The sequence below is a fragment of the Sphingobium sp. D43FB genome, from assembly GCF_002312805.1.
GTDB lineage: Bacteria > Pseudomonadota > Alphaproteobacteria > Sphingomonadales > Sphingomonadaceae > Sphingobium.
In genome coordinates, this window is record NZ_NMUA01000019.1 from 1 (window position 1) to 56,673 (window position 56,673).

At 61.3% G+C, this 56,673-nt stretch carries 52 protein-coding genes, 2 pseudogenes and 2 riboswitches (1 of these 56 only partly in view); of the genes and pseudogenes, 24 read left to right on the forward strand and 30 right to left on the reverse strand.

From position 1 onward, the window contains the following. Positions 1 to 693, forward strand: a 693-nt coding sequence (locus SxD43FB_RS15720) for a tyrosine-type recombinase/integrase (protein WP_096063018.1), incomplete at its 5' end; no start/stop codon positions are given. A gap of 110 nt (positions 694 to 803) precedes the next feature. On the opposite strand, the pseudogene SxD43FB_RS25940 reads toward SxD43FB_RS15720, so the two are convergent. Further along, positions 804 to 1,055, reverse strand: a pseudogene (locus tag SxD43FB_RS25940) (IS110 family transposase); the annotation flags it as partial. 295 nt (positions 1,056 to 1,350) lie between these two features. On the opposite strand from SxD43FB_RS25940, the gene SxD43FB_RS15730 reads away from it, so the two are divergent. The 5 genes from SxD43FB_RS15730 (at position 1,351) to SxD43FB_RS15750 (ending at position 5,813) form a co-directional block, all read left to right on the forward strand. Further along, on the forward strand, positions 1,351 to 2,499 hold the full coding sequence (locus tag SxD43FB_RS15730; RefSeq protein WP_096063019.1) for a DUF3800 domain-containing protein: 1,149 nt from the start codon (positions 1,351 to 1,353) through the stop codon (positions 2,497 to 2,499). A 68-nt stretch (positions 2,500 to 2,567) separates the two neighbouring features. Then, on the forward strand, positions 2,568 to 3,704 hold the full coding sequence (locus SxD43FB_RS15735) for a radical SAM protein (protein WP_096063020.1): 1,137 nt from the start codon (positions 2,568 to 2,570) through the stop codon (positions 3,702 to 3,704). Next, positions 3,701 to 4,282, forward strand: coding sequence for a 3'-5' exonuclease (locus SxD43FB_RS15740; RefSeq protein ID WP_096063021.1), 582 nt, complete (start codon positions 3,701 to 3,703; stop codon positions 4,280 to 4,282). Before SxD43FB_RS15735 ends, SxD43FB_RS15740 begins: the two co-directional genes overlap by 4 nt. Next, positions 4,279 to 4,869, forward strand: a complete 591-nt coding sequence (locus SxD43FB_RS15745) for an AAA family ATPase (RefSeq protein WP_096063022.1) — start codon at positions 4,279 to 4,281, stop codon at positions 4,867 to 4,869. The genes SxD43FB_RS15740 and SxD43FB_RS15745 overlap by 4 nt, the downstream gene beginning before the upstream one ends. Next, positions 4,869 to 5,813, forward strand: coding sequence for an aldo/keto reductase (locus tag SxD43FB_RS15750; protein ID WP_096063023.1), 945 nt, complete (start codon positions 4,869 to 4,871; stop codon positions 5,811 to 5,813). The genes SxD43FB_RS15745 and SxD43FB_RS15750 overlap by 1 nt, the downstream gene beginning before the upstream one ends. 144 nt (positions 5,814 to 5,957) lie before the next feature. Here the strand turns inward: SxD43FB_RS15750 and SxD43FB_RS15755 are convergent, their stop codons facing one another. Then, the gene (locus SxD43FB_RS15755) at positions 5,958 to 6,500 is read right to left on the reverse strand and encodes a hypothetical protein (protein ID WP_096063024.1); all 543 of its coding nucleotides are present in this window, start codon (positions 6,498 to 6,500) and stop codon (positions 5,958 to 5,960) included. Between the two features lie 401 nt (positions 6,501 to 6,901). Between SxD43FB_RS15755 and SxD43FB_RS15760 the strand changes: the two genes are divergently transcribed. The 5 genes from SxD43FB_RS15760 to SxD43FB_RS15780 are packed head-to-tail and all read left to right on the forward strand — an operon-like array spanning position 6,902 to position 13,966. Further along, positions 6,902 to 8,059, forward strand: a complete 1,158-nt coding sequence (locus SxD43FB_RS15760) for a hypothetical protein (protein ID WP_096063025.1) — start codon at positions 6,902 to 6,904, stop codon at positions 8,057 to 8,059. A gap of 2 nt (positions 8,060 to 8,061) precedes the next feature. Continuing rightward, positions 8,062 to 9,975 carry a hypothetical protein gene (locus tag SxD43FB_RS15765; protein WP_096063026.1) on the forward strand — a complete coding sequence of 638 codons (1,914 nt, stop codon included), beginning with the start codon at positions 8,062 to 8,064 and terminating at the stop codon, positions 9,973 to 9,975. Beyond that, entirely contained in the window at positions 9,968 to 11,068 is a 1,101-nt protein-coding gene (locus tag SxD43FB_RS15770; protein ID WP_096063027.1) for a hypothetical protein, read from the forward strand. Before SxD43FB_RS15765 ends, SxD43FB_RS15770 begins: the two co-directional genes overlap by 8 nt. Then, complete coding sequence (locus SxD43FB_RS15775) at positions 11,065 to 13,002, forward strand: HAD hydrolase family protein (RefSeq protein ID WP_096063028.1); 1,938 nt, start codon at positions 11,065 to 11,067, stop codon at positions 13,000 to 13,002. The genes SxD43FB_RS15770 and SxD43FB_RS15775 overlap by 4 nt, the downstream gene beginning before the upstream one ends. Before the next feature lie 25 nt (positions 13,003 to 13,027). Beyond that, positions 13,028 to 13,966: a PfkB family carbohydrate kinase gene (locus SxD43FB_RS15780; protein ID WP_096063029.1), complete on the forward strand. Its 939-nt coding sequence runs from the start codon at positions 13,028 to 13,030 to the stop codon at positions 13,964 to 13,966. 7 nt (positions 13,967 to 13,973) lie between these two features. On the opposite strand, the gene SxD43FB_RS15785 is transcribed toward SxD43FB_RS15780, so the two are convergent. Next, a complete protein-coding gene (locus tag SxD43FB_RS15785; protein ID WP_255245754.1) occupies positions 13,974 to 14,501 on the reverse strand; it encodes an NADAR family protein in 528 nt (175 codons plus the stop codon). A 10-nt stretch (positions 14,502 to 14,511) separates the two neighbouring features. Here SxD43FB_RS15785 and SxD43FB_RS15790 point away from each other — a divergent pair, with 10 nt between their 5' ends. Beyond that, positions 14,512 to 14,901, forward strand: a complete 390-nt coding sequence (locus SxD43FB_RS15790) for a hypothetical protein (RefSeq protein ID WP_141249521.1) — start codon at positions 14,512 to 14,514, stop codon at positions 14,899 to 14,901. A gap of 447 nt (positions 14,902 to 15,348) precedes the next feature. Here the strand turns inward: SxD43FB_RS15790 and SxD43FB_RS15795 are convergent, their stop codons facing one another. Continuing rightward, the gene (locus tag SxD43FB_RS15795; protein ID WP_096063031.1) at positions 15,349 to 15,876 is read right to left on the reverse strand and encodes a hypothetical protein; all 528 of its coding nucleotides are present in this window, start codon (positions 15,874 to 15,876) and stop codon (positions 15,349 to 15,351) included. 588 nt (positions 15,877 to 16,464) lie between these two features. Here SxD43FB_RS15795 and SxD43FB_RS15800 point away from each other — a divergent pair. Continuing rightward, positions 16,465 to 16,857 carry a hypothetical protein gene (locus SxD43FB_RS15800; protein ID WP_096063032.1) on the forward strand — a complete coding sequence of 131 codons (393 nt, stop codon included), beginning with the start codon at positions 16,465 to 16,467 and terminating at the stop codon, positions 16,855 to 16,857. Positions 16,858 to 16,859: 2 nt separating this feature from the next. On the opposite strand, the gene SxD43FB_RS15805 is transcribed toward SxD43FB_RS15800, so the two are convergent. The 21 genes from SxD43FB_RS15805 to SxD43FB_RS15910 form a co-directional block, all read right to left on the reverse strand. Then, positions 16,860 to 20,600 carry a conjugal transfer protein TraG N-terminal domain-containing protein gene (locus SxD43FB_RS15805; RefSeq protein WP_096063033.1) on the reverse strand — a complete coding sequence of 1,247 codons (3,741 nt, stop codon included), beginning with the start codon at positions 20,598 to 20,600 and terminating at the stop codon, positions 16,860 to 16,862. 8 nt (positions 20,601 to 20,608) lie between these two features. Next, on the reverse strand, positions 20,609 to 22,033 hold the full coding sequence (locus SxD43FB_RS15810; RefSeq protein ID WP_096063034.1) for a conjugal transfer protein TraH: 1,425 nt from the start codon (positions 22,031 to 22,033) through the stop codon (positions 20,609 to 20,611). A 47-nt stretch (positions 22,034 to 22,080) separates the two neighbouring features. Then, positions 22,081 to 22,614: a hypothetical protein gene (locus tag SxD43FB_RS15815; RefSeq protein WP_255245756.1), complete on the reverse strand. Its 534-nt coding sequence runs from the start codon at positions 22,612 to 22,614 to the stop codon at positions 22,081 to 22,083. A 65-nt stretch (positions 22,615 to 22,679) separates the two neighbouring features. Then, complete coding sequence (locus SxD43FB_RS15820) at positions 22,680 to 23,567, reverse strand: conjugal transfer protein TraF (protein WP_096063036.1); 888 nt, start codon at positions 23,565 to 23,567, stop codon at positions 22,680 to 22,682. Continuing rightward, positions 23,564 to 24,160: a S26 family signal peptidase gene (locus tag SxD43FB_RS15825; protein ID WP_096063037.1), complete on the reverse strand. Its 597-nt coding sequence runs from the start codon at positions 24,158 to 24,160 to the stop codon at positions 23,564 to 23,566. Before SxD43FB_RS15825 ends, SxD43FB_RS15820 begins: the two co-directional genes overlap by 4 nt. Continuing rightward, positions 24,132 to 24,728 carry a type-F conjugative transfer system pilin assembly protein TrbC gene (locus SxD43FB_RS15830; protein ID WP_333973277.1) on the reverse strand — a complete coding sequence of 199 codons (597 nt, stop codon included), beginning with the start codon at positions 24,726 to 24,728 and terminating at the stop codon, positions 24,132 to 24,134. The genes SxD43FB_RS15825 and SxD43FB_RS15830 overlap by 29 nt, the downstream gene beginning before the upstream one ends. A gap of 265 nt (positions 24,729 to 24,993) precedes the next feature. Then, on the reverse strand, positions 24,994 to 26,088 hold the full coding sequence (gene traN, locus SxD43FB_RS15835; RefSeq protein WP_096063038.1) for a conjugal transfer protein TraN: 1,095 nt from the start codon (positions 26,086 to 26,088) through the stop codon (positions 24,994 to 24,996). Continuing rightward, entirely contained in the window at positions 26,085 to 28,016 is a 1,932-nt protein-coding gene (locus tag SxD43FB_RS15840) for a hypothetical protein (protein ID WP_096063039.1), read from the reverse strand. The genes traN and SxD43FB_RS15840 overlap by 4 nt, the downstream gene beginning before the upstream one ends. 319 nt (positions 28,017 to 28,335) lie before the next feature. Beyond that, entirely contained in the window at positions 28,336 to 29,349 is a 1,014-nt protein-coding gene (locus SxD43FB_RS15850) for a TraU family protein (protein ID WP_096063041.1), read from the reverse strand. Continuing rightward, a complete protein-coding gene (locus SxD43FB_RS15855) occupies positions 29,346 to 29,948 on the reverse strand; it encodes a conjugal transfer protein TraW (protein ID WP_096063042.1) in 603 nt (200 codons plus the stop codon). The genes SxD43FB_RS15850 and SxD43FB_RS15855 overlap by 4 nt, the downstream gene beginning before the upstream one ends. A gap of 58 nt (positions 29,949 to 30,006) precedes the next feature. Next, on the reverse strand, positions 30,007 to 30,243 hold the full coding sequence (locus tag SxD43FB_RS15860) for a hypothetical protein (protein ID WP_176482805.1): 237 nt from the start codon (positions 30,241 to 30,243) through the stop codon (positions 30,007 to 30,009). After that, positions 30,240 to 30,617, reverse strand: coding sequence for a hypothetical protein (locus SxD43FB_RS15865; protein ID WP_141249522.1), 378 nt, complete (start codon positions 30,615 to 30,617; stop codon positions 30,240 to 30,242). The genes SxD43FB_RS15860 and SxD43FB_RS15865 overlap by 4 nt, the downstream gene beginning before the upstream one ends. Continuing rightward, positions 30,614 to 30,943: a hypothetical protein gene (locus tag SxD43FB_RS15870; RefSeq protein ID WP_096063045.1), complete on the reverse strand. Its 330-nt coding sequence runs from the start codon at positions 30,941 to 30,943 to the stop codon at positions 30,614 to 30,616. Before SxD43FB_RS15870 ends, SxD43FB_RS15865 begins: the two co-directional genes overlap by 4 nt. Continuing rightward, positions 30,940 to 33,462, reverse strand: a complete 2,523-nt coding sequence (locus tag SxD43FB_RS15875) for a TraC family protein (protein ID WP_096063046.1) — start codon at positions 33,460 to 33,462, stop codon at positions 30,940 to 30,942. The genes SxD43FB_RS15870 and SxD43FB_RS15875 overlap by 4 nt, the downstream gene beginning before the upstream one ends. Next, positions 33,459 to 34,064, reverse strand: a complete 606-nt coding sequence (locus SxD43FB_RS15880) for a TraV family lipoprotein (protein ID WP_176482806.1) — start codon at positions 34,062 to 34,064, stop codon at positions 33,459 to 33,461. Before SxD43FB_RS15880 ends, SxD43FB_RS15875 begins: the two co-directional genes overlap by 4 nt. Positions 34,065 to 34,090: 26 nt before the next feature. Next, entirely contained in the window at positions 34,091 to 35,419 is a 1,329-nt protein-coding gene (locus tag SxD43FB_RS15885) for a TraB/VirB10 family protein (protein ID WP_096063048.1), read from the reverse strand. Continuing rightward, a complete protein-coding gene (locus SxD43FB_RS15890; protein WP_096063049.1) occupies positions 35,416 to 36,135 on the reverse strand; it encodes a type-F conjugative transfer system secretin TraK in 720 nt (239 codons plus the stop codon). The genes SxD43FB_RS15885 and SxD43FB_RS15890 overlap by 4 nt, the downstream gene beginning before the upstream one ends. Before the next feature lie 37 nt (positions 36,136 to 36,172). Beyond that, a complete protein-coding gene (locus SxD43FB_RS15895) occupies positions 36,173 to 36,808 on the reverse strand; it encodes a TraE/TraK family type IV conjugative transfer system protein (protein WP_096063060.1) in 636 nt (211 codons plus the stop codon). A 5-nt stretch (positions 36,809 to 36,813) separates the two neighbouring features. Then, positions 36,814 to 37,080: a type IV conjugative transfer system protein TraL gene (locus tag SxD43FB_RS15900; protein WP_096063050.1), complete on the reverse strand. Its 267-nt coding sequence runs from the start codon at positions 37,078 to 37,080 to the stop codon at positions 36,814 to 36,816. Between the two features lie 129 nt (positions 37,081 to 37,209). Beyond that, on the reverse strand, positions 37,210 to 37,524 hold the full coding sequence (locus SxD43FB_RS25285) for a hypothetical protein (protein WP_026149605.1): 315 nt from the start codon (positions 37,522 to 37,524) through the stop codon (positions 37,210 to 37,212). A 196-nt stretch (positions 37,525 to 37,720) separates the two neighbouring features. Next, on the reverse strand, positions 37,721 to 38,527 hold the full coding sequence (locus SxD43FB_RS15910) for a DsbC family protein (RefSeq protein WP_176482807.1): 807 nt from the start codon (positions 38,525 to 38,527) through the stop codon (positions 37,721 to 37,723). Between the two features lie 395 nt (positions 38,528 to 38,922). Between SxD43FB_RS15910 and SxD43FB_RS25290 the strand changes: the two genes are divergently transcribed. From SxD43FB_RS25290 to SxD43FB_RS15935, 6 genes are all read left to right on the forward strand, one after another. Next, complete coding sequence (locus tag SxD43FB_RS25290) at positions 38,923 to 39,075, forward strand: hypothetical protein (RefSeq protein ID WP_161774360.1); 153 nt, start codon at positions 38,923 to 38,925, stop codon at positions 39,073 to 39,075. A gap of 663 nt (positions 39,076 to 39,738) precedes the next feature. Continuing rightward, complete coding sequence (locus tag SxD43FB_RS15920) at positions 39,739 to 40,152, forward strand: helix-turn-helix domain-containing protein (protein ID WP_051520135.1); 414 nt, start codon at positions 39,739 to 39,741, stop codon at positions 40,150 to 40,152. Between the two features lie 14 nt (positions 40,153 to 40,166). Continuing rightward, positions 40,167 to 40,817 carry a GntR family transcriptional regulator gene (locus SxD43FB_RS15925; RefSeq protein WP_051520203.1) on the forward strand — a complete coding sequence of 217 codons (651 nt, stop codon included), beginning with the start codon at positions 40,167 to 40,169 and terminating at the stop codon, positions 40,815 to 40,817. A 160-nt stretch (positions 40,818 to 40,977) separates the two neighbouring features. Continuing rightward, positions 40,978 to 41,109, forward strand: coding sequence for a benenodin family lasso peptide (locus SxD43FB_RS24825; protein ID WP_161774400.1), 132 nt, complete (start codon positions 40,978 to 40,980; stop codon positions 41,107 to 41,109). Between the two features lie 67 nt (positions 41,110 to 41,176). Beyond that, entirely contained in the window at positions 41,177 to 41,842 is a 666-nt protein-coding gene (locus SxD43FB_RS15930) for a lasso peptide biosynthesis B2 protein (protein WP_043154804.1), read from the forward strand. Then, on the forward strand, positions 41,839 to 43,566 hold the full coding sequence (locus SxD43FB_RS15935) for an asparagine synthase-related protein (protein WP_096063053.1): 1,728 nt from the start codon (positions 41,839 to 41,841) through the stop codon (positions 43,564 to 43,566). The genes SxD43FB_RS15930 and SxD43FB_RS15935 overlap by 4 nt, the downstream gene beginning before the upstream one ends. Here the strand turns inward: SxD43FB_RS15935 and SxD43FB_RS15940 are convergent. After that, complete coding sequence (locus tag SxD43FB_RS15940; protein WP_176482808.1) at positions 43,502 to 45,580, reverse strand: Atxe2 family lasso peptide isopeptidase; 2,079 nt, start codon at positions 45,578 to 45,580, stop codon at positions 43,502 to 43,504. The genes SxD43FB_RS15935 and SxD43FB_RS15940 overlap by 65 nt on opposite strands. 77 nt (positions 45,581 to 45,657) lie before the next feature. After that, positions 45,658 to 47,865 (reverse strand): TonB-dependent receptor, encoded by a 2,208-nt coding sequence (locus SxD43FB_RS15945; protein ID WP_176482809.1) that lies wholly within the window; start codon positions 47,863 to 47,865, stop codon positions 45,658 to 45,660. Positions 47,866 to 47,994: 129 nt separating this feature from the next. On the opposite strand from SxD43FB_RS15945, the gene SxD43FB_RS25295 reads away from it, so the two are divergent. Further along, the gene (locus SxD43FB_RS25295; RefSeq protein WP_176482810.1) at positions 47,995 to 48,279 is read left to right on the forward strand and encodes a hypothetical protein; all 285 of its coding nucleotides are present in this window, start codon (positions 47,995 to 47,997) and stop codon (positions 48,277 to 48,279) included. 26 nt (positions 48,280 to 48,305) lie between these two features. Here the strand turns inward: SxD43FB_RS25295 and SxD43FB_RS15950 are convergent, their stop codons facing one another. Both SxD43FB_RS15950 and SxD43FB_RS15955 read right to left on the reverse strand, forming a co-directional pair. After that, complete coding sequence (locus tag SxD43FB_RS15950) at positions 48,306 to 49,355, reverse strand: FecR domain-containing protein (protein WP_096063056.1); 1,050 nt, start codon at positions 49,353 to 49,355, stop codon at positions 48,306 to 48,308. 1 nt (position 49,356) lies between these two features. After that, a complete protein-coding gene (locus SxD43FB_RS15955; RefSeq protein WP_076605507.1) occupies positions 49,357 to 49,902 on the reverse strand; it encodes a sigma-70 family RNA polymerase sigma factor in 546 nt (181 codons plus the stop codon). A 325-nt stretch (positions 49,903 to 50,227) separates the two neighbouring features. On the opposite strand from SxD43FB_RS15955, the gene SxD43FB_RS15960 reads away from it, so the two are divergent. Then, positions 50,228 to 50,440, forward strand: a complete 213-nt coding sequence (locus SxD43FB_RS15960; protein WP_037476111.1) for a hypothetical protein — start codon at positions 50,228 to 50,230, stop codon at positions 50,438 to 50,440. Between the two features lie 10 nt (positions 50,441 to 50,450). On the opposite strand, the gene SxD43FB_RS15965 is transcribed toward SxD43FB_RS15960, so the two are convergent. After that, entirely contained in the window at positions 50,451 to 51,044 is a 594-nt protein-coding gene (locus SxD43FB_RS15965) for an alpha-ketoglutarate-dependent dioxygenase AlkB (protein WP_037476113.1), read from the reverse strand. 568 nt (positions 51,045 to 51,612) lie between these two features. Beyond that, positions 51,613 to 51,847: riboswitch (cobalamin riboswitch) on the forward strand. 217 nt (positions 51,848 to 52,064) lie between these two features. Here SxD43FB_RS15965 and SxD43FB_RS15970 point away from each other — a divergent pair. From SxD43FB_RS15970 to cobW, 3 genes and pseudogenes are all read left to right on the forward strand, one after another. Beyond that, positions 52,065 to 54,055: pseudogene (locus tag SxD43FB_RS15970) on the forward strand (TonB-dependent receptor). Positions 54,056 to 54,136: 81 nt separating this feature from the next. Continuing rightward, positions 54,137 to 55,183 carry a HoxN/HupN/NixA family nickel/cobalt transporter gene (locus tag SxD43FB_RS15975; RefSeq protein ID WP_052027683.1) on the forward strand — a complete coding sequence of 349 codons (1,047 nt, stop codon included), beginning with the start codon at positions 54,137 to 54,139 and terminating at the stop codon, positions 55,181 to 55,183. Between the two features lie 87 nt (positions 55,184 to 55,270). Beyond that, positions 55,271 to 55,500: riboswitch (cobalamin riboswitch) on the forward strand. A gap of 181 nt (positions 55,501 to 55,681) precedes the next feature. Continuing rightward, positions 55,682 to 56,673, forward strand: the 5' portion of a protein-coding gene (gene cobW, locus SxD43FB_RS15980) for a cobalamin biosynthesis protein CobW (RefSeq protein ID WP_037478584.1). It continues 46 nt past the right edge of the window; only the first 992 of its 1,038 coding nucleotides appear in the window; the start codon lies at positions 55,682 to 55,684; its stop codon lies off the right edge, out of view.

Below are 56,673 nucleotides of genomic sequence, written 5' to 3' on the forward strand. Positions count from 1 at the left end.
ATCGCGCAATGCGTCGAAATCCTCCACATCCCGATCAAGCGCGCTCCGGCGTCGGAACCGAGCTATCTGGATCCGGCAGAAGTAACAGCGATCCTCGCTCAGCCAGACCGTTCGACCGTTGAGGGTATGCGCGATCATGCACTGCTCTCGTTCCTTTACAACAGCGGCGCACGAATACAGGAAGCGCTTGATCTGTGCCCCGAAGCGATCCGGTTCGAAAGCCCGAACTGCGTGCACCTGACCGGCAAGGGCCGCAAGGAACGCATCTGCCCGCTTTGGCCGGAAACGGTCCTGCTGCTGCGCAAGCTGCTCGAGCGGCAGCCACGGGCACCGGACCAGCGGCTGTTCGTCAACCGCTATGGTAAGCCGCTCAGTGCCTCGGGGGTCCGGTTCAAGCTTGCCGCCTACGTGAGGATCGCCGCCGAAACAACGCCAACGCTGCGTGCCAAGCATGTGACGCCACACGCCTTCCGGCACGCCACCGCCGTGCACCTCATCTCGGCGGGCGTCGACGTTACGGTCATCCGAAGCTGGCTCGGCCATGTGAGCCTCGACACGACCAATCACTATGCCAGGGCCAATCTCGAAACGAAGCGGAAAGCCTTGGAGAAGGTCGCCGTTCCAACAACATCCGGCGGCCAGCCATCTTGGAAGCGCGATGCAAGCGTGCTCGCCTGGCTCGACACACTCTGAAATAATGCGGAGGAACATGGATGAAATCGGCAGAAATCCGCCAATCAGGCCGCGTTCCTCCGCATTATGGGAACCTCGTGATTAGTGAAGTTATGGTTAGGTGAGCATAATTTGACGTACGGCTTAACGTACTGAGGTGGAATGAGCTTGACCGTGTGGCCGATCTCCACAAGCAAGCGCGCCCAGTGATGCGCGCTAGAACACGCTTCCATTCCGACTAGGCACGGCGGCTGCTTTTTGAAGAAGGCCGCCATATCGGCCCGAGAGAGCTTTCGGCGAAGCACGGTTAAGCCGTCCTCATCTACACCGTGAACTTGGAAAACCGTTTTGGCCAGATCAAGGCCAATCGTAACAACTGACATCGCGCTTCCTCCACTTTAATGGCACCACCTAATATGATCGTTTGCATGGGGGTGGTCCATGCCATCAAATGGGCCGTCCAACGCTGCCGCTACATGACACTTGAGAGCGTCTCAGGATTAAGCGATAATCCCATCATCACGTTGCCAGCCATGGCAGCATGATCAATCCGGCTTAGCCGGAGGTCGCTGTGACAACGCCAGCGAACCTACACCACGTTGTGGGCCACGATCTCCGGGGCGACACACCTCCGCGATCGTGCGACTATATGACGAGGGGTGAAAGGGATTCTGCGATATGGATCAAACTGCAGCACAATCGGATTGGTCCACCTCTCGTCCTGCCACCTATTACATCGATGAGAGTGGGAACACCGGCGACCTGACCACGGCCAAGATCGAAACTTACGGTAAGGAGCAGCGCATGTTCACGCTTGCCGCCGTGGGCTGCGATCTGAACCAGCCGTTCAAGGACCGGTTTGAGGCCCTCAAGGCGGCCCATCGCATCCAGTCTGCGGAAGTGAAGTCTAAACAGGCCTATGAACGTCCACAATTCGTTTCCGCCCTCCTTGATATGCTCGATGAGCGCGGTTGCCCGATCTTCATCGAGGCCGTCGACAAGCATTATTTCGTCATCGCGAACATCATGGATCGGATCGTCGTACCCTATGTCGGGGTGTGCGACGTTCAGCCACGCACATTATGGATGAAGGGGGTGATGGCGGATCATATGGCGATCCACGGGCCACCTGAGTTGGCCCAAGCCTTCATCGCCTGCTGTCAGAGCCGGGACTACGTGGAGGTCCGCGACTTCTACAAGCAGATCATCCGCTGGGCCCAGACATGCCGGCTTCCCACCGAAGGTGTGGCCGATGCCTTCGTCCGCTTCACCCGCGACAGCCTCAAGGATTTTCGGAAGCTCCCCAAAGCAAGGGCGGTGGAGCGCGCGCTGCCCATTCCGGACACCTCACCCAAGGGCAAGCTCCTCTGGGTCCTGCCGAACCTAACGTCCTTCACCCACATCTATGCTCGGATCAACCGCTTCCTAGAAAAGCAGGTGTCGGGCGTGACGCTGTTCCATGACGAGCAGCTGCAGTTCGGCGACATACTGCTTCAGAACAAGATAGTGATGGAGGCCTTTACCAACGAGGATGTGATAACTGCGCTCAAGACTGCGGATTTCGAGTTCTGTGCATCCGCGCAGTTGGAGTTCCTGAGCTCCCACGATTCCATCGGCATCCAGATCGCCGATGTCCTGGCCGGTTTTGTGGCAAGATACATCCAGGACGCCGTCTGGGGCGAAATAGCGATGGATGCTAGCAGGATGTCCATTTTCAGCCGCCTTGTGACTGCTGGTGTGCGCGAGCGGGGAACAGGGGTGAACATCGTGGCCCCGGAGAGCCTGGTCCGCCTTCTCGGCATAACCCCGCGAGCAAATTATTCATAATCATCTATTTAGAATAGAAATATTCCCTCTTTGGGCGGAATGAGCATCGTGCTGGGGAGGAAGCTGTGATGGAAGCGGTCGGCGATCTTGAACGTGAAAAGCATCTCAGAAGGGCACCCGCTGATCTGCCGACCAGCCTTGGCAATGTCGTGGAATACCGGAAATCCGGCCTCAGCCTGAACCACGTCGTCGGGTGCCCGCTCGATTGCGGCTACTGCGTGCGCCACTTGTTCGACAACTTCGAGATGAAGCGCCCTCACCTTGTGATGGACGATGAACAGGCCGTGGCTGCGTTGATCGCGCATTGGGCGTTCGTTCCCCACGTTACCCCTGTTCAGATATTCAATCGCGCGACCGATCCGTTTCTGCCTCTGGTGAAGCAGCATATGCTGCATTCCCTTGAATTGCTCGATGGGCACGGCCTCAGAAATCACGTTCTCGTCATCACCCGCTGGAAGGTCATGCCTGAGGATGTCGAGCGCCTCGAACGCCTGCGGCATCTAAAGGTCACGGTTCTGGTGACCTGGTCTGGCATCGCGGACCCCCGCCTCGAACCGGTTGACAGCATGATCGCAGCAAAGTCGCTCGAGGTGCTGGCCGAACATGCTAACCGGACGAAGAGGTTACTCTACTGGCGCCCCATCATAGCGGGCGTCAACGACACCGACGAATGCATCGACAGGGCGAGCGCGCTGTCGCGACTGGCCGACGCCACCGTCTTTACAGGCCTGTTCCACCGTGAGCAGATCCGCGCGCACTTCCGCTCGGCCGGCATCGAGGATCTCTATGCCGACGTGCCCAGGCGCAAAATCCTCCCGCGCGAGGTCGAACAGCACGTCCTGCGCCGCTACTCCGGCGCGCCGATCTTCCGCAAGACCTCCTGCGGCATCGCCTACGCCTATGGGGAGACCGACTACAACGGCCATTACGGCATCCGCGAGATATGCGACATCTGCCCTGCAGGTCAGATCAGACTATGCGCTGCGGGTCACCATGAGCCATCGCGTGCGCTGCTGTCATCGCTCGCAAAGGCAGTGGGCCTCGACCCGGGGCGAATTGAAATCGCTACGGGAAAGGTGATTGTTGAAGACAGCACCGAGCAGCAGCGCTACTTTATCCAGCATTCGCTGGGCTTCCAAGTGCATGATTGCGCTCAGCCGCATCTGCCGGAACGCCACGGCCGCGCCGAGGAGGGCTGGAATTGAGCGAGATAATGTGGGCCGTCGATGTCGAAGGTAGCGGCAAGTCACCCCCTGAGATCGTCGAGCTGGCGATCGCCGAGATGGAGAGGCTGACTCTGACTGGGCGCATCAAGCATTGGCGCTTCAGGCCAAAGAACGGCATCTCCCCCATCGCGTCCCGCATCCACGGGATCTGGGACGAGGACGTGGCCGATGCGCCCGAACTCGAGGACGTCGTCGATGACGTACTGCTGTGGCTCGAGGACAAGCCCATCGTCGGCCATAACGTCAAGGTCGAGGTCGACATCCTCAGCCAGGCGCTTGAAGGGTGGGGGCCCGCCGCTGCCTATGACACGTTGAAGATCGCGCGGCGCCTTCTCCCCGCCGAGGAGAAGCATGGTCTGGAGCATCTCGGATCCAAGTTGGGCCTGAGCCCCGAGGCAGGGAAGATCGCCGGCGGGAAGGCCCACTCCGCCCCCTTCGACGCGGTATTGTCAGCTCTGCTTCTGGACCACATGCTGCGCGACCAGACAGAGCATGACCGACGGTCGATCCTTGCCGATGCGGACATTCTGGGAAGCGCCCAGGGCTCGCTCCTGTGAGGCGGCCACCATTCCGCATCGCGGTCGCAGGAACCCACTCCACCGGCAAGACGACCTTCCTCACACGGCTGAAGGCGCTGTTCGAGCAGCGCGGGCTTGCCGTGACCTACGTCCACGATAGCGCGGTCAACGCCAAGGACAAAGGCTTCCCGATCCTTGCCGACCACACCTTCGAAAGCACGGCGTGGCTGATGGCGAGGGCCATCGAACTGGAGGCTGAGGCCACCCTCGCGGCAGAGGTCATCCTCGTGGACCGTCCCATCGCCGACGCTCTCGGATACCTACTGGCCGCACTGCGGCACACCAGTAGGTCGATTGCCCCTGCCCGCGAAGAGGCTCTGGAACGGATCTGCGAAGCCTGGGCGCCTGAATACGACCTCGCATTCCTGACGGTCCTCGATCCATCGATCGAACTCGGCGCGGGGCGTGACGGGGATGCGCTTTTCCGCGCGCGGGCCGCCGAGGAGGTGACTCGTGTGGTCGACAGGTTCATGCCCGACCGCCACCTTCTTTGCCATGGCGGCGCGGATGCAGCCCTGGCGCTCGCCATCGTCGCGTTCGAAGATTACGACCGCGAAGCCTCTTGATGGACCTCGAGCAGATCGTGCCCGCCAAGATCGCCGAACACCGGGCGATCGGGCTGGCGGGTGAGCGCCGCATCGGCCTCGGTTGCATGGCGCTGACCGGGATCTATGGCTCCGTTGGCCGTGAGCAAGCCATCGCGACGATCATCGCAGCCCTGGATCATGGCGTGTCACTTTTCGACACCGCCCCGCTGTATGGCAATGGCGCAAACGAGACGTTGCTCGGCGACGTGCTGGGCGGCCGCCCCAATGCGACCATCGTCACCAAATTCGGCCTCTATGCTGATGCTGGGGGCAGTCTCTATCGCGACAGTCGGCCCGCGCAGATCAGGCAGTCAGTCGAAGCCTCGCTCACGCGCCTGAGGCGCGATCGCATCGACCTGTTGATCCAGCACCGCACCGATCCCGATACGCCTGACGACGACGTTCAGGCCTGCGTCGACGATTTGATCTCCGCAGGCAAGGTGGGCGAGTTCGGGATTTCAGGTGTTTCCGCCGACCTGATCGCAAGGCGGCCGATGGGGTGCGCCCTCGGCGCTGTGCAGAACGAGCTTTCCCTGGCGACCGGTCCCAAGGGAGCGGAGGTTGCCGCCTCGGCTGCGCGGGGAGCCTGCTTCATGGCCTTCTCCCCATTGGGACGAGGCATCCTGACAGGCTCTAAGCCGTCACGGCCGGACGATCTCAGGACATCCATGCCGGCCTTCGCGCAACTCTCCATGAACAGGCGCTGCCACAACGGTAGTTCTGGCGACGACATCGAAGCTGGGACCCAGGCTTCCGCCCGCCGGGCGCTGGCCTGGGCTCTTGCACAGGGCGCCAATGTCATAGCTATTCCCGGCTGTCGATCCCCGGACCACGTCTCAGCGATTTTTGATGACGCCGATGGCTTTACCGCCGTTCATGCCCCTATGATCGAGGACAGGCTCGCCCAGCACGTTTCAGACTGAAGCGGCTTGGTAGCTTTGGGCTGACGTGGCTTCGACCACGTCCAGGCTATGCCGACCAGATGATGATGCTACATCGTCGGCGAGTTCTGCGTTCGCGAGCATCAGCAGTCCACCTGCCATGAAGGTAGGCCTTTCGGCACCGGTCTACGCCGAGGCAGAAGTGTTTGCCGCGGCCCGTGCGAGCGCCAGCCGCTTCAGCCGCGTCAAGTTGTCCGTCAGCACGTGATCCGTGCCGAGGTCCGGGCACAGATCGAAGCCCAAGCCAGCGAGCATCAGAAGATGGCATACCGCTTCGGTCAGGAGAGCCGCTTCCAGGACTGAGCCAGCATGGCGCCCGAGCAGCGGGTCATCCCCGTGCGCGTAGCTGCCGCGAATTGTCGGAATGAGGCGACATGTCTCCTCGGCGTTCGATGGCAGTATGGCCAAGCCATACCGCACCCGGAGCCATGCCAAGGCAGCTTGCAGACGCACCCCGAGAGACGGCGTGTTGAAGTTCCCGATCAAACCTCTGACCCGCTGACCGAGATCCGAATGCCCTTGCCCAGCAAGAATGGCTGCTGCCGACCCGGCTGCTTCATCCAGATCCGTTCTGGGGATGGCGCTACCGGAAGTCATGTAGATGTCAGGGATCGCCTCGAACCAGCTGGTGGCGTTGAGGAAGCGTATCCGGTCAGGCCGGCCGTTCATGGCCAGGGCTTCAAGCGCGAAGGTAGTTGCCAGCCATCGCGACGCATTCCCCAAAACAGGACGCTCATTCAAACTTCTAATTCTGGTGTAACGAGGCCCCTTAAGTTCACCGCTGCTCGGCGCAGACGCTGAGGCGCCCTTCTCGTAAAATAGCTTTCAATTCGCACAAGCATAGAGTGGTATAGAACACGCCGTTCCTGATCTCGTCACATCCAAAAAGCTCGACCGTATCAATGTGTGAGTACGTAGAATAAGGGTGGTCAGCCGGTCCAATGTCGATCCGAATGCGTTGGCGCTTCCCAGCGGACCAGCCTATGCTGCGGGATGACCTCAACTGCCCCGCCGGACATAGCTGCCTGTTCGATTTGCCCGCCCGCCTTCCCTGGGAATCCTGACCCACGATGATCAACACGCTCGCCCTGAACCTCGTCGCAGACGTCATGGATTGGGATAATGAGGTAGCCACTAGGGAATATGGGTGGCTACGGCTCATCTCCGCTATGAAATACGACGGTTATTCCGATTTTCGCGCCGGTGTCCGCTTCCTGGAGAGTCTCGTCTCTTGGCTCCGGCACTTCGACAAGGCCGATCGACCTGCCGCGTACGCCTTCGTCAAGGAACGACTGGTCTACATCTCCACGCTCGAGATGCAGCGGGTGATCGAAACCTTCATCCCCGAGATCGTCACCCCCTATCTCCGGCGGTCGGTCGCCGCCGAGCTCGGCATCAAGCCGTATCAGGTGTGGCAGTCGGCCGACGGAACGAAAGCCTTTATACGCCGTCTGCGCCGGTGCCTCTTCGTCGGTCTGAGCGACGGCAGCCGCATCGACGTCCTTCGCCGCGCGAACGCGGGCCGCCTGTCACAGGAGCAGGTTATTCCGATGATGAACGTCGACGACGAGAAGTGGAAAAGCCTGGCCGGTGATTTGAAGGAAGAGCAGGGCCCCGACGCCCGCTTCGACGACGTCTACCTCATCGACGACTTCACGGCATCGGGCACGACCTTTATCCGGTTCCCGGACGGCAAGCCGAAGGGCAAGCTCCACAAGTTCGAGAGGATCGTGCAGGACGCCAAGGCGCGGCTCACCGCAGACGATTTTCCTCTCGCGGACGGATACACGCTCCACATTCATCACTACGTATCGACCAAGCAGGCGCACGACGCTCTCGATGAGCGCGTAGCCGAGGCAAATGAGAAGCTCCCGAACAAGAGCTTCGGCACGACGATCATAACGGAAGGCATGCTACTGCCGGGCAATCTTAGGCTCGCCAAGATCGACACGGAAACTCGGGCCGTGACCCTCACGTATCCGACAGACGGTCCGATCGTCGATCTATGCGGTCGCTACTACGACGACTATCTGTCCAAGAGACTCGAGAAGCACGGAAAGGAGGCGGGGTTGATCGACATGAAGTACGGCTATGCGGATTGCGCCTTGCCGCTGGTCCTCGAGCACAACACACCGAACAACGCGATCCCGCTCCTCTGGGCCGAGACCGAAGGCCAGTTCGGGGTTGCCATGCAGCCGCTCTTCTTCCGTCGCGACAGGCACGGCTGACCATGGCCAACCCCTTCCTCCGTCGCGCCACTGAATACGTCCGCGAGGACGAGTCCTTCCTGTCGATCGTCAGTCCGGCCCCGCTCACTACCTTCCTGGCTACCAGCCGAAACAAGGACGACATGTTCGAGGTGCCCGTCCGCATCATCGGCGCACCCGGCAGCGGTAAGACGATGCTCGCAACGCTCGCCGAGTTCCGCATGGTGGAGATGATCCTTAAGGACGAGACAAACCCAACTAACCGCACGCTCGCGGACGCGCTAGCACAGGCGGGATTCCTCAAGGATGGAAAGCCGAACGTCGCCGCCGTCCGCGTGCCGATGGAATCGGAATACCGGGACTTCTGGGAACTGCCCTACGAGCCGATTGTCAAGACGAAGCTCGCCTTCTGGCTAGTGCAGGCCCGCGCGATGCTCGGGCTCATTCGCAATCTTACGGCGAACCGGACGCGCGGGATCGACGCGATCGAATTCATTCCCCGCGCCGACCATGAGGCCCATCTCGAGCAGATCGGTGGCCTCTCCGCGGCCGGCATCCGGGATCGTGCGCTCGCCGTCCAGCGGGCGATCTATAAGGTCGGTGCCGGGCTCAGGGCTCCGAAGCTCGAGAGCCTGCCGATCGACGCCACAGCGCCCTACGCGCCCTTCGACGCCATCAGCCGGATCCGCATCGACTGGAACGGCGAAACGATCGAGATGAGCCCGCTCGTCATGCTCGATGACGTCCACGCCCTCCATCACGAGCAGTTGGAAGCCATGTTCGGCATGCTGTCCCACCGGGAGATGAAATTCGGACGCTGGATGATGATGCGGCTGGACGCCCTCAGCCCGGGAACGGTGATGCGTTCCCACGGCGATCAGCCGACCCACAACCGTGCGCAGGGCCGCGACTTCGTCGACATCCGCATGCAGGGCGACGAGAAAAAGGACGCGTCGAAAAAGCAGTTCCGAACCATGGCGCGGGATATGGCGAAGCGGTACCTGCCGATGGTCGAAGGGCTCCGGAACCGCAATGCCACCGACATCGACCGGCTCGTCCCCAGTGAACCTCCGAAGCTGAGCACTGGCCAGTTGAAGGATCTCGAAAGCAGGGTCGGCAGGGACCAAGAGAAGCTCAAGATCGGCCCGAAACGCCGCAAGGAGATCGACGACATCGTCGACGACTTCATCAGGCGCACGAAGTCCTACGATGACGGGCCCGAGGTCGCAATGGCGATGAAGCGCATCCTGATGCATCGCTACGCCGTCCGCATCGCCCGCTCGACGCCCTCGCTATTCGAAGAGATCGATCCCGACCCCAAGACGCCGCTAAAGGCCGACGCAGACGTCGCGCACGGCGCCCGCGTCCATCTACACCACGAATATAATCGCCCCCTGCACTACGGTGTCGACGAGATCTGCGACGCGAGCAACGAGAACGCAGAGGTGTTTCTACAGTTCGCGGGGGAACTCGTTGCCAATATCGAAACTAGGGCGATCCGGAATAATCCCTTAGCGCTGCCTGCCAAGGATCAGCAGTCGATTCTGCTGGAAAAAGCTAAGTCGATCATGGACTCTTGGGCCTTCCCGCACGCTAAGCGGGTCCGTCAGATGGTCGATGCCATCGGAGCCGACTGCAGGGCCGAATCCCTGCTGCCCAACGCCCCCCTCGGTGCGGGTGCAAATGCGATCGCTATCCTTGAGGAGGACATGGAGGCGATGTCGTTCGACGACGAGCTCGGCTCGGTCCTAAAATACGCGATAGCGCACGGCGCCATCACAATTGAACGGAACTATGGGCAGGGCAGCAAGCTCTGGGCACTGATCGAACTCACCGGCACGGTTGGGCTCGTCTACGGGCTCACCTTCAATCGGGGCGGCTTCCTTCCGCAGAAAATCGACTACCTACGCAAGGTATCGGGGCTGATCGATGCGTAAGCACTGGGAAAACTGCATCACGAATTTCGACGCTGCAGTCGATGACTTCGTCGCCGACTATTTCGCGGACTCGTCGCGTAATGTCCTGCTCGTCGCTGCGGCCGGGTTCGACCCCCGATCGCGCCGCATCTCGCAGATGCTTGCGGACACGCTCGGAACCCGACTGTCTGCGATCTACGTCCGCGAAGAGCGTCCAGGCGCGTCCGAGGCGCTCATTGAGCAGGCGAACGAGAACGAGGCGACCCTAAAGGGTATCGTCCCCAACTCCGACGTCATCAGCATCGAAGTCTTTGCTGAAGATGGGGCGCCGGTTGGCGGCTCCCGCATCGTAGCGCGTCTGAACGAGCACCCCGTCGCCGACGTGGTGACCGACGTGATCCTCGATCTGAGCGCGCTCTCCATCGGGGTTGGCTTCCCGGCCGCGAGGATGCTGCTCGAAGATTGCGAAAGTGCTGCTAATCGCGCCTTCCATCTGATGATCGTCTCCAATCCCGAGATGGATGACAGGATATCGAGCATCCCATCGAGCCGGGCGGGATCGGTGAAGGGCTTCTCGCCGCCGATCGAGGACGACACCCACGGGCTCGCCCAGGTCTGGATCCCCCAGCTGGCCCGCGGACGCGCGCTGGCGCTGACCCAGATCGGCGCAGCGATCCCGTCACGGTACAAGATCTGTCCCCTCCTCCCATTCCCGGCCCGGAACCCACGTCGCGCCGACGATCTCCTCGCCGAATACCGCACGGAGCTCGTCGACGAGTGGGAGGTCGATCCACGCGATGTCGTCTATGCTTCAGAGCGGAACCCGCTCGATTGCTATCGGACACTTTCGACCCTGAAGACCCGCTTCGACCGGACGATGAAGGGGACCTACGAACCACGAATGGTCCTGTCGCCGGTGGGGAGCAAAGTGCTCGCTGCCGGCGCCCTTATGGCCGCGATCGAGCATGACATGGCGGTGCAGTATCTCGAAACCGAAACCTACCTATTCGACGATACCGTGATCGGACCCCACGAAGCGCCGGACATGACCGTGCACCTAATCCTGTCCGGCCCGCTCTACGCGAGCTACGACGAACCGGCGCCGACGGAATGACGACGCCCGTCCTCACCGCGAAGCTCGACGCCCTTCCCACTACGCTCGACCTGTTCCTGGCATACGATGCCGGGCCGCTCGCCGTCTCACTCGCGGACGGTGCCCGCCGCCACTCCCTCTCAATTGGATCCGGCGGCTCGGCGATCGCAGCCGAATATCTTGCGCGCTGCCGCGACACCCTCGGTCTTGGCCCGACGACCGTGCAAACGCCAATGCAGCTGGTGACCGATTACCACGACCTCTCCGAGACCGATGTCTGGCTGTTCAGCGCCAGCGGCGACAATCCGGACGCCGCCGCAGCGTCGCAAGCCGTCTTCGACCGTAAGGCGCGGAAGGTTTATCTCGTAACCCGCAACACCGACGGATCGGCGGTACGCATCGTCGAGGGCGGAGGCGGCACCGTCCACATCGTGCCGGTCGCCGACCCGAAAGACGGCTACCTCGCGACCCATTCGCTCATGTCCTCGGTCGTCGCGCTGCTCCTCGCCTGCGACGGGGCATCCCGAGACCCTCGAGGTGCCGCCCACCTGCTTGGTTCGCTCGCCTCCCGTCTCACGGAGATGCGAGATCCCGCTCATCGGGCGTCGATCGCTGCGCGTCTTTCGTCGCTGCGGCGGAGCGACACCGTCGTCATTGCTGGCGATTCCCACCTGAGGCCTCTGTCCGTGCTGCTCGACACGTCGATTTGGGAGGCCTCGCTGTGCCATGTCCAGACAACGGACTTCCGCAACCTGGCGCATGGTCGCCATGGCTGGCTCCACCACCGGCAGGATGAGACGCTGGTCTTCGCGCTGACGGGTACGGACACCCGAGCGACTTGGAAGGCGATCAACGATCTCCTTCCGCCTTCGCTTCGCCGGCATGCAGTCGATCAGCGGTCGTGCGGCCGCCTCGACAACGCGCTCGCGATGATCGACGGGCTCGGCATCATAGAAGCGATGGGGACCATTCTGGGGATAGACCCCGGGAAGCCGGGCATCGGCGAATTCGGCCGCGCGATATACGACGACCACTCGCTAGCCGATCTCGCCCAGGCCCTGCCTCCGAATGTGCGGCACAAGCGGGCGGCCATCGCGAAATCCGACTCCCACGATCCCGCGGACGATCCTCTCCACCTGATCGGTCGGGAGCGCCTGCGGGCGCTGGCCGAGGCGGACATCGGCGGTGCTGTCTTCGATTACGACGGAACGATCGTGACGACCGCCGGCCGCTACTCCGCGCCCGACAAGGAGATCGCCGACGAATTGATCAGACTGCACAAGGCCGGCCTCAGGATCGGGTTCGCGACGGGCCGCGGCGGTTCGGCGGGGGAAGAACTGAGGAAGATCCTGCCCGCCGACATGCTGCCGTCGATCCCGATCGGCTACTACAACGGCGGTCATCTCCGCACGGCGGATGTCGACGTCGACGAGGATCGCGCACCGGCGGACTCGGCAATCACCGAGACCGCAGCCTGGCTCAATGAGCGAAGCGATCTCTTTCTTTGCCACAGCTTCAAGCACCGAGAGGTGCAGATCACCGTCGACATGGACAAGCTGCGCTATCCCTACCGCTTCCCCGTCGACTTCGAAGGCTGCGCGCCGTTCGCGGCCGGCCTGGTCCGCATCATGGGATCGGGCCACAGCTACGACATTGTTCCGGCGGCATCGAGCAAGCTTTCCGTCGTCCAAGCGATTAAGGCCGAGCTGCCCGTCGGCTTGGAAATACTCTGCTTCGGGGACAGCGGATCTAGACCGGGGAATGATCACGCGCTTCTCTCCCATCCCTACGGCATCAGCGTCGGGGACGTGTGCGGCGCGGCGAACGGTTGCTGGTCTCTGTTCGGTGCAGGCTCAGTAGGTCCAGAGGCACTTCTCACCATCCTGCGAGCTCTGTTACCATCGGACGTCGGAAGGATTCGCGTCGATTTCGGATCGCTCGGTCTCGACAGATGACAATGAATGAGTACATAATGTGAACATGCACGACTTGCCCCTCTACCTCGACTATCGCGTCGACGTCGCCGGTACTGGGTTCGCGGTGCTCGACCGCATCTACGCCGATGGCGATCTCTTCGACGAGGCATTGGGCGGCTCGTGCGGGAACGTGCTCGTGTCCCTGGCGATGCTCCATCGCCATGTTGCACCCGTCTTGGCGCTCGGAAACGATGATGCGGGCTACAGACTAATCGACGAGTTCGTCCAGGCTGGCGCCACCACGCGGTTCATCACCCGACGCGCCGACCTTCGGTCGCCCGTGCTCACGCAGGAGCTCAACACCGCATTGGGCCAGCACGAATTCAGCTTCGTGTGCCCGGAGACGCACGAGGAGCTACCGCGATACGAGCCGATCGGCCACGCCGAAGTCGCCTCCGCGCTAAACATGCTGTCACGATGCTCGATCTTTTACGCTGACCGGCTATCGGACAGCATCCTTGAGGCAATGAGGACGGCGGGTGCGGCGGGTGCGGTCATCTTCTTCGAGCCGTCCGACTTCGAGGAAGGCGAACTCTTCGAGGAGGCCCTGCAGCTCGTGACGGTTCTGAAATACTCAGAGGACAGGCTCGGCGACCGTCTGGCGGACCGCCTTCACGACTGCGTCCGAATTGTTACCTATGGTGCTGCGGGCCTCGAGGTGCGTGATAGCGGAGGGACCATCTGGTGCGACGCGATCGACGCGCCCACGGTCCTGGACACATGCGGTTCGGGAGACATGGTCAGCGTCGGCGTGATCGACTGGATCCTCACCAACGACTTCGGTACTTCCAGTCTCAAGGCTGCGGACTTGCTCGAAGGGATCGTCGCGGGTCAGCGCCTCGCGGCCGAGAACTGCGCCTACGCCGGCGCCCGGGGCCTTTTCAAGAAGCGGGGCGCCGGCTTCGTCCGCGAAATCCTGAACAGCCGCTCCGCGATCTACTGACTGGGATTCACTCCGCCGCCACGAGATAGGTGTCGGCGCCCGCGCCCTGATCGCGGAGCGCCGCGCGAAGTTCCATCAACAGCTCCCCGAGCATGTTCCGGCCGACTCCATTGACCTCGCCCCATAGACGATTGACCTCGTTGTCGACGGTCGCCGTCTCCACGAGTCTCGCCTCGCCTGTTCCGAGAAGCAGATCGAGAAGATCGGGGTGCTGCGTGAACTTCGCCCGCAGCACGGCCCGCATGCGATCAAACTTTGAGGTCGACCAGCCCGGGGCTACATCCCAGTAGTAGAGACCGTGTGCCGCCATCGCCAGAAGCGCCGGCGACGGTGCCTCCATGAGCCATTTCCGCACCGCCGGCTTACGCGCTTTGCCCGCCTGATAGGCGTGCTCGCTGGTAGCGAACGTCTCACCCTCGAATTCAATCTCGCGCCGATAGAGGTTGCTGAATGCACCGAAGGGCTTCTCGCTGGCCCGGTAAAATCGGATATCGTCCATCGATAGTTCCTTGCAAATTTGCTTGTAATAATACATGCTAATTCGCATGAAGCCGACATGCAAGCAATTAAATGAGCTCCACAAGCGGATTTCCAGAAAATACGCGAAGAGCAAGCTGAGCAAAGCTGATCTGGGCAGATTAGCGAACGTCCATCCAAGTCAGGTTGGCCGGATATGCGCGGGTGACTTTAAGACAATTAGCAATAATGTCGTGCAGATCTGCAAGGTCCTCAAGGTGAATGTGCCTAAAGTCGACGAAGAGATCGAGATGGATACTGAGTGGGCGAAAGCGAATGCCAGTCTGCGTCGGATTTGGGACCACACCCCCGAGGGAGCCGCGGTCATCAGGCGCGTCTTGGATGCCATTGCAGATTTGCGCTTGCCCGAAGCCGGTGAAGCCGACGGTCCCGAAGCCCAGATTGCCTTTTCCGCCTGAAACGATAGCGGAGATAGCGTCACCGTCAGCGCACTTTCTCGACCTGCACGAGCACAGTGCGGCATCACAGCATGAACGGACGAGTGAAATTCCTGCGCTTATTTCTTGAGCGGGCAGTCCGATCCAGCCGAATTTCTCCGATCCGCACTACATGGACAAGTGCCAGATGTTGGGTTCGGTTTTAGGGAAGCAGGATGACGATAATTGGGTGCAAAGTGGACATTGCAGCTCGCACGTAGAGAGTCGGCTATTCACTTGGCACCGTCCCGAAGCGGACCAACCAGAATGGCCCACTTATGCATTCACCCCACTCCCATTTGAAACCCTTAACCTGCGCGCAAAGATGCGGCATACCCAGATCGTCGTGCCATTTCGCGGCACGCTGCAACAGGCCCAACCCACTGACCAGGCCCCGAATACACGGAAGAATGCGGTATAAAGTCCAGCTCAAATATCGGGGCTAAGGCAACGACCTCGTTCCCACAGCCAGGCTTCAATCTCGGCAAGAGTGACCTTGCCCGAATTGCCTACATTCATTATTTTCCCGCGCGTCAACGTTGCAACCCGCTCCGGAAGTAGCCGGTCGCGCTCGGCAGGGTCCGCTTCCGGCTCGATGACTAAATATCGTAACACGTTATTGGCCCGACCTGACAATGCGGCACGGTTGGTTTGAATAGCTTCCTCCCGGGTACGCAACTCCTCACGTGACATGATATCGCGCACCCGGCCGATGCTGATCCCAAATGCTGCGGCAATTTCGCGCTGTTTCATGCCTTTGGCTTTCATGGCAATCATACGCTTTCCGCGCTCCTCTGCATCACTTGGCTTCTGTCTGGGTTGCCGCATCGCAGGGCGTTTCACCTCGATTACGCGAACACCGTCCCAGAAGCGGACGGTGTCCAACGACTCATATCTGATCGCATCCATTGCCCATGTTTTCGCAGCGTCAACATCTGGCAGATCAACCAGCCTCATCGATGACTCGCCCTCGGCGGAAACTAGATAAAATGCAAAGGCAGGCACAAGTTCGTCCTCCGGAAAGACCGTGATTTTCAGATAAAATCATTCCGTCGGCAAGATCGCAATTGCACCGCCGTACGGCGCAAAGATACGCCGACACAAGCAAGGAATAGCAGCACATTTGCCGCAACATTCGGCCGACAATGGTTCATCTGATATTGAAACGGCTGACAAGCAAACCTCATTCGCACGATTTGGGCGGGACGTCCGTGCGCTTTTCTCGCTGCTGTCGCTCTTGATCAAGTTCACGCGCGATCTGACGGCCCAGGAGGCGCGCAAGTCGTAGGATGGCGGCATCCGCTTCGGTGGAAAGACGGGGAGGCGCATCTCGATTGGGCCGCTTCTTCTTCATCGCGGCCGTGTCCAGGATTTGAAGTGTGCCCAGTTGTTAGAACCGTAAAACAAAGCTCGATGGAGGGCAGGAGGAAAGGAGGGGGCAGGAGTCTTGCGGTGGCCATGGACGATCGGTCCACGGTGACCAGGGCGGATCGGTTTCCAATCGGATGAACCTGTGCTATTTTTCCAGATGGAAAGGCTCTGCAAATGCAGGATGTTGATCACGTTGAGCAGACAGATGAGGCAGGCTCGCCATCGCCGCGCGCTGCCGATTGGTTTTGGCGACCATGGTACGCGAAGCTCTACTGGGTAACGGCGCTGCTTTACTGGATTGGCCTCGAGATCATGATAGCCATCCCCTATGACCGGATTAATACGTCCGTGGCCAACACCATGGTGTTGCTCATCCTCATCTTCAATCCCATCACGGTCGTAGCGGTTCTCGGCTATGGTTTCTTGAAAGCGAAGGTTGCTTGCGGAGAATGGGTGATCGTGCCGGGACCGGCTTCGCAAAGGCCAGTCATGGATCCCTATACCGATCCATCCGATCCGAGATCGGGCGATATGCACTTTCGACACATCGGCGTGATCCAGGACTGATATCATGGGTCCCGGCGCTCCTTGTAGCTAGGGTCCCCGTCTGCCATTCCGTTGTCGCGATCGAACAGCAAACGTCCCGAACTGAGGACAGAAGACTGCTCCATCGAGGTAACTGGGCCAGTGACATCGACCGTGCCCCGTCCTGAATCGGCCTGCCGCAAATAACGGTTACGAAGCCCATCATTGCCGAGCACCCGTTCACCCAACTCCCTCGCGAATGCCTCTTCCGGACGCCCGGAGCGAGAAGCGGCTTTTTCTGCAGACGCAATTGCCTCCCGGACATCATAATTTACAATGTCGATTGATGAGCGAGCTGAGACTGCCGCAATCCCTCGGTCCGAAATGTCGGCACTCAGCTTTCCGCTCAGAGAGCCTGTCGCGCTGCCCTTGACACTACCTTTTTCCGCACCGTTTCCGCTTGTGCCAACGCCGCGCGCTGCCGCCGCCGTTATATCGCCGGAAATGCTCTGGCTATCTGCTGTCGAATGCTCTGCTGACCGCGATAGAGAGCGTTGCCACCCGGTCTGGACCATGATCGCGGTGACATCGCGCTCCAGCGTATCAGCGACCTGCGGTTTCAGCCGCCAGTCACCCCGCCGATCCATCTCGAACCCGCCGCGCAACCAGTTGGCCATGGCGGTCTGGCCCTGCGCGCCGCTGCCCAGAAAATGCTCGATCGTGTCGGGCCCCGCCTGTTTGCCGGCTTCGAACCGCGTGCTGGTATCGTTGCGCGCAGACTGGCTGAACCCGGTGCTGCTGGAGACGAGGAGATCATTATGGGCAAAACTGAACCGGGCATGCCCACCATTGGCGATCGCGCCAAGCTGGCTTTCGTTGATCAAGCCGCCTCGCCACATCTGCGCGGCTAGTTCCGGCGTCAGGTTAAGGCCGATGTCGCCATTCTGGTCCATGGCGATCTGGCGCTTCGACATTTCCACGCCATGGGTGCGCAACAGCGCCTGGGTGCGGGTGAGCCGCTCCTTGTCGACGATACCGGTCAGTCGCTCGTTGCGTGCGCGATCGGCGATGCCTTCCGCACCGCCTTGCGCCATATCGACCTGGTTTCCGGCAGTGCCCGCCAGCGTGCGAATGAAAGAATCCAGACGCGCGGCTTCGCGGACCGACACGCCAGCGGCAGCAGCGCCTTGGGCAAAACCGGCATTGTCCGCCTGGCGCCGTTGCTCGCCTATCTGGGCCGAGCTGCGCACGCCATCAGGACCGATCTCGCGCTGGGCATCAAGCTTGCCCGACCGCTCGGCAAAATCATAACCAGCGGCCTCGCGCGTGCGGCCATAGACACTCGTGCCCTCGCGCGCGGCTTGCGCTGTTGCTCCGTCGGCAGTGCCGACCTGAACAGCGGCATTGTAGCTTTCCAGTGCGCGCAGCACCTGGGCTTCGTTGCGTCCGGTCGAGCGCGACAACTGGCTGATCGCAGTCGATCGCGCTTCACCCGAAAGCGCATTTATGAAACCGATGCGCCGGCTGGTTTCGGTGACCGAGAGACCCAGCATCCCTGCGGCCTCGCTCTGCCCGTGATTATGCCCGGTGCGATGGGCCTGTTCCGTCGCGACATTGCCGCGCTCGACCGCCGCAACCCTATCGCCGGCATAGTCCCGTCGCCCTTCCATCGCGCCCACCTGCGCCTGCGCAGCGGTCAGGTCATTACGCAGCATCTGTTCCTGATCGAAGGCGTTGGCCGTGATCTTGGCGAAGGTCGGATCAGCACCGGCCTGGGCGATCACGGTCGAGGCCTTGAGCGCTGCATCCTTTGTATTATAGCCGCTGCGCTCAAAATGCCGCTGCGCCCCCGACTGCATCATCTCATAGGCTTGGCTGTCGCCGAACGCCTTCCACTGCACCATGTTCTGCGCGAAAGCGGCAAAAGCGCGTTCGCCGCCCTGACCGTCGCCGAAGTAGCTCGTGCCAAGCTTGCGGAGCGCGTCTCCCTGCGCAAAATTGTGGATGGCAGAGGTCGCTGCATTGGCCCGGATGGCGCTGGCCGTGGCAGGATCGTTCAAATCCCGCCCGACCAGGGCAGGGGAAAGCGCGCCCAGTTCCCGCGCGGCATCGGCCCGACCTAGCCCGAACGCCGCCGTTCCTGACGGGCCGCCGCCATGTTCCCCGATGACCGACCCGGCTGACGCAAAGGCTCGGTCGAGACCAAAACTGCTGCGTTCGCCAAAATCGCCGAACCCCGCTGATGAGGAGCGTCGCGCTATCGTGCCACCGGCCGAAGCCTGCGCTTCGAGCGCGGAGGCATAGCCCTCGCTGGTCCCCACGGTTGCCGCCGCCATGCTGCCCTGGCCCTGGACACCGAGCATGCCCGACGTGAACGCAGTGAACATATTGCCCGAGAAGCGGAACACGGTGAACACGAACGCGCCCGCCAGGCCCGCCGCTGCGGTTCGGAAAGACCCGAAGATGGCGAGCGCCTTCATCGCTGCCGACGGCGCGAGGATCCAGCTATCGGCTGCGACATTGGTCGCACGCAACTCGGCCAGCACATCCATCGCCCGGCCAAGGGTGAGCTGGTAAATGCCGGCATCGATTACGCCCCACAGCGCGACGAACACGAACAGGCCGAGCGCGAAGCTCGCGACCCGCAGGTTGATCGGCGTCAGGATGAACAGCAGCGCGATCGGCATCATCATGAGCATGATCGCGAAAACCGAAGCCCGGATGGTCGGCATCCATTCATTGGCAGTGGAAAGCGTGGCAAGTCCATTGGACTCGATCGCCCGGTTCGCCATCACCCGCGCCGTGGCTGCAGGCGAATCCTCGAACAAGACATCGCCGACCGTCTGACCGAGCAGGATGTTGGTGAGGAACGTCTGCCGGCTCATGGATTGACCCAGCATCATGTCGCCCAGCGCATCGATCTGCTGGCGGCAGCGATCGCGCTGGCTCGCCTGGTTCACATCGAACCCGGTGCGCGCGCAGACCTGATCGCTATAAGCGTCGAACGCTGTGGCATCCGACAGACGGTCGGCGATATGGGCCCAGGCTGCATCGCAGCTCATCGTCGTGCCGCCCTTGTCGCTCGCCGTATAGACGGTCGAGAAGGTAGCAGGGCCAGCCATCGCCGCAAAGGAAGCAGGAAGGTCAGTCGAGGTCCGGAACAGCTGATCGTCATCGACGCCATAGGGCGGCGAGACACGCGCGACCGGATAGCATTGCCGCACATAATCTTTCACCGTTGCATCAAGGAAGGTGTCGACGATCGGGCTGCGCGGCGACACCGCGTTCAGGAACAGGTCGAACGCATGGCCGCCAGCGCCAAATTCCAGCTTGGCATTGGGATCGGTGGTGTTGTCATCGATCGTTTCGGCCAGCGCCCGTTCCATCAGGTTGGTGACGCCTGCGACCAGCACGATGAGATTGGGGACGCCGCCAACTGGCTGATAGGCGTTGCGCACCCGGTCATAGATGTGGACCGTGCCGGTCGTAGCGATCATCCCGGCGAACAGGCCGATGCCGACCAGCATCTGGAAGCCGAAGGCAACCAGTCCCATGCCGGAACCCCGAATGCTGGCGATGACCGCGCCGAACGCGATGCCGACCACAGCGACAATCAAAACCAATGTCTCATAGCGCGGATCGCCGAAGATCATCGCCACCAAGTGAAACGCGTCGACGGTTTCGGAAAAGCCGTCCCAAGTGTGATAGCTGGCATCGATCGCCAGCGCGGGCGTGGCGCTCAGCAAGCCGAACAGGACGCATGCCAGGCGGATGAGATGACGCATGGCTCGCCTCACCGGTTGCGATTGGCGTTGGCGCCAGCGGCGTCACGCGCATCACGGTCGCGCTGGCGCACCACCCCGGCATAATTTGCCGACAGGTTCGCCTGGTTCATGGCCGCGATATAGGACTGGCGCATCTGCGCGCGCTGGCGCAGCACCTCGTCGCGCAGTTCGCTTAGCTGCTCGATGCCCTTGGTCAGGATGCGGGTCTGGCAGATGTTGGTGTTGTCCGCGTCAGCCGCGCCCGCCGTTGTCACGCCGCGCTCGGCATTCTGGAGCGCAAAGTCGATAGAGCGGGTCAGATCATTGAGCATCTGATAGGCGAGGGTGAGGGCGACCAGCTCGTCGGTGTCGGCGATCACGCTGTCGGTCAGGCCCTGCCGCACGCCCCATTCGAGCAGCCGATAGACCGGTAAGGTCCGTACATTGGCGACGAACTGCTTTTCTTCTGTCGTCAACGCGGCGCGGGTACGAATCTTGGCGGCCACCGATTCCATCCTTTCGCGCGCCAGCAGCAGCGCGCCGCGCCCGGCGCCGTTCACCGAACAATCCGAAGCTGTCGCGGGAATGTTGAGCGCGCGGGTGGGCACCCGTCCGGTCAGGAAATCATCGGCGCTCTCGCTATCCTGGCGTGGGCAGGCGGGGATTGCCGAGAAGAGCGGCACCTTGTCCTTATCATCCCAGCGCATATAGACGTCGCCCACCCGTGCGCGCATCACGCCCGCCCAGTCGGACGCACCGACGCGCGCGGCAGCATGGCCAAGCAGCGAACCGGTCTTGAAGATGTCGGTGACCTCTGACGGGCAATTGGCGAGCGCGTCCTTCAGATCCTCGGTGGGATTGCCCTTATTGGCCTGGATCTTCTCGCGGCTCTGTTGCCAGCTATTGGCATAGCCTGCACGGATAGATTTATAGCCGGTCATCTCCTCAACGATTCCCGACATATTGTCATCGCCTTTGGCGATCTGAACCATGCGATTGGCGAGGCGGCAGTCGTTCACCTGGATCGAATTGAGGTAATTGGTCGCTGCCTCCATCTTCGAGATGATGTTACCCATTTTCTCGTCGAGGGTTTCGAGCAGATATTGGAAAGCGACGGCCGGCGCCGCCTGCAGGATCGTCTCCAGTTTCTGGACCAGATAGTCGGGGTCGAGAAACGACATGCCCCCTAAAAACATGTCGATACCGCCGCAGCCGGCCTTCACTTTGGGAAGCGTCAGGCTCATGAGATAATCGTCATGGACATCGACGCGACCCGACATGCCGCCTGCGGTCACATAGCCGCGGGTCTGGTCCTCGAAGCTGCCCGGCGAGCTATAGGTGACATTATCGAACCAGCTTTCGGCCCAGCCTTGGGCATAGGCAGGGGCCGCCTGGCCGCATGAAGCGACGAGGATCGAGAGCGCGAGGGTCAGACGATGTGAATGATGTCCCATGGCAGGCTTCCTCATGAAAATGGACATGTGACGCCGCCCCGCCATGATCAGCGTCGCTTTGGGTTAGAGGAGGTCGGCGCCCTCACGTCGACGATCCCGGTAAATTTCGACATGGCGCGCACGCCAACCGCTGCCCGGGTTCCAGTCAGCATGCGGGCGGCAAGCCAGACGTTGCGCGCGATATTAGCGCCATGATCAGTGCCGATTGCGATCGGCACCATGCGGTTCCGGTCGGCAAGCGGGCGCACCCATGCGACGGGGTTTCCGACCCAGGGAAGGCCGAGACGTCCCGATCGCAGCATCGCCTCCTGCGCGCCGATCGTGCGCACCTGCCAGCCATAGCGGGCGCGGAACGACTGAAGTTTCGACCACAGATCGCCACAGGGCAGGCAGCCAGGCGATGTACTCATCTCGATAGTGTAGAGCGACGCGTGGCCACGCAGCATGATCTCGAAATCGACAGGAAAGTCGCGCGTCAGCGGCACGCGGGCCAGCCAGAGACGCATGTCTGCGGCTGTCGACACCCGATGAATGGCGGCTCGCCTGGCAAGCTCGCGATCTGTCGGCTGCGCAGCGGCCATTGCGGGCGTCTGCACCCATGTTGTCAGCAAAAGAGCCCAGGCAAACCGGGCTTGCCCGAGGCGCGTCACGGCCTTGCCTCCCGGGCATCGACGAGGTCGCCGCCGATCACGCGCGGATCGGTCGCGGAGACGGGTCCATTGGCGAGCGCATCGAAGAAGCCGTCTTCCTCGCCGGCTCCCGTCAGCCATTGTTCGGGCCGGATGTCGCCGCGCAGCAGCCGGACCGCCTGATAGGCCATCTGGGCGAGATTGGGATAAGTCTCGACGCCTGCTGCGATTACCATGCGCTGGGCGCTGTTCCGGCGAATGACCATGGTGGTCGGCGTTACCTCGACCCCGAAGCGCTGGCTGAGTTCGGGTTTGCGGTCGAGATCCATGAGGTTGACCTGCCAGCCCATATCCTCCTGGAACCGCTGGACGATTGGCCATTGCACCTTGCAGTAGCCGCAGGAGTCCCGTGCGAACATGACCAGCGCAAATTCCCCGGCATGTACGCGCAGATAGTGGCGGCGGACCTGATCCTTATGTGCGCCCAGCGCATCGCGGGCCTCGCCGACCATCGGATTGGCGGCCCGGGCATTGAGCTGCGGATAGGTGAGCATGGCAAGCTGGGTGACGCCTGCAAAAGCGCGCGCCTTGCGCCGGGCAAAATCCTGCAGCCGCCAGAAGTCGGCGACCGCATCGATGGTGAGAACAGTGGCGGCATAGTCGCGCTGCTGTTCGATCAGCTTGGCGATCCGGGGCGGCGCCCATTTGGCCAGTTCAGCCATCGGCGGTATGACGGGTTTTGGAATGGCATCGTCGTCCGCTTTTTCCGCAGCGTCGGCCTTTGGGGTTTCATACCACCAATAGCCGCGTGTTCCGCGATCTCCCGGGCCTGGAGGCGCGGGCTGCGCACCCGCAATATCGACGGGCAGCAGCAGCAGGGCACCCAGAGCGAGGAGGCGCTTCACAGCAGCTTCTCCATGCGGGTGAGCCGCGCAATGGAGACCGGACCATAATAGCGGCTGTCATATCCGTCGGGATGGCGCGAGCCGACGAAGATCATGCCATCGGGAATATGCGGACTGTGCGGCCGCCAGTGGTCAAGCGCCTTGCCGCTGCGCGCTAAGGGTTTGGCGATGCCCATCAGCCTGCCGTTGCAATAGTACCACCCGTTCCAACCGCCGCCCAGGGTGGCGGGCTTTTCAACCATCACGATCTTGTCGCCTGGCAAGCACAGCGCATATTTGGTGACATTCACTGGCTTGGGGCCGGCAAGCGGATCGGACAGAAGGAACGAGACGAGGTCGCCGTGACGGATCGGGCCGGGGGAGCGGTGCACGACCCAGGCATCGATGGAGGGCGTCATGACCAATGTGATCTGCGGCATCGCCCACCAGGCAAAGAGGCCGATCGGCAGCACGATCCCATAGGCCTTGAAAAGCTGACCCCGACGGGGCGGCTGCCCAAGACCAGCAGCGCCCAGCGCCACGGCTGCGCGCAGCGGCAGATCCTTGAGTTCGCGCCAGACCCGGTTACCGGCGCGCCATGTCAGCAAGAGCATCCTGCACCTCCGCCTTGCCGCCAAGGCGGTCATATTCATCGAGAAGCCCGGACAGGGCAGCATCGCCCAGCACGAGATGCGCTGCGCGCGGGCTCGCCTCGTCGCGCTCGCAATAGGGCCGGGTCGGATCGCCCGGGATCATCGCCAGCGCCGGCACCTGGGTGACGCGATGCTGCCGGAAAATCAGTGGATCGACGATCAGCTGCACGTCGCGCATGGCGCAGGCCGGACCTTCGCATCCCGGATCGCGGCGCAGTATCGCGGCTGACAATTGCGCCATCGGTCCAACCTGCCGCATCCCGCCCGGCATGCCGCGAAAAGCCATGACACCCCTGGCCCGTTCGAGCTGCCCTGCATAAGTGCGCAGTGTTTCAACCGGCATGGAGGAGGACACGAACAGTAGCGGGACCCACTGGTTCGCGCTGCTGCCGGAAACAACGCCAGCCAATGCCGCTTCTTCGGGCTGTTCAAGACCCAGGGCCTGCGCGATCCGCCGACTGGCGGTTTCCCGTTCGATGGCAAGGGCTTTGCGCGCCGCCGCGACGTCTGCCTTGACGCGGTCCGCCATGGCGGGATCCTGCTTGCGCCGGCTTATTCCCTCGAACGCGCGGTGCTGTGCCGCGGCGTTAGTTTTGGTCGGCAGAACTGGCGAAGATGGCGCAGACGCCCTGGCTTTGCCGACCGCGCGTTTTACGCGTTCCAGCGCCGCATCGCCCTGGTCTTCAATCCGCGTCCGCGCGTTCTGCTCCTTCGATTGATTGGCCGGAGATCGCGGTTCGCGCGCCTGGGCCAATGCCGGCACGAGCGCGAGAGCCGCCAGAAGCAGGGGGCGGCTAGTTGCGGATCGTCTGCATATGGGCATCGATCTTGTCCTTCATCTCGATCTGGATTTCGGATTGGGCGCGCGCCTCGATTTCCGTATAATATTCGGAGAGGTCCATTTTGCTGAAATCGAGCGACTGGAATTCTTGCGGGCTAAAGCCCCGGCAATAGGGTTGCCTCGCGGTGCCCCAGCCAATCGCCGCGAAAGCCTTCAACTGCGGGCGACCCTGTTCCTGGATGATACGGCCAAGCTTCGTGTTGAAGCAGCAATGGCCCCGGGCCTTCTGGACGCACACGCCAAGGATGCTCGACGAACAATAGCTGCCGATCTCATGGCACATGCCCGAACCGCGCAGCATGCCCACTTCCATATCCTGCTGGTCGCAGCCCTGGAGCAGGAGATCGATCATGAAATTGACCGCAAGACTGATCGCGATCGATGTGGGATCGATGCCGACAATGATCGCGTTGGCACCGGCACTCGCTGCCTGGCTTGCGGTCGCGCCTGCCTTGAAGGCCGTATAGGCGGCTTTCATGCCGGTGAAGACGCCCTTGGCGACCGCGATCTTGGTCGTAATCGACGAGATCGAACCACCCATGCCGTCCTTCACGATTTTTCCCTTGTCCTTGCAGCAATTCTGGAAGGTGGTGCTGAGCCCAGCAGGACGGCAGCGCGCGGCGCGGCCGGAAAAAATCTCGATCGTGCCAAGGCAATTGCCATCGGCATCGACGGCGCCGTCGGCCTCGACGCCGGGATCATCCACCACGGGCTCCTCGACGATCGGATTGGCGCTGGTGTCGATACAGCCATTGGCCGAGCAGCTTGGCGCGCCGCCGCTGGCCGGCACGGCGCAGGCATATTGATCGCCGAGCGGGCAGCGCATTGCTCCACCTTGATCCGCCAGGCACGGCGTTTCGCCAATGGGGCACGTCCATCCGCCCGCGCCGGTCAGGTGGCAGCTTGCCGTCTCGCCGTCGTCCGCTGCGTCGCCATTGCCGTTAAGATCGACAGCGCAAAGCTGCTGAGCGCTTGCGGTGCCGGGGAACAAGGAAACAGCGCCGACGAGGAGGATCAGCCCCAAGGGAAAGGCACGCAGCAGCTTCATCGCACGGCACTCGTGCAGACCATGTCGGCGCCGCCCAAACGCACGGTCTGCATCATCACCACCGCTTCGGGAAAATCATCGACGCAGCCGCAGTCCTGCACCAATTCCTCGCCCGCGCCCGCAGGGCAGACATTGCTGTCCTGGCAGGCGTGATAAAAATAATCCCAGCTCATGGGATCACTTTGTCTGGAACCGGTCACACCATCGGGGGCTGCGGCTATATTGACCTGCGCCTTGCGGGTCTTGCAGATGGGTTCGCACGCATTGACGCTGCCGGACACGGGCAAGGAGAAATTGCGGGTTGTCAGGCTATGGCTGCCATCGGCATTCGTCACCCGGTCAGCGAGCAAAGTCTCGGTCGAATGATCGATGATATAGGTGCCGCGCGAGAGATCGGGCTTCGGGACCGCGCCACTATCGACCGTGCAGGCGTAGCTGCGCTGGCGCTCGAAGAAGGCGCGGTTGATCGACGTCGCGCAGGCGCCCGTGCCGATCAACCGGGTCTGGGGCAGGGGGGTGAGCCCTGTTTTGACGCCGTTGCGATAGGTGATGACGCCATCGACATCTTCATCATCGAGACGACAGGCATCATTGGCCGCATAGCCTGAACAGCTATCGACAAGCTGCTCGCTGGTCTTGCAGCCGGCGTCCACCTTCGCTTCGATCGCGGCATAGGCTTCGCCGCCATCGGCAACCGCGACGCGTAACCAGATATCATGATCGCCTTGCGTCAGCCTCGAGGTGAGATCGAGGCCGGGATCGACATAGAAGGCGCTCTTCTTCTCGCATTTGCCCGGCGGCGGTCCCGATCCGGTCCAGACTTCCGGGCCTGAGCCGATCAGTTCGCCGTCGATCCTGATCTGTGCCCAATCGTCCCCGCCAAAGCGGGTCAGAATCAGCTGTTGAAGCCTTGCGGCGTCCTTGACCCGCAATGTCATATGAAAATCGATAAGAGTGCAGGATCCGCCAGACAGGCTATTGTCGATGGGCGAACCCATGACGAAGGTGCGGCTGTTTGGGCCTGCGGCATAGGTTGAGTAGCCGCCCACCACGCGGTCGATGATCATCTCGGCGGTCATTTCTTCCTGCGTGATCTGCCGGGTGATGGCGCAACTCCGGCGCACCTGCGACGTGCCGGTTCCGGTCGACGAGGCGGAAAGCGCCTGGAAAATGCTGCTCGTTTGCGCGGCGCCATAGGCGTCGCCCGCCATGGCGCCGGGATTGGCCTTGTAGGCCGTGGCGCCAACCTGCGGTTGCGCCGTGCAGGATGTGGTTTGCGCACCGGTATAGCGGATGAGCGGGCCATCGATGGACGCCTGCGCGATGCCGATACGCGGATCGGCCGTGGTGAGCGCGCCGACAACGCCGCCGCCCAGATCCTTGAGGATCGAGGCCATATTGCCCCAGACCAGATTGCTGCCGCAGCTATTATTGACGCAGTAACAACCGGCCAGATCGGTCAGCTCGACCTGCGACAGCTTCAGTGCCCCGGATGCAGAAGCGTCCCAGCGGAAGAAGCGGCACGCGTCCCAACTGCCAGGCGTGCAGGAGATGATCCCATTGGCGCAAATCCCGGACGTGGGGACCGGAACGGTCAGGGCCTCATCGAAGCTCCCGTCGAGATCGCTGTCGCGCGATATGCTGAGCGTGCCGATATCGCCGGTGGCGTTGGGCTGGGCGAGCAGTTCGAGCAGCGTCGCGCTTTTCTGGCAGGCAAGATTGGGGGTGAAGGTCTTTTTGGTGTCGACCGTGGTGATGGGCTGTCCCGCCAGACCCGGCGTCACATAATTGCCAAGCAGCGCGTCGCTGTCGGCGCTCTTCGCTCGCGCGGCGGCCGCCGCAGCTCGGGCGCGGTCCTGCGCGGTCTGCGCATGGAGCGGGGCAGGCAGGCTGAGCGCTGCGACAAGGGCGAGGGTCGCTCGCTTCATGGCCAGATCTCGCGCAAAGCGATCTGCCGCGACCCGCGCCGCAACCGGAAAAGAAATATAGCTGGAACAGGGTCGGCAAGCTCTGCCCGGAATACAGCCTGGCCTTCAAAAACGGTCAGCGTGGCCACGACCATATGCGGCGAAGAGGGGACCGTCGCATGATCGTCTGTATCTGTGGCCACGCCGACCGTCCGACCGGTGCCGCAGGGGGGATGCGACACCGGCCTGACCGCATGGGGAACGCCTGGCTCGGTGGAATGACGGGCAGACCATCGGCTGATGCGAGGCGAGGGCATGCGGATCGGGAAAGGCGACCTGTTCATGGCGTCGAAACCCCGGCGCAGCAGATCGTCTTTTCAAACAGCATGAACTGGGCATTGTCCTTGCCCGGCGCATGTTTGGCGCTGGTCCAAAGCGCGCCTGGCCGCCCGATATTGACGCACTGGCCACCCTTGACCGGTTCCATCAGCTGGAACTTGTAGCGGCTCTTGGTCCAGACCGGCTGCGGGATGAACGAGCAACCATCCGCTGAACTGACGGTAAGGGCGCCAAGCCGCCCCATCATGAAGACGCCGCGCGCGGCGAGCCCCGCCCAGGCCTCGACGCTGTCGCCAAAATGGATGTCGCCGGCGATCGGATAGGTCGCGCCCCAGGACCCCATGCACCAGAAGAGCGGATCGACGACCTTGCCTGCTGCGGCAGCAGCGCTGTCGGCCATGCAGGCAAGGCCGACGGCCGGATTGCCGAACAGGATTGCCTCGGGCTGGATGATCGCGCCCAAGGTCGCCGACTGCCAGGTCGGCAGGACCTCCGTGATCAGCGCCACGTCGAAGCTGTCATCCTCGATGCAGGGCAGGTCGGTAAACATGTCGAGCATCTTCCAGACCGGCGCGATATAATAGTGCATCTGCGCGAACATCTTGCGCGTGTTGGTGCCATCGGAAAGGCTGGTCTGGCTGCCCTGCAGTCTGCCGCCGGTCGGCATGATGTCAGCGCCCAGCGCCATCATGCAGCCGGGCTCGGTCACAACATCAACCATCCGATTGGGCGACCAGAAGCTGACCTTCACGCCGAACCAGAATGTCACGCCCTTGCGACAGGCGCATAATGGCTTGGAGGCCGATTGTGCGTCGAGCGCCTTGCCGAGCGGATCGCTCGGACCCACCTTTACCCCGCCGATGGTGATCGGGAAGATGCAGTTCCATCGCACCTTGGTGATCGGATTGAATATCGTGCCCGCCTCGCATTTGGAGGCATGAGCGGGGGACGCGAATGCCAGTGCCGCGAGGGCCGAGCCGAGCGTCAAAACGCTTCGGACAGAGAGCATCTTCATCGCGCAGCCCTCCGCGGACTTGGGGGCATGACGACCTCGGTCAGCACCAGCTTTTGGCCCGCCTGCGCGACGATCACCGGGGCGACCGTCAGGCCAAGCCGTTGCTTTACGCGCTCTTCGAGCAGGAACAGCGCCCGGCCGTGTCGCTCGCCCAACGTGATCGCATCGGCATGTGTATCACTAGCCTGGGAAAGACCACCGGCGGCAAGAAGGATGAAATCGGCGGGCCTTGCGGTGCGCAGCGCCCAGGCCAGATCGCTGGGGTGAACGATGATAAGCCGTTGGGGTAGCGACACATAGGCAAGCGGATTGAAGCTATAGCCTTTGGCGTAAAGCAGCTTTCCGCCCGGCAGCCGGATATCCTGATCGAGGGTATAGAAAGGCACGACCGTTCGGCGGCGATCGGCGCGAGCGATGCCGAGCGCGGCAGGTTTCATGGCCGACCAGCGCTCGCGCGGGCCAAAGGCGGCTTTCATGTCGGGAACATGCGCGGCGCGGCTTTCGATCTCGCTCAGGGCATCGGGCTCGGCGATCGGCCAGGTGCGCCCGATAATGCTGGTCGCGGCCGTGACGGGGGCGTGCGTCAGCAGTCCTGGCATCAGCGCCAATGGCGCTAATACCCATAGCGCATGACGAGGGCAGCCTGGTCCCATGGTTCTAGTGACCATGGCGCTGTTTCCAGTATGGCGGACGGTTCTCGCGCCCCTCGCCGACAGCGGCGCTGATCAGCGCCGCTGTCGCAATGACGGCAATGACGGCGCCGAGAATGCGGACGACCGCGGGCACAGAGGGTAACTGCCAGGCGATGCAGGTTTGCACGAGCGCAAGGCCCTGGCTGCCGATGAGCAGACGGATGGGTCCTGGCGCGGGCGTGGCGGAGAAGATGCCGTTCATAACCGCCTCCACCGCTGGGTGATGGTATGAAAGCGCTCGGCGATTGCGTCCCAGGGAATGAGGATCAGGCCCGTCGAGCCCGCGCCCATGCCGGCGCAGATGCCAATGAAGATGCCTTCGGCAAGCGGCGTCTGGAAGAGCCACGCTGCGGCAAATGCGCAAAACGCGGCATTGGCGATGCCGCCTGTCACCAACAGGGCGTAGCTCATCCGCGCATAACGGCGTTCCGCCTGGATGACCGTGACGATCGCCTGCGCCACCGCGTCGATACCAAGCGCCGGGTTAATCACGCTCCTCGCATAGGCAAGGAGCCCATGGACATCGTCTCCGACGTCGAGGCCAAGATCGAAGCCATTGCTATGATCGGCCTTCATCGCGCCCTCCATTGCCGCAAGCGTGAGAAGACCATCCCGCATGCGCCCGACAGGCCGATCAACAGCATGCCGCTCGCACAGCAGGCGGCAGCCACCAGGATGCCCGCCCGTATGGCCTGGAGCGGCGGCTGATCGAGCGCTACGCCTGCCACGATGACGAGACTGCCCATCATGCAGGTTTCGATGGCCACCAGTCGCAGTCGCCACTGGAAGGCGGCGGCCTCGGCGCGACGGACGACACGCGCTTCGATCATCGCCTCGATCGCCGGGTCGTTTTCCCAGTCGAGCGCAAGCTGATCGGGATGGGTTACAGGCTTATGCGTCATGCCGCCCTCCCGCCCTGGCGAGTATTTCCGCCCAGTATTTGGGCTGGATCGACACCAGCCAGTTCGCACACCGCCTCCAGCGGATTGCGACCGGCCCGCACCAGCGCCTCGAAGGCGGCAACCTCGTTGGGCGCAGAAGTATTGATCCAGTAGCTGAAGGGGTCGACCACCAGCCGCGCGATGCCGAGGCCCAATGGGCTGTCGATGAACACTTCGGAATAGTTGGGCTTGGCGTTCCGGACCGATTTCAGAAGATCGAGGACGAAGCCTGAATAGTCGAGGATCTTGTTATCCACCGCCTTGTCATAGGTGGAGCCTTGGAGCAGGAATTTGGTCGCGGCATTTTCGAGGATCACCTGTCCGGTGCCGCCAAAGAGCATGAGGTCGTTCATGCTCTGGAGCACGATGCCAAAGCTCCCCTGATATTTGCGCGCGCGGCGATAGCCCTGGCCGAACGCCTCGGCAAGACGGGAGAGATCCTGCCCGTCGCTGCGGGTCATGAACTGCGCGGCCTCGTCGCACAGGACGAAGCGGGGTTTGTCGCGCGCCGAGAGATAAAGCTCCTGGGTGACCGCGTTCACCACCACCATCACGATCACGTTGAAGAGGTCAGGCAGCGCCTTCAAGCGTTCGAGCTCCAGCACCACGAACTCGTCGCGGGAGATGTCGAGCGTAGAGGGACCATTGAAGAAATGGCCATAGGCGCCCTGCGACCCGAAATCGCGCAGGTTGAACGCCAGTTCGCGCGCGACCGGTATCAGATGGTCGACCCGGTCGAGGTCGGAGGCGGCATTGTCGGGATAGCGGCCGAGCCAAGCGCGCACCGCGTCGATGCCGTCGTCGCCGCGCCCGCTATCGACCGTCCATTGGACAGCGGATTTAAGCAGGTTCCATTCCGATGTGGTGACGGGCTTGCGGGTCGAGGCGTTCGCCATCTCAGCGACGATCGCGACCGCCATGGCGATCGCCGACTGCTTGTCCTCGCCATCGAGCGCCAGCCCCATGTCGAAAGGGTTGAGCACCAGGCGCTCCTCGCCGATGTCGATATAACGGCCAGAGCAGAGCGTGCAGAGCTTGCGATAGCTACCGCCGATATCGATGATGCGGATCAGCGCGCCCTGCGCATAATATTGCTGGCACAAATTATTGAGCAGGAAACTCTTGCCCGCGCCGCTCTCGGCTGAGACGATGAAATTATAATTGTTGATCCGCGGGTCGAAGAGATCGAGCGTGATGAGCTGGCCCTTGCGTCCGACATAGAGAAGAGCCGGGCGGCCGCCGCCGCGAAAATCGGTCTGGACCGGCGCCATGAGGCTGGCGGCCTTAACGGCCATGCGAAAATCGCGTTCCAGCAGTTTCAATGTCTGCTTCTCGGGATAAAGCCCAAAGGGCAGGCTGGCAGCGAGCAGCACGGGAAGCAGATAGCTTTCCTCCTGCACCATGAAGGGCAGGGGTTCTGATTCCCACAATCGCTTGGCGCGCGCCGCCATCTCACGCGCCTGGGCGCTGTCGCGACCGAATACCCACATGGTAGGGATCACCGAGACAAAGCGGCTGTTTGACGCTTCATCCAAGATCCAGCCAATCTCCTCGATCTGCTTGCCGACCTCGACCGCGAAACTGCCCGCGGCCTTCTGCGCCGAGAGGATCTGCGCGCGCTTGTGGATCTCGAACTGCGAATGGTCGAACAGGACCGAGAGGCAATAGAGGAACGGCCCGCCAATCTGGTCACTATCCTCGGCGCTCCCACGCATCCCGCCCATGAGCCGGTTAGCCCGCTCGGCGGTGATCCGGCGTGCGGGCGCCTTGGGCGTGAGGCAGCGCGCCACCTGGTTGCCCAGATACACTTCGGGACCCTCGAAGCAGAGGTCAGGTCCAGCCTCGATAATCTGCCGCGCGATCGATGGGGCGGGCATGCCGCCCATGCTTTCGCTGAGGAACACCCCCGGCGCGGGCGCGAAGACGCCGTTGAAGATCCGACGATAGAAGCTGACCAGTTCGTCGGGCGGTAGCCGCCGGATACCCATCTTCGCCAATTGCTCCTCGACCTGGCGGCGCAGGTCCGCGCCGAGCTTCACCCGCGTCTTGATCGCGAGGAACAACCGGAAGTCGCGTACCGGGATGGCATGGAGTGCATCCAGGCCTCTCGTGCCACTGCGCAGATAGTCGGCCGTACGCCGGGCCGAGGCCTGGACCAGCGGGTCTGGCCTGACCTTCATATCGAGATAGGCATCAAGCGCAGGATCAATCAGCGGATCGGCGAAGGTGATAAGCTGGAGGACCGTGCCTTCGGGGAAATGAATGTTGAGCAGCCCGAGCAACGCCTGTTGCACATGGGCGAACATATAGGCGGACGGCACAAGCTCCCAGGCCTGGCCCCAGCCATCGTCGATGCAGAGGAAAGCTTCCTCCTCTTCGACCCATGCGACCATCGGCAGGAAATCCGAATAGGCGTCGCGGGTCACGGCGGCGCGCAGGCGCCGATAGCTCAGACCCTTGTGGCCGGGCCGCGCGCTCATGGCCGTTTGTCCGGATGGATGGTAAGCGGCATGGCCTCTTGCGTCGGCACGTCTGTGTTGCCCGGTTCGGGCTCGCGCATCGTGCGCAGCACCGGTGGCGCAGGCGTTCGCCCGCCCGGTTCCACCAGATAGTCGCCCACGACCCAGGCGGGCCGGTCGAGAATCGAATAGACATAGCGCGCCATATAGAGCCGGTCGGGGCGCTGCCTGTCGGCATAGGGAAGGATCAGTGTCCGGATCGTGCGTGAAGGGCGCAGCATCGGCGATCCGGGAGCCTCGATCAGCGCGCCGACATGGCCCTGGCCAGGTTGCGATATAGCCTGGGGTGTCGCCGCAGCCCTGGCGGGCCCCATGTCTCTGCCGCGGCCTTGCTTCTTGTCCGGAGCGAGCAGCTTGCGATCATGGGTGACGGCCGGATCGGATCTGGAGGCACGGCCCGCGACCGCATCGGCATAGGCTTGGCCCGGATGAATGCACTGGCCATGATCGCTATTTTTGCACGAGAATTTCTCGCTATAGGGCGACATCACCGATCCCATGGTCGCGCAGCCGGGCAGCGCGAGAAGGGGCAGGACGAGGAGGCAGGGTCGGAGCATCTTCATGTCTTTGTCTCCCATGGGCGCGGACATCAGAATTTGGCTCCCGCGCCGGGTTTGATTTCGAGGGTGGCGCCCTCCTGGATCACCACGACCACATCCTTGGCGGCGCCCACTTCGACGATGGGACCAGCCTGGCGGGCGAGATCGAGATAGAAGTCGGTGAGCTTGTCGGAGGATTTGGAGAGCCCGCCGGCAATGCCGGTCCTGGCGGCGTCGCCGGCATCAAGCGTGCGCACTGTTCCCAGCGCCGAGGTCGAGGTGTTGCCGAACGTGCTTTCGACCGACTGCGAGATGCCGCTGATGGTCCCGGCGATGAAGGCGCGCGCCAGCGTCGCCCCGGCCCGCGTCACCACCTTGCCCGATAGGCCCTTCTTGCCGTCGGTATCGACGAAGAAGCCCTTGACCGGTTGATCGACGATCGAATGCTCGTCGAAATCCACACAGGACAGCGATACGAGCTGGACCTCGACCCGCTCCTTGGCAAGACTCCCGGTGGCGTTGCCGACCACAAAGCAGCCGGCAAGGTTGGCCTTCACCTCATTGGGGAGGACGGCAGGCGCCTGCACCCGGGCGATGATCGGTTCAGGATTACTCGTCGCGTCCCGGCTCGCCAGCGCGTCGATCCCGGTCAGGAGCCGCGCCTTCATGAAACCAGGCGGTAAATAGATCGTCCGACTCTTTTTTTTGGAGGAGGATGACGTGTCGGCCGCGCCCTGGGCCATGACCGGACCGGCCGCCGAGCCGATCGCGCCGACCGTTTTTTCGACTGGCGGTGCTGGTGGAGCAGGTGGCGCAACCGGCCCGGTCGGCGGCGCAGGCAGCCTGTCGGCATCCGCGCTGATGTCGCCGGTCTCGGGCGGGTAGGGCAGGGCTGGAACGTTGTCGGGCAGGGCGGGGGGAAGGTCGCCATCCATGGTCTGTCCGCCCGGAGCCGTCGTGCCGCCAGGCAGCACTTTGCCTTCCTCGATCGCGCTGACACGGTCGCCCAGCAACTGCTGACCATCGAGAACCTTCTTCAAATCCCCGCGCAGTTTGACCTCAAGACTGTCGCCGCGCAGCCCCGCGCCCATGTTGAGCGATGCGGCGGGATCGGTGGGCTTGACGTCTTCCTTGCTGCCCGATGCCGCGTAAAGGCCGATCCCGAGCGCACCGACAGCGACACCGACGGCGAGCTGGCGCGCGCGCAGTTTCTGCCGCGCCGACATTTTGGCCCATTGCGCCTTAAGGTCGAGCAAGGCCGGAGACGGGCGGCGCGGGGCGTCCTCCTTCGGTCCGCCGCTCTGGGCGGCGAGATGGGCCTGATAGGGCGACAGGCCTTCCGGCGTCTCCGCTGCGTCTTTGTTCTTGTCGCCGCTCATTGCCCAGCTCCCCGACGCACCACGACAAGCCGGGCCGTTTCGCCTGCATCGAGACGGCCCCGGTCCAGCGTGACTGAAAAAATGCCGGCCCCAAGGGCGGGATCGACGAGCTGGCGCTCATCCAGCGTCACGGCTGCCGTGGTTCGCACATGATATTGGGATGCTGAAAGCCCGGCACCCTCGACGGCGATACGGCGTTGTTCGGTTATCGCCAGGCCCGGCAGCGCCGCAATGCCGACCGCGTCACCCGACGGCGCGACCTCGCTGAACGAGGCAGGGATGCGATCGTCGAGCAGGGCCATGGTGATGGAGACAGCGCGATCTTCATCGGCGAGCGCAGCCATCAAGGCGCTATTGGCCTGGGCACGTTGCCGCGCGCCGGGCACAAGTATCACCGTCTGCGCGGGAATTTCCGCCGGTTCAGCATAGAGCGGGTAGGTCGCGCCGTTGCAGTGCACGAAAAACTCGGAAGGCTGCGTCACATAGCTGCGCGTGATTTGCCCCGCATCGTCGATCTCGCGGACGAGGAACTTGATCCATGCGTCCGAACCGCCTTTTTCGACGGCAAGACCCTTCTCGGCCGAGAATTTGATATCCTCGATCTCGCCGCCCTCGCACACGACATGGTTGATGTCGCGGTTGGAGAGACGGATCCGACTGGTCTGGTCGGGCAGCGCATGGAGCGTCTGGCCTGAGGCCGGGATCGCCAGCAGCATGAACCCGGTTAGAGCGGCGCACGCTCCTATGCGCTGATTAGCGTGTTTCGACATCGAACTGCTCCTCGGAAAGACGCGTCAGCCAGAAACGGCCATTTTCGATGCCGTAGCCGATGCGTAAAATGCCCCGGAATTTACGGATTACGCCGCCGATGACACGGACCTTCTCGACCGGGACGACGATCTCATGGGCGGTCCAGCGGACCGGCTGATCGTTGCGGATGTATGTGGCGATCGACAGCGTCGGGTTGTTCGCCAGTTCATCGAGCATAGCATTGAGGCTGTCGCGCATCGCGCCATAGGCGGACGGGTGGACGAGCCCTAACAGCTCCTGGAACTGCCGGTCGGCCGAGTAGGCCGACCAGGTGCCCGACAGCGCCACAATGTTGCGCGTCATGGCGACGATATAGGCTTCAGACGGTGTATTGCCCGAAACGTGAAGATCGCCGGTGGCGCCAAAGGGGACGATCACGGTCCGGGCATTCTGGTTGGTCGTGTAGATGACCACGCCCAGCACGGCGGTGACGCCGAACATGCCCGCAATGGCGACCTTGAGCAGGCGGTTCTCCTCGAACAGGTTCGCCGAGCCCTGCAGGTAGCGATGGATGCCGTAGCTGGCCGGTTTGCCCAGCAGCGGATCCTCGTCCGTCTTTTTGTGCCCGAACATGCCCATGGCGCTCACTCGAAGAAGCGGGTCTGGGTGGGACCCGGATAATAAGGAAAGGAAACAAGACCCCAGCGCCAGGCGAGATGGGGGAGATAGCCCCTGGGCTTGTTCCGCTTCCACGGGATGAAAAGGAGAAGGGCAGCGATCAGCGCCCAGCCGACAAGTCCGCCCACGATCGCGGCCACGAAAATGCTCGAGGTCGCGAGCAGAAACTCGTCCGATCCAAACCACAGGATCTGGACGGGCCGATGCAGATATTGCGGAAGGCGTTCGTCCATCTGCCCTTCTCCTCTTGGCTTCATGACACCTTCAAAGGTATCATTTTCCAGGAACCGACCATCGGTCCCCAGCCTGTTGCCGGTGGGGGAAGCGCCTGGTCAGCCAGGTGCCTGCCCCACCTTCGCGTCTCAGATGACCATCCCGAAGGTCTGGAGAATGGAGTCGGCCTTGATGAGGCAGACGGCCGCGACGATGGTCGGGATGCCGATCATGATATTCGAGAAAAGGCGCGAGACGCCGAACAGGAAGGCAGCGACCCCGCCCACAAATCCCATCGGACCTTTCACGCCCTGGTTCACGACGATATCGTATATGTCGTAACCAAGATCGCCCTGGGCGGGTGCCGAGAAGGCATGAACCGGGCCACCGACCAGGGCCATCGCGCCTAAAGGGAGGCCGACATTGGCCACCGCCAGGACCTTGTTGCCAAATTTGTGCATCATAGCATTGCTCCAAAAAGGAGCCGTCCAACCAAAGCCTGCCGGCATCGAAGGAAGATCGGTGTCGGCCGGGGCGTCGGTGGACGGCTCCATGAGCCCGCCGCCGCCGGCATCCTGGTTCATCCGCACAGGCCAGTTGGGGCCGGGCCGGATGCCATCCGGGAAAAAGTTTTGCTTTGCCGCGTTGGCGCGCACCCGTTCAGCGCCGCGCATCGGACGCTGCCTTTGCAAGCGCAGGCTTTGCGTGCCGATCGAGGAACGCCTCGAGTTCGGCCTGCTGAAAGCCCGATATGAGCTTGCCGTCGGCGATCAGCGTCGGCGTTCCTGAAACGCCTACTTTGGCGACCAGTTCAGCGTCCTCCGCAACCTTGGCACGGCCCTCCGCGCATTGGCGCAGGACAGGCGGTGTCTGGCCGGAATAGGCCGCCCGGAAGGCCGCCTCGCGATCTGTCGAGCATAGGATATGCTCGGCCTTGGCGGCAGCGGTCGGATGGATGCCGCTCACGAAGAAGATGAGACGCCTTACCGGCTTGCCCTCGGCGGCTTTGGCGCTCCAGAAGCGATCGAGCGTCTGGCAGTAGGGACAATCCGGGTCGGTGAATTCGATGACCGTTGGCGCATCTGCAGGGCCGATCGCCAGTGCCTTGGCAGGGTCGATGGCTTTAAGGCGGCGCGTGGCACCCTGTTCCTGCGCCAGCGCGGTCAGGTTGACGCCGTTGCGGTCATAGACGGTGGCGAACAAAAGATGCTCACTTTGCGGCGCATAGTAGATGATGCGGCCTCTGGCGCTTGCCTGATACAACTGGCCCGTGACGGGAGCCACGGCAAAATCCTCGAACTGAAGATTCGTAAAGGTCTGATGGAGCTTCGCCTCGGCTTCTGATGCGGCTGCCCTTAGTATCGCAGCCTCATCGGCTGGGTCTGCGATTGCTAGGCTGGGCGATACGGCCAATGCGGCTCCTGCGAGCAAAGCGAACAGCGACAGCGGGTGAGATGTGACCGTCATGGGCGTTGCTCCGGTTTCCTGGAATTGAGCGAGAAAAGCGCGGCGTCAATGCCGATGGATCGTCCGATCGGCACCGTTGTCGGCCGGGCCAATTGCCGCCGCGGCGTGGCTGCTATGATCGCATAGTCGCCGCCGACGTTGCGGATGACGCGTGTCGCCCTGTCTACGGCGCGGGTTGATCGGACGAAGGCCTCTTGTTTTGGAGCCGCAATGGAGGGCATAGTGACGGCCATAAGAATGACGAAGGTCGGTGGCCTGTATGGGAATCCGCTGGCCATGGTTCATACCTCCTTGGACTAGAGCGGCCATTGGCCGCCTGGATGAAGGGACTGTGTGACCGGGGAGCTTCGTTCGTTCGGGTAGACTTGCCATCACCGGTCCGTTGAAATGGATCGTTGTCCAAGCTTCCCCAGCCCTGCAATGGCCAGGGCAATGTCGTGCCGGTGCAGGGTAGTGACGTGCCGCTGGAAGGCAGTGAGATGCCGCGATCAGGCAACATCATGCCGAATGGGCACGTCAGTGCCGATGGGCCGTTCACAATGCTTTGATCCCACGCTGCTCCCACGGCTGGGCACGGCGTATTTTCAACGGGCATGCGGGCTCGATTCGTTGGGCCACCGCGGGGAAAGGAGGCATCTATGGCCGCGCAGGCGACACGAAGTTACAGGCTGACAATGTCCGAGTGCGGGCTAAGCCTTTTCTTGCAGTGTCATTCACGGTTCTGCACCGCCGCCCATGATCTTTTGTCGTACGGCAATACCTTGCATGCGGCCGTCACGCTGCTAGCCGCTCGGGACCTTGACGAAATGGTTGCCGACCTTGCCGATCCCGATATTGCGCGCCTTTCGGGGACTATGCAGCATTATGTAGGGGCACCGCAGGAGCTGGGAAGCTTGGCCCGAGAAATCAGAGAGAAGGTCTCGCGGGCCGGTGCTATATATGCGCCGCCTCTCAGCACCGTGTATGTCGCAGCCGTAAGTCATATGAGCGTCGCCAGCGAAAGGGATATGCGTCGCCTATGTGCGCTGTTGCGCCGGCCTCAATCAGCATGAAAAAGGATGACTGTTCATTCGTGATACCTGGAATGACAGGAGAAAATTCGTCTCAGATTGAGAACGATAGCCTTTGACCGCATGAGCAAAATGCATAGCCTATCGTAATCGGGTAAGTGCCATTGGGAGTTTCGAGACAATGTCCGGGGGTGCCTGTACATGCAGACTCGAAAACTTCAGACCAAGGATGACGGGCTGGTTCTCTCCACGATCAAGGAGATTTCCGGCAAGCGCATCGAAGAGCGCCGCCGACGTGACCGGATCACTCAGCCCCAGCTGGCACGCGCCGCCGGGGTTAGTGTTAGATGGTTGCGGGAGATTGAGGCGGGCAATCCAAAATCCAAGCTGGACGAGCATTTGGCATGTGCACACCGGCTGGGGCTATCGACGGCTCATATCATGATCCCGCTTCTTCTCATGGAGCGAAAAATGTCGATCCCCCAGGAACTGCTTCTCGACGAGGACCTGTCCGAGCTGGAGGATCGCTGCATCGCTCTCATTTATGAACATTCGTCCAGCACGATCAGCAGGCGCAGAGCCTCCTTTTTTACAGATGCGGGCGATCAGGAATAAGGGCTTGTCGCGCAATGTCTGCCGAACCGATCACCGCCGATCGCATTTACCGGCGGCTCAAGCAGGATATTCTGGACGGTATATTGAGACCAGGCGCGCCGCTTGTCGTGCAGGCGCTCGCCGATCATTATGGTGTCAGTATATCACCCGTACGCGATAGCGCCCACCAACTCGTTGGTGAGCAAATCCTGGTATCGAACCAGGGCGGCGGTTTTGTTGTGCCGCCTGTTACTGCCGATATGCTGCGGGATCTCTACACCTGGCACGGATATCTGGTGCGACATGCGCTCAAGGCCAAGGCGCCATTCCAAGGTGATCTCGAACCTATCAAGGCGCTCGACCGGCATGGGCCCTTTCATCCCCGCGAATTACGTGATGCGGCCAATAGCCTGTTTTCCTTTATCGGAAGCCGACCCAAAAATGCGGTCCATGCACGCGCAATCATCATGGCAGGTGACAGATTGGCTATCGCGAGACTCCACGAGCCGCTTGTCTTCGACAACGTCCAAGAAGAACTGCTGTCGATCTGGAACCTGACAGAGATCGGTCGCGATGCGGCCGTCCGGGAGGCAATCTGGGCCTATCACCGACGCAGAATAAGGCGGGCTTCGATTGTCGCTCATCAGATCCTATCGAATATATCCAGTTTTAACACGCCGAAATGAAATTAGATTTCCCAAATATGCAGTACAGCTTGTTCGCGCAGGCCAGCCACCAACAGATTAGCGCGCATATTGAGAGCTTATAAGATCGCCAATATGTTGAGCTGCCACCTAAACTTCTCGTCGCTGCCACTTGGTAGCTTTTTTGAAGATGGAGGTTGTTATGGAACATCTGGAAAATATCGAAGGTGACATGATCGATCTGGGCGGCGCGAGCGCCGAAACGCAGGGCATTGGCCTGGTCGATCAGGACAATCCCGCTGGTCAGCAGCAGACCGGCATTCTCGACGAATAATCGGTCGACCCGGCGCGCGTTTCAGCGCGCCGGGTCATATTCAAGAATTTTACGGGAGCTTTGCCCCATGCTGGTCATGCTGCGGCCGGGCCTTGCCTATTGTGTGACCGAAGGGCAGGCCGTCTTCCTCGATCTCACGGCCGATCGCTATTTTGCTCTGAGTCCTGCAAAGACTGCCGCCTTTTCAGATTGCCTCATCGAGGATCATAGCCCCGAGGCGAAACCGGCTTTGCGCTATTTCATAGACGCCGGGATATTGGTCATCGGCGTTGCGGACGCAACAGGCCGGGCGTTGCCAAATATTCAGTTGCCAGCGCGTGACGCGCCTCTTCTGCCGGACGTCTCGGTCCGCCGACAAACCTTGGTGCGGGCGATGGCTATTTTGCTCGCCACGCGTTTCAAGCAGATATATCGCCCGAAGGCATTGTTCGCGTTCGGGCTTGAAGCGCGCTGGTGGAAATTGGGGGCGAACGTTTCTGGCCGAGGCCGTCTTGGTGATCTGCTTGAGGCCATGTCGTACGCGGAGCGGCTGCTGCCGCTCCGGCTGAACTGCGTTAGCCGCACACGAGCACTCAAATATTTTCTGGCGTGTTATGGCGTGGATACCGACATGATTGTCGGGGTGAGGCTTCATCCATTCTCGGCGCATTGCTGGCTTCAGGTCGACGACATCGTGCTGAACGACACGCTGGAGGGCATCGCCCCTTATACGGTGATCAGAGGCATCAAATGAGCAGCTTCTATTCTTTCGCGATCGACATTCGGCCTGCGGCTTCGAGTTTTCCTGGTCCCGTGGAGAGTGGGGTGGGGAATGCAGAGACGCCGGTCTCCCTGAGGAGCGTGTCCAGCGACCTTGATCGCTATGAAGCCGTCGACGATCGCGGCCGCCATTTGCTGTTATTGGGCAATCTATTCGACAGGACCGCAAATCAAATTGTGTCGCCGAGCGATTTCTCGCAGATTCTACGGGAGCAGGATCCGATCCAGGCGCTGCTCGTGGACTATTGGGGGCGGTATGTCGCTGTCCTTCACCATGCCCCGACTGGACATGTTGAACTGGTCCGAGATCCGTCTGGCCAAGTCCCATGCTATTATCGCCAGGATATCGGTCAGCTTCACGTCGCGCATGACGCAGATCGGCTGTTCGTTGAGACTGGGGTGCCCGATCCCGACTGGTCCATCCTGGCAAGGCATCTGCGCAATCCCATGGTACGAACGAACGATACCTGTCTTCACAGCGTGTCTGAGCTTTTGCCGGGTTTGTGCGTCACATGGTCGGCTGATAGGCTGACATGCAAGCCAAGGTGGATTCCGCAGATTGAAGCAAATCTGATCGAAAAGCCTGTCGAGGCTATTGCGGATCGACTGAAGCGCGAGATCGAAAATGCAACTACCGCCTGGGCGCGGCGCTTTCCTCGCCCTTTACTGGGTCTGTCTGGAGGTCTGGATTCCTCGGTCATTGCTGCGTCGCTCAGGGCACACAAGTCGGATGTGAACTGTTTGAATGCCGTCTTTGGCACAGGGAGGGGAGATGAGAGAAGCTATGCGGCGGCGGTCGCTGGCATGTACGGTTTCCCCCTCCATCAAGTATTGCTCAAGGTTCATGACATTGATTACAGCAGATCGCTGGCCTCGGCCAAGCCGAGACCGTTATCGAGCGCTTTCACGCAGGCAATCGACAGAGCCTCCGCCGACGTCGCCGACGCCTGCTTAGCGGACGCCCATTTCAGCGGGGGAGGCGGTGACAATCTCTTCGCCTTCATCCACTCTTCCTATCCCGCGACCGACTGTCTACTGGATACCGGCTTCGGGGCGAAATATCGGTCAACCATATCCAACCTGACGCGGATGACCGGCTGCGACATGTGGCAGATATTGGTGCGATCAATCAGACACGGGGTCTTTGCGCATCGCCCGTTTGCCCACAGGGTGGACGTGCGATTTCTAGGCGAGCAGAATGCCGACGCCTTGCCCGTTCATCCGTGGATCGAGCGCGGCGGCAAGCGGCGTCCGGGAAAGCGTCAACATATCGCGGCGACGCTGGAGGCCATTCATTTCACCGAGTTTCTCAACATCGGCGGGCGCCCCACTATTTATCCGCTGCTCTCCCAACCACTGATGGAATATTGCCTTTCCATCCCGGTTTGGCGCTGGTCGGACAAAGGCGTTGATCGGTCGCTCGTGCGTGAGGCTTTCCGCCGAATGTTGCCAGATGAAATCATAGCGCGCCGGACAAAAGGATCATTCGGCCAGCTTTTCGAAGCGGGCTTCATGCGTAACATCGGTGTCACCAGGTCCATGCTCGCGGATGGCCAACTCGCGGCCCAAGGCCTTCTGGATCGTGCGGCATGCCTCGATGCCCTGAGCAGACCGGAGAAATTGCGTCCGGAGGTCATGAGCCGTCTCGCGCTTTTTGTGGATGCGGAGGCGTGGCTGGCGGGGCGAAGCGCCCGTTAACGGCCGACGCGTTCAGGGCGCGTCGCAACCAATCGAGCACACGTCGATACACCGCAAGACGGTGCGCGGGCTGGAATTTCACATGCCCTTCGTCTGGGAATATGTACATCTCAACGGGCCATCTTTTGGCGCGCAGCACTTCAAACGTGTTGAGCGCCATTCGATATTCCTCTTCCGAAGCCTGAATGAGGATAGGGATCGGCCGCTTATCTGCATGCATAGCCAATGAGGATTGCGACCAGAAGGCATCCGCCCGACTGCCGGGCAGGGGATAGCCCAAGCTTCCATACCACCGCCGATATCCTTCGCCGTTGCCGACCATCATGCTCGCATCTTCGCAGCATGTGCTCAGGGCTGCGGCCGCGAACTTGTTGGAATGGATCAGCGCGAAGGTCGCTGTCGTCGCACCATCGCTCTGGCCGGTGATTGCAACCCGGCCCGGATCCACCAAGCCGCTTTGTTCGAGACGATCGATAATGGTCTCAAGCGAGGACAATATGCTCCGGCGATCTATCCAGTCTTTCTGGTTTGCCTGAAGATATTCATCATAGGTGACGGCTGGCCCCTGCAGCGCATAGGCCCTGGGCTTGTTGAAGCTGAGAACCGCAAATCCCTGCGATGCGAGAAGCTGTATCGGATATTCGTCCGCCGTTCCGCCGCGTAGAAAACCTCGTGATTCATACTGGACGATAACCAGTGGCAACCGCGTTCCCGGCCTAGAGCCCACCGGAAGGACGAGGTCGCCAAAGGCCTCAATCCCGAAGCTGTTCTTCCACGCCAGGCGCTGGACTCTACCAAGCCGAAATTGCGCGAATTCCGGATTGGGATCGAAAATCGTGTCGAGGGCGCCTGTTGCTACGTTGATCGAGACAATATGTCGGGGCCGAAGGGAGGTTTCGCGAGCGCAGATAAGCTGTGTGTCTGCTACTCCACAGCCAAACAGCGCGTCGTCAGTGAGCAGGATCCTGCGCGGGCGACTGCTTCCAGGAATCCAGCGGTAAAATCCGGTCTTCTCGTCCGATGCGCCTTCGCGCGTGGCAAATATCAGTTGCTTGCCGCCAGGCAGCCACCAGGAGTCGGTAACGTTCCGGCAGGCAATGGCCAGGCAGTCGAATGTCCTCGCGCCGACACGAACGTGCAGACGCGCTGGCTGTCGAAATTTTGCGGGATCGTCGGCGATGGACCAGGCGACATGATCGGCATCGAATCGAGCATGGGCTCTCGCCCCTGCGGGCCGTGCCCCGCCAGGGGACACTATTCGCGTGATCTCTTCCTGTCTCGCCGACCGGACGGTAGCGCCGCCTATATCAAGCGCTTGGACGACCGATGGAATTTGGTTTGTGGGCAGGGGCTGATTGCTGCCCAGCGGCCAGAAGCGGTCGTCATAGCGAAAGCCCTTCAGGCCTTCTCGCGTAATTTCATCTCTTGCCTCCACAAGGCCGGGACGACTCCGAAATAGGAGCGCGTCGCCAGTTTCTGACCATTCCAGTGCTTCGACATCGACCTCGGACTGAATGAGCATATGACGGTCTGTTCCGTCGGGCTTGATGATCCAGATTTCTGCCTTCCCGCTACGCTGTTTGACATAGGCGAGATACCGGCCGTCAGGATGCCAGCGGACCAAGGGAGGCTTGGGAATGCCGAGCGGTATGCCGACCAGACCATATTTGTCGAAGCTTGCGCGCTCGATGTCGCCCGCGTCGTCGATCACACGCGCTGGGGTACGGCCATCTGTTGGAACCAAGACGAGCGCCGAGCAGAAGCGGTTAGACGCCGGGTTCGCCTGGCGAAGCTGAAGCGCAATCATGTCGCCGTCCGGGGACAGTTGTATCGGTGCGCCATCCAACGAAACGCCGCCAAAATCGCGTAAGCCGATCAGGGCTTCCGCAGTGATGTCCCTGAAAGCCCGGTTACTGGTCCAATGGATCGGGAGAGAACATGGGGTGCTCCCTCCCTCCGTTACGGGGTTGCTTCGGGGTTGGGCGAAGGCATGCGTCGCCATGAACAAGGGCATGGCGGCGCATATCAGGGCCCTGGCAGCACCGGACGGATTGGAAGTAGTCGGCCTGGCAAATGCTCTGGTCATCACTGTCACCAATGCTTTGTGACGCTCAGGCTTACGAAGCGACCGATGGGAGAATAGTTGGTTGAATCATAGTTGACGTAGAAGCTGTTGCCTCCGCTTGGTGCAGCATAGGGAGGCCGGGCATTGAACAGGTTGCGAGCGCTGAGTGCAAAATCCCATGCACCAAGCGGGGTGTCGGCTGGCAGGTTGAGAAGCGCGTTCAGATCGAACGTGGTTTGCGATTTGACGTCATTCTCACTTGTGGAGCGCGTATCGCGCAGCCGCCCCGAATGGTTGACATAGCCTGCCAGCGTGAAGCTGCCCTTGGTCCAGCTTATGTTAAACCGGCCCCGGAATTTGGGTGGATTGTAGATGATGCCGGCGAGGCGGGTAACCGGAGCGTTCTCGTTGATCTGTTCGGTCGATTTAAGCCAGGACCCGTTGCCGCCCACATTCAGTTCGCCCCATGCGCCTATTGGAAGGCTATACCGCCCGCTCAGATCGAAGCCGTGAATCTTCTGCTCAGTGCCGTTGATGAAATTGTTGAAGGCAATGGCGACGACGGACGATGGATCATAGGGCGCCCCGCTGTAATTATTCAGCTGCCCGTTGGTCGATGCGATGAGAGCAGCCTGCGTAGCCGCGTCCGGGGCGTAGATCACATAGTCCCCGAAGATGGGATTGCTTAATGCGGAATATTGATTGACCCCAGAGATGGGCTGGATAATCCGGTTTTTGTATCGGATGTTGAAATAGGAAGCGTCCAATTGAAGGCCCGGGATCGCGCTAGGATGCGCACCAAGGGTGATCGTCCAGGTTTCCGCCCTTTCAGGCTTCAGATCGGGATTGCCGCCTTGGCTCATCATGGCGACCGAGCCGCTTGGGAATTGGGATCCGCCATAGGCGGACGCCGCGCGCAGGGTGACGTAGCGCATCTGATATTGCTGCAACAGCGTGGGCGCCTTGAACGATTTGCCCCAAGAAGCCTTGAGATCAAAATCGCGGGTCGGTGCATATATGAGGCCGAGCTTGGGCGTGGCGACTTCGTCGATACCGGGATAGCGCTCGTAGCGCAGGGCTCCATTAATCGAAATCCGATAGGCCCAGCTCAAGTCTTGTTCGGGCGATATGAGGGGGACGTTAAGCTCGCCGAAGGCATAGCTGCTATCGATGCTGCCGCCCCCGTTGGACCGGCTGCCAGATGCGTTTGTATCCTCGAAACTATTATATCGGTAACCGCCGCCGATCGCCAGGCGGACGTCCCCCGCCGGCAGACTAAGAAGCTTGCCTTCCGCGCCCAACTCTACCGATCGCGCAACATTGCAATAGCAACCATGGGCCCTGCTCGCGACAGCACCGTTCGAGTAATAGCGTTGATCGTAATCGGTGCGGTCCCGGCCATAAAGGCCGCTCAGGTTCACCGTCCAGTCGGGATTGATCCTCCAGGCCAGTGATGGAGCCAACGCGAAGCTCTTGTTGACTGGCGTGTTGAGATAGCCCGAACGCGCGTCGAGCGCGAGCATTGAGGATATCTCGCGGCGATTGAAAAGTGCATCGACCGCAAATTCGAGATTCGGGCCGATCGCCTGGTGTCCGCTGAGAATGACGCTATGATTTTCGCGCTCGGGCAGCAAGGTGGCTGTGTCCGGCATATAGTCGGTGTAGCTGCGATCGCGCGCGGTTATGTCGCTGCCCTTCAGAAAGTCATAGGCCACGATGAATCCGCCAGAGTTCCAGCGGATACCGGCAGTGGCATTATATTGCTGCTCGACATCGCCGCCGTCCGTTGCCGCGCCCCATCTCGCCGAGGTTGAATAACCTTCATAGTCTCGCTTCAGGATAATGTTGACGACGCCGCCCACGGCGTCCGATCCATAAATAGCCGAAGCGCCATCGGGTATGACCTCCATGCGGCTCACGACCGAAACAGGTATCGCGCTGATATCGACTGCCTGGACTGCGGATCCGTAAGAGAGACGGTGGCCGTTGAGCAGGGTCAGCGTGGCGTCGCCGCCGAGGCCGCGGAGGTTTGCCGTAGAACCGCCGGAGAGGTTCTGGTTTGCGATCCCGACGTTGCCCGGTGCGACCGAGGGGTTCTGTCCGCCGCTGAAGCTTTGTGGCAGGGATCGAATGACTTCACCCAGATCATTCTGCCCCGACCGGCGCATTTCCTTTTGCGATACTTCGATCACGGGCGCCGCGATGTTCGCACCCTTGATGCGGGAGCCTGTCACGAGGAGGGTCGCGGATGGCGCATCGCCATCCTCCGGCGATCGCTGCGAGGTAGGACTTCCCACAATCACAAAGCTGCCGCCATTCTCAATGGCACGCAGACCCGTGCCCTTCAGGAGCAGTCGTAGCGCTTGCTCAGGGACGAAGCGGCCATCCAGCTTGGGCGACATCCGACCTTCCACTTGTGCCGGCTGAAACATGACTTCGCGTCCGAGCTGGGTTCCCAGGGCTCGCAACGCATCGGCGAGATTTTGCGCCTCGATATGAAAGGTCTGATCGGCCTGCGTGTCGGCCAGCAGCCTCGGCGAGGCGGTGGCGAAGCCGACCGCACTCGCGATGGCGATGATGTTGGCGAGATTGTTAAAGATTTTCCGCATGAGGACCCCTTGTCTTCGCATCGTTTTTTGATGCTCTGACTGGCTCCACGTTGCCGGATGTGAATTTATAGGGCTTCGGCCCCGCTCTGTGAAATTTTTGTGTCGGATGGCGTCAGGGTGATGGAGTTGTCAGGCGTTTCTGCAATCTTCAAGCCAAAGAGAAGGCTGAGGTTGGTGGCCAGCCTTCGAGGTTCGTCGATCGCAAATGTGCCTGACGCCCGCAGATCAGCGATGGCCGCGATTGGCTGCCTGATCTGGAGACGCGAGTAGCGATTTGCCTCATTGATGAGATCGCCCACCCTTACATCATCGAACTGCCGCATTTTCGAGGTCCAGCTTTCGCCTGCAGCTGGAGCGAAGGATGCTGGTAGGTCGCGCACGCCAAATTTCCCAGCTTCGACCACCTGCCCGGGGCGTAGCAATCTCGGTTTGCTGGTAACATCGTGTCCAACAACATGGTCGGCTCGCGCGACGTCCACCGATCCGCGCAGGAGGCGGACGAAATATGTTTGGTCCGAGCGGAAGCCGACATCAAAAACTGTTCCGTGAGCGGTCACGATGGCATCGCCGACAGAAACGATAAACGGCCTCTTATCATGGGCCACTTCGAACCGAGCCTTGCCCTGCTCGAGGCGGAGCGACCTTGAACTTGGCGTAAATCGCATCGACACGATGCTGTCCGTGTCGAGTGTAATCTCTGATCCGTCTGCAAGCTGAAGCTTACGGATCTGTCCGACCCTGCTTGCGAATTCGGCGGTATGATGCCCAGCGTCGGCGACGATTGCGGGTCCGTTCTTTTGGCCCTTATTGCCAGCTGGCATCCAGACGATGGCAGAGAAGGAAAGCAGGATCACAGCGACCGCCGCAGCAAGAGCCACCGCATGTCGGGAGTGCGTCGGCGCAGCGTCTGCTTCGGCTTTGGTCGGCGACACCAGCGACTTTCCTATGCTGTAGACTTCCGCGATCCGCGCGTAGGCAATTCGGTGGTCTGGATCTGCGGCAAGCCATGCCTTGAATTCCTGGTCGCGGTTTTGGGCATCTGGACCCTGCATCGCGGCGAACCAGGATGCGGCTTCTTCGCGCATGGCGGAGCGCTTCTCTTGTTCATCGAGCATGTCAGTCGTCCAGAGCTTGTGCGATACGCGCCAGTGCGCGGCCCAGATGATATTGAACGGTAGGGACCGCGATTCTAAGCTTTTCACCGATTTCTCGATAGGTCAGATTCTCTACCCGATGCATGAGGAAGACTTGCCGGGTCTGGTCGGGGAGACCATCGACGGCCGCCTTGTAGAGACGCATGACATCCTGCCTTTCGATTCCGAAGCTTTGCTCCGGGGCAGCGCCGATTTCGGGTAGTTCATCCAGCGTCGGCCCTATGGTCGCGGCCGCACGTCTCGCACTGCGCATTCGATCCACGAGAAGATTGCGGGCTATGCGTTGCAGATAGGACGCTGGATGAACGAGTATCTTCGTACGCATATGGGCTGCAAGCCTGGCAAATGCTTCCTGCATGAGATCGTTGGCGTCCTCGTCATCCCGCATGCGTTGCTTGAAATAGCGGATGAGGCCCGGAGCTTCTGTGCTGTAAGTATCACTTAGAATCGCCGTGTATGCGCTGTCTTTTGCGACAGATAGGGAGCCGCCTGGATGCTTGTCGGGCATAGGAAGCGGTTGAGCGCGATCCGTCTGGGATCGATTGATGGGGAGAGGACGTAACACGCGAGCTTGGCCAACAGGCCGACAGAATCGGTCCCGAGAATCCCGGGGGCGATTGAGCTAGGTGTGTCTCAAGCGATGGCGGGCCGTCGCTCCGACCGCCCCAAAAATCAGAGGGGCGTCAGTTATGCCTGACAGGATAATCCTACAGCGGGGCCGTCAGCAAAATCCCCCCTGCCGACCTATGATGCCGCGGCCCAGTCTGCAGATCAAGAGGTCAAGACGAATAGTTATTCCTGATGGGTACGCTGGGCCGTGGTACTGCTGAGCGTTGATCCTGCATTGCTTCGATTCTCTCGAGCATGATCCAGGCTGGGCCGAAGCGCTGGCGGTCGAACGGCAGCATGGCGCGAACACGAGCGACTTTATTGCAGAAAGAGTAAGAACGCTGGCGCTGGCGGGTGATCAGGCCGGTGTTGCGCGGTGGCTCGACGTTGCGACGCGCTTGGACCAGCTTCTCGATGCGGGCACCATGGCGCATTGAAGGAGGGCAGCTATCTGATCATGTTCCGGCCCGTCAGTTTCTCAGCGAGCGTACGGAAGGTGATCGACCAGCGGGTCTCTCCCATTTCGGCTATGCTATGTTCCCATTGGTACCGCGCTTCGCCATGAAGGTGATAGACCGAACGCGGCGCGAGCGGAATGGTGACGCGATCGAACCCGCTGGCGTTGCGCCGCCGAAAACGCAAGGGGGCCGACACGCCCAGCGAAATGCCGACGACATGGTCGAAGACCGGGCGATCACGGTGCCAGCCTATGCCGGCACCAAGATCGTAGCGGATGAGGAGCGCCTGGGCTAGGCTGGCGGGCTCAAGGCCGACAAAGACAGCGGCTTTTGCACGCACAGGTAGCAGCCAATCCGGCATGGGATCTGTAGGTCCGAAGCGTGCGTCGTCGAAGTCGTAGCGCCAGCCATAGGAACTGGTCAGGCGCTTGCCGAGCCAACCCTGGAAACGAAACGGCTCGAGCGCGGATGCGTCGATCCCGTCGATCAGCCTCAACTCTTCATCGCGGGAGATAAGGTCTTCCCGATAGGACAAGCCCGGGATTTTCGGAGTCTCAAACAGGTCGGGGAACAGGCTGGCCATCAACGTCTAGATTGGGAGCCTGCGCGCACAAGGCAATCGCATAGCTGATTTTTTGATGGATAGCGCGGTCCGTAAAGCGTTCGATCAATTCGAGTCTGTTTTGGGCACTGACCGGATTCCGACACTGATTTTATGTTGTTTGGCAAATGGGGTAGGTGCGGTGCGGCTTGGAAAACTGTAATCATCAGTGAGCCGCCATGAAGTTCGAGCCATTTTAGTAGGCTGGGCCGTGCAGATCCCACCAATTTGATTAAGAGAGGGGCAAGTGTGCTTCGTAAAATCCGACCCTTTGTCGCCGTTCAGCTGCCAATTTCTTGTTCCTAGGTGCGGTCCTTCCGCTAATCGACAGGTCGCGACCACTTCCGGGCGTACAGGAGTCCGATGGCCAACGACAGGTTCAGGGAAAACCCGCCATTCAAAGCGAGTGCGTGCGGTTGGCGCGCTCTGGCCGTGCCAATGGCAATGGTGGCGCGGGATGCAGTAATCGTTGATTAAATCCCAGCTCCAAGCGTTATTGGCTTTTCCGTTCACTTCAGTTAGGCGAGGGATTGAGAGGCGGACAAGTTCGGCTTTCATTGATCGCGCCGGTGCCCCCAAAAGGGGCTTAATCGGGAATGTGGTGCGGAAGCTTGCTTCCAAATCCGCGGCTGTCTCTGCAACTGTAAGCGGATAGCGCGATGTACATGGCTCCTCTTTGAAGGGGCAGCCACTGGGCCGGACGCTAAATCATGCGAGGTCTGGGAAGGCGTGCATCAAGCTGTGACCCGTGAGCCAGGAGACCTGCCGGCGTCTGGTCGCTCTTGCCTTGGTCCAGAGGATGGCTGCGGCACGGTGAACTCCGTCTGAGCGACGAATGAGCGGCTGGGGCCGCATCGGAGACGTGCGTCGGCCGCCCATGGCGTCCGGCCGCCGCGCGGCTCGCCCGTTCGCGCGGGTATGCCCCGGCCACGTCGCAAGACGCCGGAGGACTATTTCGTGATCAAGACCATTACTACCAGCAGCGCACTTGCGCTGATCTGTATGGGAACGCCAGCCTTTGCCGAACCCTTTGAGAAGGGATCGCAAACAAGCGCGGACGCGGTCGAGGCGGGCAACGACATCGTGGTTTTCGGTCGTGGTGAGGCCATGATCGGCACTGCCAGATCAGCCAGCGAGGGAAGCGTCGGAGGGGCCGATGTCCTCGTGCGGCCACTTCTCCGCGTGGCGGAACTGCTGGAAGCGGTGCCCGGGCTGGTTGCAGCCCAGCATTCGGGGAGCGGCAAAGCCAACCAGTATTTCCTGCGCGGTTTCAACCTCGACCATGGGTCTGACTTCACCACCTATATCGATGAACTGCAGATGAACTTTCGCACACACGGACACGGTCACGGCTATCTCGACCTCAACGGCCTCATTCCGGAGATCGTGGGCCGGGAGGATTTTCGTAAAGGGCCCTATCGCGCCGACGGCGGTGATTTCGCTCTGGCGGGAGCAGCCTATATGATGACCATCAAGGGTTACCACCGGCCGTGGGCATCGGCCGAGGCTGGTTCATATGGTTGGCGCCGCGTCGCCGTAGGCGGAACAGTGCACGACGTGGGCGTGGGAGATCTCACGCTTGTCGCTCAGGCCAAGACCTACGACGGACCGTGGCAGGAAACTGAACGTCTTCGCCATTACTCGGGTTTCGCGAAATATAGCATGCCGAGCGGTGCGGGCACATTGGAGGCATCTCTCCATGCCTACCGGGCGACATGGCACCCTACCGAGCAAATCCCGGAGCGCATTATCGGCACGGCGTTGTGTGCGGATGTGTTCTGCTCTCCAGATCCTTCCGCGCGGGGTGAGACGACGCGCCAGGTGGCTAACATCGCGGTCAAGCAACCGACATGGCGCGCCAATGTCTATGCCCAGTTTTACGACTGGTCGATGTTGTCGAACCCCACTTACACCGATCCGGATGGCACAAGCGCGCAGATCAAGCAGTTCGACCGGCATTGGGTACTAGGGCTGTCCGCTCAAAAAAATTGGGAAATCGCTGACAGTCTGGCTGTGAGCCTTGGCACCGAAAACAGATACGATGCCATCGGGAATGTTGGTGTCGATCGAACGGCTGTCCGCACATTTCTTGAATCTCTCGGGCACTATCAGGTCGGGGAATTGTCTTCCGCGCTCTACGGCGAAGTCGCTTGGAAACTCTTGGCTGGACTGCGTGTGACAGGTGGTCTTCGCGGGGACTATTATCACTATTCCGTGCGTGCACGAGATGTGGTTGCGGCGTCGCTGGGAGAAGGCAGTGGCTCGGCGTCGATTCTCTCACCTAAGGTCTCGATCGCCTATCAGGTTACGCCGCAACTTGAACTCTACGCCAACTGGGTCCGTGGATTCCATTCCAACGACGTTCGGGGTGCGGTAAACAGGGGCACGCCTGTTCCGGTTCTCGTTCGCGGCATCGGCAAGGAACTGGGGGGACGCCTTCAATTCTCCGGGGTCACGTTAACCGCGACTTACTGGTGGCTGCATGTCGGCAGCGAGCTTCGTTTCATTGGCGATTCCAATGCTGTTGAACGTCGGGTGCCAGTGGGTGTCATGGCTATGAAATCGTCGCCTTCTGGCGGCCGTTCCCGTGGCTTGCGCTTGATGGAAACTATACTGCCAGCCATGCCCGCTTCGACAATGGCGATCACATCCCTAATGCATTTGAGAACGCGGCTTCAGCCGGTGCCGCCATCATTCTTGATCCCTGGGAAGCCAGCATTCGGGTGCGCCACCTCGGACCTTCTCCGCTTGTCGAGGACAACAGTGTCCGGGATCGGGGCAGCACCGTCATGAATGCCCGCGCCGCGTGGACGGGCAAGAAGGTCGAGATATTTGGAGAAGTGCTGAACATCTTCGACAGCCGGGACAAGGACATCGCCTATTATTACGAGTCCTACATCCCCGCCTTTGATGCAGGTGCTCCGGTGGAAGGCCGGTTGAGTCGTGTGGTCGAGCCTCGAACCGTGAGGATTGGCGCAAAGGTCAATTTCTAGCGAAATCCCTTGATGGGCGGCGCTGCAGCACGTCTGCTGCGCCATCCTCCGTTTGTACATTCCTTAATCGCCGAGCCAATCATGCCCCTCACGAAGACACTGCCATCCCTGTCTCTGCGCCTACGAATTGGTGCCTTGTTTGCCGGATTGATCGCCGCCAACATTGGCGTCTGGGTCTGGGCATTCAGCCTGTTTCATGCGCAGCCGTTAATGCTCGGCACCGCTGTGCTTGCCTGGGGGCTTGGCCTGCGCCATGCGGTCGATGCCGATCATATTGCGGCCATCGACAATGTGACGCGCAAACTGATGCAGGATGGTCAGCGCCCGGTTTCGGCCGGCTTCTGGTTTGCGATCGGGCATTCCGGGATCATTGCCATAGCATCGATCATCATTGCGGTGACGGCCAGCGCGCTGTCGCAGTTCGGCGCCTTCAAGGAAATCGGCGGCGTGATTGCAACCGTGATTTCCGCGCTTTTCCTGTTCACGATCGCCGGCATGAACCTGGTCATCCTGCGCTCTGTCTGGCGGACCTTTGCGCATGTTCGTGCAGGCGGCAGCTATGTCGAGGACGATCTTGATCTGTTATTGGGTGGGCGCGGTCTGCTTTCCAGACTGTTCAGGCCGATGTTCCGCCTTGTGAACAAAAGCTGGCATATGGCCCCGCTGGGGTTTCTGTTCGGGCTTGGGTTCGATACCGCAACCGAAGTTGCCATTCTGGGCATGTCGGCCAGCCAGGCCGCCGATGGCCTGTCGATCGGGACAATCCTGGTCCTGCCCGCCCTGTTCGCGGTCGGTATGGCCCTCATCGATACGGCGGACGGCGTGGTGATGCTGGGCGCTTATGAATGGGCCTTCGTGAAGCCGATCCGCAAGCTCTACTACAACATCACAATCACCCTGATCTCGGCCATCGTGGCGATTGTCATTGGTGGAATCGAAACGCTGGCCCTGATTGGCGACAAACTGGCCCTTACGGGTGCCCCATGGCGGATCGCCATTGAATTGGGCGAAAATTTCAATGGTCTGGGCTTCGCCATCATCGGACTTTTCGTGTTCTGTTGGCTGGCGAGTTACGCGATCTATCGCTGGAAGCGGTTCGATGAGATCGAGGTTTCTGTCGTTACCTGATCGTCCATCGTTGCATGAAGCAACATCATCAATTGGCTTGGCTCCGATCTTCGTCTAGGGCGCATGGCGAAGGACGGGTTGATTCCGCCCTTCGATGATCGCGCCGGTGCCCTCGCAAGGGGCTTAATCGGGAATGCGGTGCGGGGGCTTGCTCCCAAATCCGTGGCTGTCCCTGCAACTGTAAGCGGATAGCGCGATGCACATGCTCCTGAACTCAGGGGCGGCCACTGGACAGCGCGCAAGCGCCAAGTCTGGGAAGGCGTGCATCAAGCTGTGACCCGCGAGCCAGGAGACCTGCCGGCGCACCGGTCGCTCTTGCCTGATCCAGGGGATGGTCACGGCACGGTAACTCTCCGTCTGAGCGACGAAGCTGTGTGGCTGGGGCTGCACGGTCGCGTGGTAACGGGTGCTTTGTCGCGCTCGCCCGTCGTCGCGCGCCGACCGGACTTGTCCGGCAAGCCCCGCCGTTTGTCGCTCTGGCGCGCGGAGGAATTGCTTGTGGCCGACCTGTCAAAGGTGCCTGTCACCATCATCACGGGCTTTCTGGGCGCGGGGAAAACCACGCTTATCAGCCACCTGATCCGCAATGCGGGCGGCCGCAGGCTGGCGGTGGTGGTCAACGAATTCGGTACGCTGGGTGTGGATGGCGACATTCTTGCATCCTGCGCCATTCCAGACTGCCCGGCGGAAAACATCGTCGAACTGGCCAATGGCTGCATCTGCTGCACCGTGGCGGACGATTTCATTCCTACGGTCGAGAAGCTCCTCGCGCTTGATCCCCGCCCGGATCACATCCTGATCGAGACATCGGGTCTGGCGTTGCCAAAGCCGCTGCTCAAGGCGTTTGACTGGCCAGCGATCCGCAGCCGGATCACCGTGGACGGCGTGCTGGCGCTGGCCGATGCCGAGGCGGTTGCGGCAGGCCGGTTTGCGCCCGATGTGGCCGCGCTTGACGCCCAGCGCGCCGCCGATCCGAGCATCGATCACGAAACGCCGCTGTCCGAAGTGTTCGAGGACCAGCTTGCCTGCGCCGATATGATCCTGCTGACCAAGGTTGATCTGGCCGGACCCGAAGGCGTTGCCGCCGCACGCGCGATCATCGCGGCAGAGCTTGGCCGCCCGGTGCCGGTGATCGAACTGACCGAAGGCGTGGTCGATCCGCGCGTGATTCTGGGGCTTGATGCCGCCGCCGAGGACGACATCGCCGCGCGCCCATCGCACCATGATGGGGATGATGATCACGAACACGATGATTTTGACAGCGCCGTTATCGAATGGGGCGAAATTGCCGATCCGGCGGCCCTTGTCGCGCGGATCGAAACGCTGGCGCGCGATCACCATATCCTGCGCGTGAAGGGCTATGCCGCCGTTGCGGGCAAGCCGATGCGGCTGCTGGTGCAGGCGGTAGGCGCGCGGGTGCGCCACCAGTACGACCGTCCGTGGCGGCCTGACGAGCCGCGCCGCACCACGCTGGTCGCCATTGCCGAGCA

What these genes read in the sequence shown, in the direction of transcription:
- SxD43FB_RS15910 (WP_176482807.1), bottom strand. Translation starts at nt 38,527, where the DNA reads ATGACGGTCACATCTCACCCGCTGTCGCTGTTCGCTTTGCTCGCAGGA.
- SxD43FB_RS15850 (WP_096063041.1), bottom strand. Translation starts at nt 29,349, where the DNA reads ATGAAGATGCTCTCTGTCCGAAGCGTTTTGACGCTCGGCTCGGCCCTC.
- SxD43FB_RS15765 (WP_096063026.1), top strand. Translation starts at nt 8,062, where the DNA reads ATGGCCAACCCCTTCCTCCGTCGCGCCACTGAATACGTCCGCGAGGAC.
- SxD43FB_RS15900 (WP_096063050.1), bottom strand. Translation starts at nt 37,080, where the DNA reads ATGGACGAACGCCTTCCGCAATATCTGCATCGGCCCGTCCAGATCCTG.
- SxD43FB_RS15775 (WP_096063028.1), top strand. Translation starts at nt 11,065, where the DNA reads ATGACGACGCCCGTCCTCACCGCGAAGCTCGACGCCCTTCCCACTACG.
- SxD43FB_RS15830 (WP_333973277.1), bottom strand. Translation starts at nt 24,728, where the DNA reads ATGGCGGACCGCGTCAAGGCAGACGTCGCGGCGGCGCGCAAAGCCCTT.
- SxD43FB_RS15840 (WP_096063039.1), bottom strand. Translation starts at nt 28,016, where the DNA reads ATGAAGCGAGCGACCCTCGCCCTTGTCGCAGCGCTCAGCCTGCCTGCC.
- SxD43FB_RS15870 (WP_096063045.1), bottom strand. Translation starts at nt 30,943, where the DNA reads ATGACGCATAAGCCTGTAACCCATCCCGATCAGCTTGCGCTCGACTGG.
- SxD43FB_RS15805 (WP_096063033.1), bottom strand. Translation starts at nt 20,600, where the DNA reads ATGCGTCATCTCATCCGCCTGGCATGCGTCCTGTTCGGCTTGCTGAGC.
- SxD43FB_RS15730 (WP_096063019.1), top strand. Translation starts at nt 1,351, where the DNA reads ATGGATCAAACTGCAGCACAATCGGATTGGTCCACCTCTCGTCCTGCC.
- SxD43FB_RS15855 (WP_096063042.1), bottom strand. Translation starts at nt 29,948, where the DNA reads ATGCCAGGACTGCTGACGCACGCCCCCGTCACGGCCGCGACCAGCATT.
- SxD43FB_RS15780 (WP_096063029.1), top strand. Translation starts at nt 13,028, where the DNA reads ATGCACGACTTGCCCCTCTACCTCGACTATCGCGTCGACGTCGCCGGT.
- SxD43FB_RS15810 (WP_096063034.1), bottom strand. Translation starts at nt 22,033, where the DNA reads ATGGGACATCATTCACATCGTCTGACCCTCGCGCTCTCGATCCTCGTC.
- SxD43FB_RS15935 (WP_096063053.1), top strand. Translation starts at nt 41,839, where the DNA reads ATGAGCAGCTTCTATTCTTTCGCGATCGACATTCGGCCTGCGGCTTCG.
- SxD43FB_RS15965 (WP_037476113.1), bottom strand. Translation starts at nt 51,044, where the DNA reads ATGGCCAGCCTGTTCCCCGACCTGTTTGAGACTCCGAAAATCCCGGGC.
- SxD43FB_RS15865 (WP_141249522.1), bottom strand. Translation starts at nt 30,617, where the DNA reads ATGAAGGCCGATCATAGCAATGGCTTCGATCTTGGCCTCGACGTCGGA.
- SxD43FB_RS15800 (WP_096063032.1), top strand. Translation starts at nt 16,465, where the DNA reads ATGCAGGATGTTGATCACGTTGAGCAGACAGATGAGGCAGGCTCGCCA.
- SxD43FB_RS15880 (WP_176482806.1), bottom strand. Translation starts at nt 34,064, where the DNA reads ATGAAGATGCTCCGACCCTGCCTCCTCGTCCTGCCCCTTCTCGCGCTG.
- SxD43FB_RS25285 (WP_026149605.1), bottom strand. Translation starts at nt 37,524, where the DNA reads ATGATGCACAAATTTGGCAACAAGGTCCTGGCGGTGGCCAATGTCGGC.
- SxD43FB_RS24825 (WP_161774400.1), top strand. Translation starts at nt 40,978, where the DNA reads ATGGAACATCTGGAAAATATCGAAGGTGACATGATCGATCTGGGCGGC.
- SxD43FB_RS15825 (WP_096063037.1), bottom strand. Translation starts at nt 24,160, where the DNA reads ATGCTCTTGCTGACATGGCGCGCCGGTAACCGGGTCTGGCGCGAACTC.
- SxD43FB_RS15950 (WP_096063056.1), bottom strand. Translation starts at nt 49,355, where the DNA reads ATGCTCGATGAACAAGAGAAGCGCTCCGCCATGCGCGAAGAAGCCGCA.
- SxD43FB_RS15920 (WP_051520135.1), top strand. Translation starts at nt 39,739, where the DNA reads ATGCAGACTCGAAAACTTCAGACCAAGGATGACGGGCTGGTTCTCTCC.
- SxD43FB_RS15760 (WP_096063025.1), top strand. Translation starts at nt 6,902, where the DNA reads ATGATCAACACGCTCGCCCTGAACCTCGTCGCAGACGTCATGGATTGG.
- SxD43FB_RS15890 (WP_096063049.1), bottom strand. Translation starts at nt 36,135, where the DNA reads ATGCTGCTGGCGATCCCGGCCTCAGGCCAGACGCTCCATGCGCTGCCC.
- SxD43FB_RS15955 (WP_076605507.1), bottom strand. Translation starts at nt 49,902, where the DNA reads ATGCCCGACAAGCATCCAGGCGGCTCCCTATCTGTCGCAAAAGACAGC.
- SxD43FB_RS15895 (WP_096063060.1), bottom strand. Translation starts at nt 36,808, where the DNA reads ATGGGCATGTTCGGGCACAAAAAGACGGACGAGGATCCGCTGCTGGGC.
- SxD43FB_RS15975 (WP_052027683.1), top strand. Translation starts at nt 54,137, where the DNA reads ATGCCCCTCACGAAGACACTGCCATCCCTGTCTCTGCGCCTACGAATT.
- SxD43FB_RS15755 (WP_096063024.1), bottom strand. Translation starts at nt 6,500, where the DNA reads ATGAACGGCCGGCCTGACCGGATACGCTTCCTCAACGCCACCAGCTGG.
- SxD43FB_RS15925 (WP_051520203.1), top strand. Translation starts at nt 40,167, where the DNA reads ATGTCTGCCGAACCGATCACCGCCGATCGCATTTACCGGCGGCTCAAG.
- SxD43FB_RS15940 (WP_176482808.1), bottom strand. Translation starts at nt 45,580, where the DNA reads ATGCCCTTGTTCATGGCGACGCATGCCTTCGCCCAACCCCGAAGCAAC.
- SxD43FB_RS15930 (WP_043154804.1), top strand. Translation starts at nt 41,177, where the DNA reads ATGCTGGTCATGCTGCGGCCGGGCCTTGCCTATTGTGTGACCGAAGGG.
- SxD43FB_RS15785 (WP_255245754.1), bottom strand. Translation starts at nt 14,501, where the DNA reads ATGTATTATTACAAGCAAATTTGCAAGGAACTATCGATGGACGATATC.
- SxD43FB_RS15815 (WP_255245756.1), bottom strand. Translation starts at nt 22,614, where the DNA reads ATGGCCGCTGCGCAGCCGACAGATCGCGAGCTTGCCAGGCGAGCCGCC.
- SxD43FB_RS15875 (WP_096063046.1), bottom strand. Translation starts at nt 33,462, where the DNA reads ATGAGCGCGCGGCCCGGCCACAAGGGTCTGAGCTATCGGCGCCTGCGC.
- SxD43FB_RS15885 (WP_096063048.1), bottom strand. Translation starts at nt 35,419, where the DNA reads ATGAGCGGCGACAAGAACAAAGACGCAGCGGAGACGCCGGAAGGCCTG.
- SxD43FB_RS15790 (WP_141249521.1), top strand. Translation starts at nt 14,512, where the DNA reads ATGAAGCCGACATGCAAGCAATTAAATGAGCTCCACAAGCGGATTTCC.
- SxD43FB_RS15750 (WP_096063023.1), top strand. Translation starts at nt 4,869, where the DNA reads ATGGACCTCGAGCAGATCGTGCCCGCCAAGATCGCCGAACACCGGGCG.
- SxD43FB_RS15795 (WP_096063031.1), bottom strand. Translation starts at nt 15,876, where the DNA reads ATGAGGCTGGTTGATCTGCCAGATGTTGACGCTGCGAAAACATGGGCA.
- SxD43FB_RS15770 (WP_096063027.1), top strand. Translation starts at nt 9,968, where the DNA reads ATGCGTAAGCACTGGGAAAACTGCATCACGAATTTCGACGCTGCAGTC.
- SxD43FB_RS15735 (WP_096063020.1), top strand. Translation starts at nt 2,568, where the DNA reads ATGGAAGCGGTCGGCGATCTTGAACGTGAAAAGCATCTCAGAAGGGCA.
- traN (WP_096063038.1), bottom strand. Translation starts at nt 26,088, where the DNA reads ATGAAGCTGCTGCGTGCCTTTCCCTTGGGGCTGATCCTCCTCGTCGGC.
- SxD43FB_RS15860 (WP_176482805.1), bottom strand. Translation starts at nt 30,243, where the DNA reads ATGAACGGCATCTTCTCCGCCACGCCCGCGCCAGGACCCATCCGTCTG.